The sequence below is a fragment of the Candidatus Margulisiibacteriota bacterium genome (genome assembly GCA_028715625.1).
In the GTDB taxonomy this organism is placed as follows: Bacteria; Margulisbacteria; Riflemargulisbacteria; order GWF2-35-9; family GWF2-35-9; genus JAQURL01.
In genome coordinates, this window is record JAQURL010000006.1 from 1 (window position 1) to 57671 (window position 57671).

33 protein-coding genes and 1 tRNA gene (1 of these 34 running past the window's edge) are annotated in these 57671 nt (G+C 38.1%); 10 read left to right on the top strand and 24 right to left on the bottom strand.

The features are described from left to right. A partial coding sequence (gene argF / locus PHV30_01785; GenBank protein ID MDD5455744.1) for an ornithine carbamoyltransferase occupies positions 1 to 803 on the top strand: 803 nt, incomplete at its 5' end. A 75-nt stretch (positions 804 to 878) separates the two neighbouring features. Further along, positions 879 to 1349: a GNAT family N-acetyltransferase gene (locus tag PHV30_01790; GenBank protein MDD5455745.1), complete on the top strand. Its 471-nt coding sequence runs from the start codon at positions 879 to 881 to the stop codon at positions 1347 to 1349. A gap of 5 nt (positions 1350 to 1354) precedes the next feature. On the opposite strand, the gene PHV30_01795 is transcribed toward PHV30_01790, so the two are convergent. The 4 genes from PHV30_01795 to PHV30_01810 all read right to left on the bottom strand — a co-directional run bounded on the left by PHV30_01795 (position 1355) and on the right by PHV30_01810 (position 7551). Then, positions 1355 to 1759, bottom strand: coding sequence for a hypothetical protein (locus PHV30_01795; protein MDD5455746.1), 405 nt, complete (start codon positions 1757 to 1759; stop codon positions 1355 to 1357). 127 nt (positions 1760 to 1886) lie between these two features. Beyond that, positions 1887 to 5057 (bottom strand): efflux RND transporter permease subunit, encoded by a 3171-nt coding sequence (locus PHV30_01800; GenBank protein MDD5455747.1) that lies wholly within the window; start codon positions 5055 to 5057, stop codon positions 1887 to 1889. 20 nt (positions 5058 to 5077) lie between these two features. After that, positions 5078 to 6172: an efflux RND transporter periplasmic adaptor subunit gene (locus tag PHV30_01805; GenBank protein MDD5455748.1), complete on the bottom strand. Its 1095-nt coding sequence runs from the start codon at positions 6170 to 6172 to the stop codon at positions 5078 to 5080. Next, a complete protein-coding gene (locus tag PHV30_01810) occupies positions 6169 to 7551 on the bottom strand; it encodes a TolC family protein (protein MDD5455749.1) in 1383 nt (460 codons plus the stop codon). The genes PHV30_01805 and PHV30_01810 overlap by 4 nt, the downstream gene beginning before the upstream one ends. Before the next feature lie 185 nt (positions 7552 to 7736). Here PHV30_01810 and PHV30_01815 point away from each other — a divergent pair, with 185 nt between their 5' ends. Beyond that, positions 7737 to 15953 carry a cyclic nucleotide-binding domain-containing protein gene (locus PHV30_01815; GenBank protein ID MDD5455750.1) on the top strand — a complete coding sequence of 2739 codons (8217 nt, stop codon included), beginning with the start codon at positions 7737 to 7739 and terminating at the stop codon, positions 15951 to 15953. Between the two features lie 199 nt (positions 15954 to 16152). Here the strand turns inward: PHV30_01815 and PHV30_01820 are convergent, their stop codons facing one another. The 7 genes from PHV30_01820 to PHV30_01850 all read right to left on the bottom strand — a co-directional run bounded on the left by PHV30_01820 (position 16153) and on the right by PHV30_01850 (position 24158). Then, on the bottom strand, positions 16153 to 17670 hold the full coding sequence (locus tag PHV30_01820) for a hypothetical protein (GenBank protein MDD5455751.1): 1518 nt from the start codon (positions 17668 to 17670) through the stop codon (positions 16153 to 16155). Positions 17671 to 17750: 80 nt separating this feature from the next. After that, positions 17751 to 18308 carry a TetR/AcrR family transcriptional regulator gene (locus tag PHV30_01825; GenBank protein ID MDD5455752.1) on the bottom strand — a complete coding sequence of 186 codons (558 nt, stop codon included), beginning with the start codon at positions 18306 to 18308 and terminating at the stop codon, positions 17751 to 17753. A 58-nt stretch (positions 18309 to 18366) separates the two neighbouring features. Then, complete coding sequence (locus PHV30_01830; protein MDD5455753.1) at positions 18367 to 19260, bottom strand: nucleoside monophosphate kinase; 894 nt, start codon at positions 19258 to 19260, stop codon at positions 18367 to 18369. Positions 19261 to 19326: 66 nt separating this feature from the next. After that, on the bottom strand, positions 19327 to 20064 hold the full coding sequence (locus PHV30_01835; GenBank protein ID MDD5455754.1) for an SET domain-containing protein-lysine N-methyltransferase: 738 nt from the start codon (positions 20062 to 20064) through the stop codon (positions 19327 to 19329). Positions 20065 to 20070: 6 nt separating this feature from the next. Continuing rightward, the gene (locus PHV30_01840) at positions 20071 to 21045 is read right to left on the bottom strand and encodes a hypothetical protein (protein ID MDD5455755.1); all 975 of its coding nucleotides are present in this window, start codon (positions 21043 to 21045) and stop codon (positions 20071 to 20073) included. Positions 21046 to 21116: 71 nt separating this feature from the next. After that, entirely contained in the window at positions 21117 to 22916 is a 1800-nt protein-coding gene (locus PHV30_01845) for a hypothetical protein (GenBank protein ID MDD5455756.1), read from the bottom strand. 90 nt (positions 22917 to 23006) lie between these two features. Beyond that, on the bottom strand, positions 23007 to 24158 hold the full coding sequence (locus tag PHV30_01850) for an ankyrin repeat domain-containing protein (GenBank protein MDD5455757.1): 1152 nt from the start codon (positions 24156 to 24158) through the stop codon (positions 23007 to 23009). Positions 24159 to 24242: 84 nt separating this feature from the next. Here PHV30_01850 and PHV30_01855 point away from each other — a divergent pair, with 84 nt between their 5' ends. The 5 genes from PHV30_01855 (at position 24243) to PHV30_01875 (ending at position 27971) form a co-directional block, all read left to right on the top strand. Continuing rightward, positions 24243 to 24809, top strand: coding sequence for a YbhB/YbcL family Raf kinase inhibitor-like protein (locus tag PHV30_01855; GenBank protein MDD5455758.1), 567 nt, complete (start codon positions 24243 to 24245; stop codon positions 24807 to 24809). A 114-nt stretch (positions 24810 to 24923) separates the two neighbouring features. Continuing rightward, positions 24924 to 25889, top strand: coding sequence for a sugar phosphate nucleotidyltransferase (locus PHV30_01860; GenBank protein MDD5455759.1), 966 nt, complete (start codon positions 24924 to 24926; stop codon positions 25887 to 25889). An 87-nt stretch (positions 25890 to 25976) separates the two neighbouring features. Next, positions 25977 to 26067: transfer RNA gene (locus PHV30_01865), tRNA-Ser, on the top strand. Positions 26068 to 26112: 45 nt separating this feature from the next. Then, positions 26113 to 26949, top strand: a complete 837-nt coding sequence (locus PHV30_01870) for an SPOR domain-containing protein (GenBank protein MDD5455760.1) — start codon at positions 26113 to 26115, stop codon at positions 26947 to 26949. 11 nt (positions 26950 to 26960) lie between these two features. Further along, positions 26961 to 27971 (top strand): rod shape-determining protein, encoded by a 1011-nt coding sequence (locus PHV30_01875; GenBank protein ID MDD5455761.1) that lies wholly within the window; start codon positions 26961 to 26963, stop codon positions 27969 to 27971. Positions 27972 to 28138: 167 nt separating this feature from the next. On the opposite strand, the gene PHV30_01880 is transcribed toward PHV30_01875, so the two are convergent. From PHV30_01880 to PHV30_01920, 9 genes are all read right to left on the bottom strand, one after another. Continuing rightward, the gene (locus tag PHV30_01880; protein MDD5455762.1) at positions 28139 to 28291 is read right to left on the bottom strand and encodes a hypothetical protein; all 153 of its coding nucleotides are present in this window, start codon (positions 28289 to 28291) and stop codon (positions 28139 to 28141) included. Between the two features lie 9 nt (positions 28292 to 28300). Beyond that, a complete protein-coding gene (locus tag PHV30_01885) occupies positions 28301 to 28513 on the bottom strand; it encodes an RNA-binding S4 domain-containing protein (GenBank protein MDD5455763.1) in 213 nt (70 codons plus the stop codon). Next, entirely contained in the window at positions 28510 to 29301 is a 792-nt protein-coding gene (locus PHV30_01890) for an endonuclease/exonuclease/phosphatase family protein (GenBank protein ID MDD5455764.1), read from the bottom strand. The genes PHV30_01885 and PHV30_01890 overlap by 4 nt, the downstream gene beginning before the upstream one ends. 102 nt (positions 29302 to 29403) lie before the next feature. Beyond that, a complete protein-coding gene (panB, locus tag PHV30_01895; GenBank protein MDD5455765.1) occupies positions 29404 to 30195 on the bottom strand; it encodes a 3-methyl-2-oxobutanoate hydroxymethyltransferase in 792 nt (263 codons plus the stop codon). Continuing rightward, entirely contained in the window at positions 30192 to 31043 is an 852-nt protein-coding gene (cdaA, locus tag PHV30_01900) for a diadenylate cyclase CdaA (protein ID MDD5455766.1), read from the bottom strand. The genes panB and cdaA overlap by 4 nt, the downstream gene beginning before the upstream one ends. After that, positions 31037 to 32335, bottom strand: a complete 1299-nt coding sequence (gene lysA / locus PHV30_01905; GenBank protein MDD5455767.1) for a diaminopimelate decarboxylase — start codon at positions 32333 to 32335, stop codon at positions 31037 to 31039. Before lysA ends, cdaA begins: the two co-directional genes overlap by 7 nt. Before the next feature lie 27 nt (positions 32336 to 32362). Then, entirely contained in the window at positions 32363 to 33928 is a 1566-nt protein-coding gene (gene cimA, locus PHV30_01910; GenBank protein ID MDD5455768.1) for a citramalate synthase, read from the bottom strand. Positions 33929 to 34161: 233 nt separating this feature from the next. Further along, positions 34162 to 34812, bottom strand: coding sequence for a 7-cyano-7-deazaguanine synthase QueC (queC, locus tag PHV30_01915; GenBank protein MDD5455769.1), 651 nt, complete (start codon positions 34810 to 34812; stop codon positions 34162 to 34164). Between the two features lie 30 nt (positions 34813 to 34842). After that, complete coding sequence (locus PHV30_01920; GenBank protein ID MDD5455770.1) at positions 34843 to 36279, bottom strand: methyl-accepting chemotaxis protein; 1437 nt, start codon at positions 36277 to 36279, stop codon at positions 34843 to 34845. A 243-nt stretch (positions 36280 to 36522) separates the two neighbouring features. Between PHV30_01920 and PHV30_01925 the strand changes: the two genes are divergently transcribed. Continuing rightward, positions 36523 to 37755, top strand: a complete 1233-nt coding sequence (locus tag PHV30_01925) for a glycosyltransferase family 9 protein (GenBank protein ID MDD5455771.1) — start codon at positions 36523 to 36525, stop codon at positions 37753 to 37755. After that, positions 37748 to 39037, top strand: coding sequence for a glycosyltransferase family 9 protein (locus PHV30_01930; GenBank protein MDD5455772.1), 1290 nt, complete (start codon positions 37748 to 37750; stop codon positions 39035 to 39037). The genes PHV30_01925 and PHV30_01930 overlap by 8 nt, the downstream gene beginning before the upstream one ends. Positions 39038 to 39287: 250 nt before the next feature. Here PHV30_01930 and PHV30_01935 read toward each other — a convergent pair whose 3' ends face one another. The 4 genes from PHV30_01935 to PHV30_01950 all read right to left on the bottom strand — a co-directional run. Continuing rightward, positions 39288 to 40592 (bottom strand): hypothetical protein, encoded by a 1305-nt coding sequence (locus tag PHV30_01935; GenBank protein MDD5455773.1) that lies wholly within the window; start codon positions 40590 to 40592, stop codon positions 39288 to 39290. Continuing rightward, complete coding sequence (locus tag PHV30_01940) at positions 40579 to 42288, bottom strand: hypothetical protein (protein MDD5455774.1); 1710 nt, start codon at positions 42286 to 42288, stop codon at positions 40579 to 40581. The genes PHV30_01935 and PHV30_01940 overlap by 14 nt, the downstream gene beginning before the upstream one ends. Before the next feature lie 63 nt (positions 42289 to 42351). Further along, a complete protein-coding gene (locus PHV30_01945; GenBank protein ID MDD5455775.1) occupies positions 42352 to 42831 on the bottom strand; it encodes a hypothetical protein in 480 nt (159 codons plus the stop codon). A gap of 163 nt (positions 42832 to 42994) precedes the next feature. Next, positions 42995 to 57671: the 3' portion of a hypothetical protein gene (locus PHV30_01950; protein MDD5455776.1), read on the bottom strand. The gene runs 1265 nt beyond the window's last position; only the last 14677 of its 15942 coding nucleotides appear in the window; its start codon lies off the right edge, out of view; it ends in the stop codon at positions 42995 to 42997.

The following is a 57671-nucleotide window of genomic DNA, read 5'->3' on the forward strand; positions in this document are numbered from 1 at the left end:
AAATACTGGAAGGCAAAGCGTTTGGCCTGATCTTTGAAAAACCCAGTACCCGAACATATGTTTCCTTTGATATAGCAATCAATGACCTGGGTGGGCACTCAGTTACGCTACCCGTAACATCACTTGGGAACCGTGAATCCATATATGACATAGCGAAAACCATGGAACGTTATGTAGACGGCCTGATTATAAGAACATTTAAACAGCAGACCTTAGAAGATTTTGCCAGATATTTTTCCAAGCCTGTTATCAATGCTCTCTCTGATAAATTTCACCCCTGCCAGATTATGGCAGACTACCAGACTATAGTAGAAAAAAAGGGTAAGAAAAAAGTAAAGATAGCCTATCTTGGTGACGGTTTTAATGTAGCCAACTGCCTGACTATTCTTTCCAGTACAGTGGGTTATGATATACACCTGGGAATGCCAAAAGGTTATGAACCTTCCGCTGAAATTTTAGCCCTGGCGAAAAAAAATGCCCTAAAAAGCGGATCCAGTATAGTTGTAAGTCATGACGCAAAGGCGGTAGCAGAAGATGCCGATGTTTTATATACCGACACGTGGATTCCCATGGGCAAAGAAGCTGAGGAAAATAAACGCATCAAAGTATTTCAACCTTTTCAATTGAACACGACCATTCTAAAAAAAGCTAAAAAAGACGCAATAGTAATGCATTGTCTGCCGGCACATCGGGGACAGGAAATAACCGATGAAGTCATCGACGGCAAGCAATCAGTTGTATTTGATGAAGCTGAGAACAGACTGCATATTCAAAAAGCGATTCTCACTTATTTATACAGCTAAGCAGTACATTCCTGTATTATATTTAACCTGTAAACAAATTTAATGTCCATTTAAAAAAATGCTATACTAAAAATAATGATAAAAAACATAACAATCCAAAGCTTTAAGCCCGGCCAGGAAAAAGAAATCTATTTGTTGATTAAAAAGGTTTTTGACGAACTGATCGGCATTGAATATTCCGCTGAAGGTATAACGAGTTTTTATGATTTTATAGATCCGCAAAATATCCTGAACAGATTTCTAAACAAAAATATTATACTTCTGGCAAAAGACAATGGAAAGATCGTCGGAATGCTGGAAACACGAGACTTTAATCATATCTGCCTGTTCTTTGTAAACAAAAAATATCACCATCAAGGGATCGGTAAAAAATTATTTTTGAAAATGTTAAGTATGGTAAAAAGTCATACAAAATTTATTGATGTAAACGCTTCACCATATTCTGAAAAAATTTATGCGAAATTGGGCTTCCAAAAAACAAGCGAACAAACAGTTAAAAATGGTATAAAATTTATCCCGATGAAAATGACTATATCGTCCTCATAATTAATTTACTTCCGCTTAAATATGGCCTCCATAATTCTTCCACCCATCTCTTCGTGTGACAATTTTTCTGATATTTCCTGATAATATTTATCCATAGCTGTTTTCAATATTCTGCTTTTCTCCAATTCCTGACCGACATCCTTATTATGGAGGGCGGCATATTTTTTTATTCTATCCAGTTCAAGTACAAATTCGCTGAACTGTGCCTGATCAGGGCTGTTACTTGCGATATCAGCCAATAACTTTTCACACCAAACAATTTCGGAATTTAACTGCACTTTCCCAAAATCCATCAATCCTGCTCTTATCATTTGTTCAGCAATAGTCTGTTGAGGCTGTGAACCCCCTACAACTCCTATTCCCTTTCTGGATTTTTTTTGTTTTTTTAAATTGATAATTTTCTTATTCAAATGCTATTCCTTTTGCAATTTATTTATATATCGTATCAGGGTAGGAATAAAATTCATCAGACTAATTTTATTGCTAAGTTTTTGATTCAAGTGAAAACATGTTTCGATAATTTTATGAATTAAAAATCTAGCGATGAAACTCGCTGTCCAGAGGTTTCCCGAAAAATTTGTGAGCCAGCTTTGCTTTGGTCCCGTCTAAAATATTATAAACACAGGGGACTACAACCAGGGTAAGCATAGTTGCCACAGCCAAACCGAAAATAACGGCATTAGACATAGAGGCCCACCATTCTGAAGAATCGGAATGTGTAACAATAATAAACTTGTGAAAATCTATACTCACACCTGTAGACATCGGCAGCAATCCCAGAATTGCCGTAGATGCGGTAAGCAGCACCGGACGTGTTCTGATAATGCCCGCGTGGACCAGGGCTTCAATCCTGCTCATGCCTTTTTCGCGCAGTCTGACTGTGAAATCCAGAAGCAATATACCGTTCTTAACGACTATACCCGCGAGAGTGATTACACCGACACCGGTCATGATGATACAAAAAGGTGTTCTGGTAATTATCAGGCCCCAGAGCAGCCCGATAAACGTTAAAACAATTGTACCCAGTATGATAATGGGTATCAGGAAGGAATGAAACTGAGCTATCAATACTAAAAAAATTAAAAATATGGTAAACAAAAAAGCATTGGATAAAAAGCTCGAGGCTTTTTTCTGTTCTTCTTCTTCACCGGTAAAACTTATTTTATAACCTTCAGGTACTACCAGGGTTTTTGCCAGCATTTTTTTAACGTCCCCTCGCAAGACCTGGCTGTTATAACCTTTCTCAACTTCAGCGGTAACTTCTATTACCCGATCAAACTCTTTATGCTGGATATAACCTATTCCTTTAGAAAAATGAATATCTGCGAAAACTTTCAGGGGTATATTTTTACCCTGGAAATTCATAACAAAAATATTTTCTATATCCTCCAGGTTTTGTCGGCTTTCCTGGGGATAACGCACGGTTATATCGTATTCATCACCGGTATCCTTGTCCCTGAAAACTGATACTTTTGTACCGTAAATAGCTGTTCTTATGGCTCCGGCAACTAACGCCGTATTAACTCCCAGTAAAGCCATTTTGCCACGATCCAGGCTCACGGTTATTTCCGGCAAACCTTCTTCATAAGTATCCTGAATATTAATGAGGCCTTTTATATTTTTTAATTGTTTCTGCACTTGTTCGGAATAATCAATAAGTTTGTCAAAGTTCTCGCCGCTGATACGTACTGATACAGGAGCTCCTCTGGGAGGGCCTCCCTCAGGTCTGGTAACATCAATCTCCGCACCCGGCACATCTCTAACCTCTTCCCTTATTTTTTTCAAGGTATCTCTGGGGTCGAAATCCTTACCGACCGGATCAATGGCCCGCTGCTTAAAATCTATAGCAATCTGCGCTTTATTGGGATTGGTCTGGCCAGGGTTAAATCCGCCTATCTGACCACCGATATTGGCGTTGAAATTTTTAATATCATCATATTTATATAGAAATTTTTCTATCCTTGAGGCGACTTTGTCGGTCTCGCTCAAAACAGCATCGCCTGGCAACTTCACAGTAATATAACCCTGAGTAGGTGTTATATCCGGGAAAAAAATCACTCCTTTGCCCAATTTACCATAGGCGATTATTGAAATTATGAGCAGCATGAATACAAAACCAATTGTAGCTTTGCTATGTTTTAAAGCAAATCTGAGCAAACGCTCATAAGCCTGCATAATACGCCCAGGTTGTTTCTGATTGTCTTCACCTTCATTTTGAAAATTTTGTTTGTGAGCGGAAGCAATACCCATTATCCGCGAACCGATAACCGGATTTACAAACAGCGCAATGACCAGAGAACAGGTTAATGTAACAATGACCGTAACCGGCATATAACCCATGAACTTGCCCATAATCCCAGGCCAGAAAACAAGAGGGAAAAAAGCCGCGAGAGTGGTAAGAGTAGAAGTTATTACCGGTATGGCAACTTCTTTGGTACCCTGGTAACAGGCTTTTTTCAACTTTACACCTTTTTCCAGATAACGATAAATGTTTTCAACTACAACTATGGCGTCATCGGCCAATAATCCCAAAACCAATACCAGGGAAAACAATACAATCATATTCAGCGTGTAACCCAGTTTCTGCAAAATTATAAAAGACAAAAACATGGAAAGCGGTATTGCGGTTGATACAAGAATAGCGTTACGAAATCCAAGGAAGATAAACAGAACTATAGCTACTAAAAGAAATCCGGTAATAACATGATTTTCCAGATCAAAAACCATTTCCTTGATTTGTATAGACTGGTCACCTACAAAAGATATCTTCAATCCTTCAATCTTCTGCTTTTTCATATAGTCGTTAGTAACTTTTTTCACTTTTTCGGAAATTTCCAGCAAATTGGTACCGGACCTTTTGGTTAGTGAAATCGAAATGTTCGGTTCGCCGTTAAATCTGGAGTAACTTTCCTGATCTTTGAATGTATCTACAACTTCGGCGATATCCTTTAAAAATATCGGAGTACCTTTGGCGGACTTTATTATGATATTACGAATTTCTTCGATGTTATTAAACTCCCCCGGTATTCGTATGGAATATTTGGCTTTACCCATATCAATATTACCGCCGGGGATGTTGATATTTTCACCCTGAATAGCCCTGGCAATATCCATGTAGGACAGCAGTTTTTCCTGTAATTTTTCAGGAGAAACGATAATTCTAATTTCTCTTTCCTGGCCGCCGATAACATTTACGTCCAGCACTCCATTAACTTTTTCCAGTTCGTCTTTGAGCTTGTCTGCTATTTGCTTAAGCCTTACCAGGTCCAGACGTCCATATAAGTTAACATAAATAAATGGAAAATTTTCGAAACTGAACTCATTCACCGCGGGTGGGTCAGCGTCTTTGGGCAAATCGTTCTTGGCCAGATCAACCCTGTCTTTAACACGCTGCAAATCGGTTTCGATATCTGTATCGGGTGAGAACTCCAGAAAAATAGAAGAAACACTTTCACGGGATGTACTGGTGATTTTATCCAGACCTTTAATATTTTTTAATTTCTTTTCTAAAGGGTCGGTAACTAATGTTTCTATGTCCTTGGGTGATACACCAAGATAAAAAGTGTTTATAAAAATATAAGGTACCTTGATATCAGGGAATATTTCTCTGGGCATGGAAAAATAAGATTTGATACCAAAAATTACTATGATAAAAACAGTAACAAAAATTGTAAGATAATTTTTTATAGCGAATTTAATAAGTTTCATTCTAAAATTACCTCAGTATTTTATTCGATAACATTAACTTTGGAATTTTCCGCTACATATTTGTTGCCTTCAATTATCAAATGATCTCCCTTTTTTAAACCCTTGATAACCCTGACAACATCTTCCTTGGCGTCTCCCAGCTCAATATCTCTTCTTACGGCTATCCCGTTTTCTTCCAGATAAACATAGTTTCCGTTACCGGATTGTTCAACAAGACTGAAAGGTATAACAACTGCGTTCTGATAGGTGTCCAGGAGGATAGAAATATCCGCGATCATGCCACCTTTGACGATCCCGTTTTTGTTGTCAAATTCAATCAATACCGGAAAAGTTTTGGTATCCTGATTGGCCTGAGTACCGACATGGGTAATATCTCCGGTAATAACCAGTTCAGGGTAGGCGCTAAGTTTTATAGTAACATCATTACCTTTTCTAATTCTTACTATACTTAATTCATTTACACCGACTTCAGCTTCCATTTTATCGGTATTTACAATTCTTACAATTTGTTTGCCAGGTCCTGCGGTTTCGTAAAGGTCTATATATTTTTCGGCTATTACACCGTTTATAGGACTTACAATTTTGGAGTTATTAAAATTTATTTTGGCCAGGCTTAAAGAGGCCTGCGCAACCTTAAACTGAGTAGCAGCTCCTTCTATCTGCTGATCGGAGATAAGTTTCTTTTCAAATAAATTTTTTTGTCTTTTATAAGTACTGGCTGCCAACTCATAGTTAGCCTGTGCTTGTCTCAAAGTAGCTTCTACCATATCAGGATCAATACGGGCTATAAGCTGGCCCTTTTTAACTTTCATACCGATTTCGGCATTCAAATAGGTCACTTCTCCACCCAATTTTGCGCTTATGACATAATCTTCTTTGGCCTTTAAAGTGGCAACCGTTTTTACGTTGGCGGTAAAATTCTGTTCTTGCAGGACCATTATCTTTACAGGTATTATTTTGTCCTGTCCGTTTGCAGACTGTTTATTTTCCAGGCTTAGCTTTTTGGCTATTTTTGCCTGCTGCAAAGCTGCCTTTGAATTTTTTCTGGTTATAAAAGTGTTGCAACCAAAAATTACCAGGATAATAATTATGGCAATGACCAGAGTTTTTTTCATAATTTATACTCCTTTTCCACGTATCTGGCTAACTGGCCAATAGACTTCAGCCATTTGATAACCTGCAGCGCATATTCCACTTTCGCTTCAATGAGCTTGCTTCTGGCGTTCAAAAGCTGATTATGCGCGTCGATTAACTCCAGATTAGTGACGTCTCCTAAATTATATCGTGAGCGAGTGAAGTTTGTTGCTTCAATATTTACTTTTTCTTCTTCTTCGATAGATTCTATTTTTGCTTTGGCTGCTTTAATACCATGCAGATTATTGGTCAGTTCATTATCAATTGATTTTTTCATCTGCTCCTGTTGCTTGCTGATAATTTCATAATTGGCCTGAGCTTCATCTACTTTGGACTGAGTTGTTCCGAAATCAAAAACATTCCAGTTGCCGTTAATACCATATGACCAATCACGATTGGCATCATTAAAACTGAAACCGGTACTATTTTGATAACCATAGGAACCGACCAGCATGACTGTCGGCCAGTAGTTGCCGCGCTGAATATCGATATTTGTCTGCAACAGCTTTAAAGTATTCTCAAACTGCAGATAGTCACTGCGTTCATTAATAACTTTATTCAAATCCGCATCCACAGGATAATTATTAGCCTGATACAGATCATTGATAATAGAGCTGTCCAGCTTTCTTACTGCCAATTTTGTATTAAGTAAAAGTTCCAAATTGTTATATAAAGTATCAAGGTTGTTTTTTAAATTTATTAGCGATACCTTAATCGACGCCAAGCCGGACTTGCTGCGTAAAACATCCATCTGGGTAGCCAGACCGTTCTTTTGAAGTTCCACAGCTTTATTTAATATCTGGTCAAATTGCTTTTTTGTGTCTTCCAGAACTTCGATATTTTTTTCCAGTTGAATTATTGTTAAGTATAAACTGAATATATTTGAATAAACTTCTTCTTTAGTAAAATCAAGCTGGGCCTGCGCCGCTTTAAGCCCATAATCAGAAGCAATGATTGCCGGCATAACATTTCCGTTAAAAATTATTTGAGATACTGAAGCCTTGGCAGAATAAATATCATTCACATTCAAAGCAGATAAGCTGCCAAATGCTGACATATTAATAGATGGAACATTGGCAAAAGCAGCTCCGAAACTTGAAAAAGCAGTATTAGACAATCGGTTCTGATAACTATCAATCTTGTTATAGCCCGCTGCTATTGAAAATTTGGGAAAAACCGTTGACCAGGCCTGATTGGTTTGCGCCCTGGCTATATTATATTTATCACGGGCGATCTGGATCTGCAGATTGTTTTGATTTGCTAAATTGATTACCGCGGGAATGCTTACAATATCTGAAGAAACAACCTCGGCCCATAAACCAGCAGAAAGTAATATCAAAATTAGAACTATTCTTTTCATCAGATCACCTTTTTTGCTTTATGAACACTGTTCATTATAGCATGAAACCTTGCTTCGTCAACCATGATTATATTAACTTTTGTTCGTTAATATTTCAATTAAATAATTTTGCTGAAAATTTCAGCCAAATCTGCAACTTTTACCTTTTATGTACGTTATTTTAATAGGTAAATACGCGTATGAAAATGAACTTTAAAATTATCCATTCACCTCTGCAAATTTCTATTACCGAAAATCCAGGTTGTGATTACCTGAATAATCCGGTCAAATGGGATTTCCAGAAAAGGATCCAGGATACATCGCTGGATGTGTTTTCTTACACAAAACTGGGCAACAATCTGAACCTTGTCGTGTGGTGCGATACTGAGGGGATACTGGTTAACCCTACTACCGAATCACTGAATGTTCTGCAATGCGCCGGGATCAACATGAACCTTATAAAGGTGGTAATAATCACTGAAAATAATCAGGCTGTAGCTGACGGGCTGTTGAAATTGATATTAAATCGCGAACGCCTTCAGGTTGTAGCTGATGAAAGAGTTCTGCAGGAACTTCAAAACATGCTTGATAATTTGAACCCGGAATTCAGCGGCGAATATGATATAAAAAGCTGGATAGATTTCATACCTTTGTCTGCTGAATCGTCGGCTTTAATAAAATCCGGAGATTCACAGCAGTTAAAAATAGCCGCAAAGACCTCAGGTTTGTTTATAAAATTCAAAAAACATACATTGTTACTAGCCCAGGTTATGCACAAAAAACTGCTGGAAAATGAAATTATCATAGCGAGAAAACCTGATAAGGATTTTCTAAAAAGTTATTTGAGAGGGGTGGCCTTATTTTCACATCTTGACGATAAAGACCTGGAAACAATCATCGCGGAGTCGGAAGTAAAGGAAGTCCTGCCTCAGGAAAATATTGTAACCGAAGGAGAAGAATCCGATGCCTGCTATGTGTTGCTCAACGGTAAAGCCGATGTTGTAAACAAACAACAGGAAACAGTCTGGAGCTTTTGCGGTCGGGATTTTTTCGGAGAAGTGGGCCTGCAAAGTAATCAACCGCGCAACGCCACAATTACTGCCCGTACTTATGTTACTGCGTTAAAAATAAATAAAGATTTATACAACAGAATTATATACAACCCTTTACGCGGCTCCTCACAATTCAATGCCCAATTTAATGCCATCAAATGGAGTCTGGAAGCGTTTTTTAAGAAAATGGCCCCGGATATTCATCTTTCCGAAGCTTCTCTGGAGGAGATAGCTCTAAGGGTAAAACCGGAAAAATACACTGATGAAGTTCAGGAAGGCGCTGTCGGTGATTGTGCCTATATTATTCTGGAAGGCGATGTAAAGGTTAGCAGACACGGGCAGGACCTGGCCATACTGGGACCGTTATCCATCTTTGGAGAAATGGCGCTATTGATGTCTTCAGCCAGAAGAACGGCAACAGTTACCTCTGAAAAAGGGCAAGAAGTAAAAGTTCTGAAAATAAACAGAAAACTCTTTGAATTTATTCTTTATCGTTACCCTGGCGTGGACAAGGGATTAAAAGAAATAATGCTGCAGCGTAAAAGGGAAAGCCGAGCCAGGTTATTCCGGCCGTATCAGGTGTCTACCTCGGAAATCACGTCCCCTGTCTTTATCAAGAATACAACCGATGTAACTCTGCTCAGCAGATGGAACGGATTTCTGAAATTATTTTCCATAGAATTTAAAGCTGTAAGGACCAGTTTGCCGGAATTCAAAAAAATGACCGGAGAGATAGCTTTGCTGCAAAACCTGATAACAGGTTTGCTGGGTGAGACTTTATTAAGACAAGGTTACATTCAAAAAATCATTATGGGGGTAAACCTTAATAATCAGCGGATAGTCTACCTACCTTCAGAAAAAACACTGCTGGTATCTAAAGAATTATTTTCCTCAGATCGTGATACATTTATCAGGACCTGCCTGGTAGAACTTGGGAAAATAGTTTCGGTCTACCTCTGGGAAACAGAATTGACGCAGTCTGAAAAAACCGAACTGGAAGGAGACCTTTCCTTTCTTTTTAAACATGCCGACCTTCTTCCGGCAAATCTGAAAACCGGTATCGAAGGCTGTCTGCCTGATGCTGCCAGCATTATTATTCATTTTTTCAGACAATATGTCTTGTCCGGCGATGAGTTCAGAAACAGTTTAGCTTCGCTGGAACTGAATACGGAAATAAAAACAGCCCTGTCCCATATTTACAACTTGTTTAAAAACCTGCAATTTGCCGGGCGGGAATTTACAAATCACCAAATTCAACTGGATCTGTTTTCCCAGGATACCGCTTTAAGACATAACAGACTGCAGACCAAAGAACTCACTAAAGAAAAAGCCGGCGCCGCAGTGGGAGAAATCATCAATACTGCCTTTGCCAGGTTTGTTTACTACGATAAAACTTATTTATATAAAAAAATCTACGAACCTGAAATTTTTAATACGGTTAAATTCAATTTGATCCGGCAGATGAACAAACAGTTCACACATTTTAATATTCAGAAATTTTCAGACCATGTAATTGAAATATCGGTTTATGATCCGGCTATCCAGGAACGTTTTATACTTACTTTCAATCGGGTAAGGAACGGAAAATTCTACGGCTGGAAGCTAAATGAGACATTGCTCGCCACAAACCATATGAAGAATGTACCGCCTCCGGTAAAAGTGATACTGGTAAATCTGGAAAGTCAGCAATTCGGCGGTGTAAAAGGTACTCCTGAAAATGTGCTTACACTGGAAGCGTATTTGAATGCCTATGAAAAAGAAAAAGCCAGCGCTTCTATTTATGATTGCCAGTGGCCGGAAAATAATCTTGATTCCTTGCAAGCTGAGCTGGAATTAAATTGCCCGGACGTAATTGGTATTTCCGCTACTTTCGGCACATTGGGCGAACTGGAAAAACTGCTAACAAATCTGGAAAAACTTAAGAAAAAACCGTTAATAGTGGTAGGCGGCCTATTGAGCACCTGGACATATGATTATATTCTGGAGCGCTTTCCCAATGTTTTCTGCTCACGGTACGAGGGTGAAGAATCGCTGGCCAAACTTGTTGAACTGTTAAGCAATTTACCTGTAGATAATCTTCACCAGTTCATTACAAATAATCTGAGTGAATTATCCCTGATCCCCAACCTGGCCTTTAAACATGACGGACAGCTGCATGTTCACCCGCATATGTTTGTTGATCCTGCCACCATACCTGTGCCGGACAGACAGACAAACATAGATCGGGAAATCGCGGCCGGGTTTTTGCTGAACGCCGAAGGACTGGGTAGAGGCTGCGGTTACAGAAAATGCTGGTTTTGCACACATACACATGGAAAGATCAGATTTTTTCCTATGGAAAGATCAATAAAAGACTTTGAAGCTTACATGGAAGCCGGAGCGCCTTTCATTATTTATGTAGATGAAGATTTTTTATCCACGGAAAATTTTCAAAAAGGAATTGATTTTGCGAGTGAGGTGCTCAAACTCAAATCGAATTCCAGCAAGCCTTCTCCGGCTTTTTATATTGCCGCCAGAGCACAGGCTATTTTTAAGGCAAATGACCCTGAAGGAAATGAAAAACGTCTGGAAGTGTTACGTTTGCTCAAAAAAGCCGGTCTTAACAAAATCTTTTTGGGCGGTGAATCCGGTTCTGAAACCCAGTTTCACAAAGTGTACCATAAAGGCGGCAGCATCGCTGAGGTAGAAAAAGCCATTGAGATACTCAGACAGGAAGGTATTCAGGTTGTGGTCGGCTATATCACTTTTGATCCGGCGCTTACCCTGTCCGGCCTGGAAGATGATCTGGCCTTTATGCTCCGCAACAAACTTGTGGATGTTGACCCCCTGACAGAACCGCTCAATCCTTTTAAATATTACCGGGCGCAAATCGGCTCCACCCTTGTCAATAAATTCAGAAATATCGGGCTTATCTCCAGTTCCTTAAACAATGATCTGCTCTCCTATGATACTGTTTACCGTAACCAATTTATAAGTCTCATTACCGGTGCGGGTAATGTCTGGAAAAATATAACCAACGAGCTGGACTATTATTTGAAGGGTGTTTTGTGGTTTGCTGAGCAATCTGAGGAAGAAATGAAAAGGGCCGGGCATTTTGTAGGTCTCTATAACCATTTGAAGTCTCTGGATTTTCAGCTTATCGCCGCGCTTAATTCCATATTGAAGGTCATGGACATTACCGAGAGACAATGGTTAGACCGGCTGACCTTAAAACTTGACGGCCTTGAACCGCAAAAAATCATTTATGAGCTGAACAGGCTGTTTTTCCCGCATACGGAACTTGTGAAAAGTCTGGAAGATTATATCGCTAAAAACCCGGTCAAACTTGACGGTCAATTAATAAAAGATTTCATCCTGGGTAATTTCCCTGAAAATTTTGATTTCGGCACAAGTGACATAAATACTTATAAGACATGGCTAAAAGAAATAAGAGAAGATATAGGGCATCAACTAGTTTTTTACTTTAATAATAAAGAAGAAAAAAATAATCTTATAACTGATATAAATAAAACTGTAGCTGATTATCTGCATAAAAGATTGAAACTTTTAGAAAATTTCTCAGGTTCCAACTGGGAGGATTATTACAACATTCATCCTGAGGCAATTGTCCGGGGCCTGGAGTTTCAAAAAGCCATTAAAAAAAGTATCAGGGAGCATAAAAACACTCTGGAGAGTTCCGCGCAATATATAACTGAAGGTGTACTTAATAATCCGGAATTTAAAATCTACTGGAGGACAAGTTTTGATGATTACCTGTCATACAGGCACCCGAGCCTTATCCGTCCTGTGCAGGCCCTGTATAAACTCTTTGACAGCCTGAAGGATTTTCCAAAGGGTATTGCCAAAGGTGTTGATGGTATTTATCTATACCCTGAGGAAAAAATATATAAGGATAAAAAATTATCGTCATCAGTTAATGTTATGGAACTGGCCAATGAATATGTTCAAAAACTGGCGATTAATGTACTCGATGTTTTCGCAGAGAATGAGCAGACAATCAGGGCCCTAAACAATATGTACCGGAAAGCAAAAGATCATCTTTATACCGACCTGCAGTCCGTTCTTGATGACTTACAGGCACTTTATCGTCAGCTTGGAAACACACTTGAATCCGGCACGGAATATCTTGGAATTTCAGCAAATCCCGCGACACTTGACGGGAAGTCCCTGTTAAAATTAAACGAAAATACTACTATTGTACTGAAAAATAAAAATATGGTTTCTCAAATGACCATTTCCGGACTTGATAAATTTCTGGAAATTGACGGCGATAACCTGGAAATAAAAAATCAGCAACAATTTATTACTGCATTTAACACCTTATTTGATTCTATCCTCAAACAACCTTTTGCCCGTGAGCAGGAAAAGATCAATATTATAAACACACTTATGGCCATGCTGCTTAAATGTACGCAGGTAACTGAGGATTGGCTAAATGAACTGGCGGAAAAATTTGATCGCAGCATAAAACCGATGACTGTATATCTTCCTGATACAGCATCTTATCATGATTGGCAGAAGCTTAATCCGAATGTTGCTTTTACTTTTGTCCACCCGGAAATTTTCGCCAGGGCCTGGCCGGGCCTGGAAAATCATCTGGGGAAAATATTACTCCTGGCTAACCCACAGCAGCTGGACAATTTCCAGAATATGCTGGAACTGTTTCGAAAAGGGAAAATTGATCCTGCCTGGATTACCTTTATTTATGAAATGTTTTTCAACATACTGACCGCGAACAGTTTTGCCCGCAATAAAAATCAGGATGATATCGTAAATAATTACACCACCCTTTCCATGAGGCTGATGCCAAAAAAGACACCGGTAATCCTGCTCAAAAAAAATGATCCCAGGGTTCAGCATTTTATATCTGAACAAAAAGATGTTAATGAATATCTGCAAAAAGACAGCGATAAAGTAAGGTTTATTGTCCATCCGCAGGTTTATGATGAATGGAAACGTAACGGCGCGGTGCCATTTGGCAATGAAGAAATAGAATGGGGCCTTACCTATCCTACTTCCTCAGCCAGGACCCTGTATGTTCTACATGACGAGGGGGATATAATTGCCAAAACGCATTCAGGCATATGGATAGGGCCGTCCAAAAGACACTTTAAAAAAGATAATGTGGAACACAGCCGCGAGATTTCTCAAAAAATAATAAATTCTTTAAGTAAAAACGAACTCCCCAGAGACATTAAAAATCAATTCGGATTTATTGACGACAGTTGCGCTTCGATCATCAATGATCCTGCTTACTATCCTGACGGTGGCAGTATAGGAATGACCGTACGCAGTGCCAAAGCTTACCCTCAGATTAACAACGCTTCTGACAAACGGGTGCTGATACCGGCTTTCGGCATGCATAATAACGCCGTTAACCTGCAAAACAATCCTGCCCCGCACGTTCTGGTACAGTTCATAGAAAACAATATTAAAAATACCGGAGAAGAACCGCTCAAATATTTTATGGAAACTATTTTAAGACCGCTGTACCGTATGTTCCTGTACTTTATGTTTAAACAAGGCATACTGCTGGAGCCTCACGGGCAGAATTTCTTTCTGGAAGTGAATGAAAAAGGCCAGCTGACACGTCTTGTTTTTAAAGACTGGCAAAGCACTATGGTAGACATGGAAACCCGTATCCAGCGCGGTTTACCCACTGACCAGATATTAAAACATCATTTTGGCAAAGAAGCCGGGATATCGTTAAGTCTCAGTCTGGTTTTCGATTATTATTTCGGCACCTATCTTTTTGAAAAAGTCCTGAAGACCATGGTCAACGCTTATCATGGACAAACCGCCAAAGAAGAGTTTGAACTTAAATTGGTTACCATGTTCAAACAAATATTTGAAGAAGAAGTAGACAAATATAAAAGCCGTAAAAATGAATTTCCGGATTTTCTGGTGAGGCACGGTAAAAAGCCCAAGGATGACCTGAGTAATAATGTATATTTCGCGGTTAACGGGCCTCCGGAATTCAGAAATACTTCTTTTGAAAGATCTATTTTTCAGGCGGTGGCTGAAAGGCAATACCGCGGGAAAATAACTGTGGACCTGAAAACCATACAGGAAGAAAACGCCATTATCACCGGACAAACATCTGAAACTTCAAAAAACCAGATCGACCTGGAAAAAACCAGATTATTTCTGAAAAATAATAACCAGTGGACTGACGTGCGCGAATTGCCGCCAAAAAGTTCTGAAAGTGCCGGAGCGTTTTATATGGTCTTACCTGACAATTTTTCCGCTGATAAAAAGTATGACCTGCAGGTCCTGCTGCATGGCATGGATTCCAGTGTAACAGATGCTTATAGCTGGGCAGACAAGCTCGCCCGACCTGACACAATTTTTATAATCCCCTTTGCCCCCTGGGAACAAGCCGGAAAAAGATACACCTGGTATACCAGAGAAGCTGTAGAACCAACCAAACAGGTATCCCTGGAATATCTGAAAGACATTACCCGGCACGCAAAAAGTCTGCTCAACATTAACAAATGTTATATCGGTGGCAATTCTATGGGGGGATATATGGCTGTTCACAGCCTGTTTACTGACAAGGACAATCTTTTTGACGGGGCTTTCGCGATTAACGCGCCTTTCAAAACAACTTATCTGGGGTCAGACCTGGAGTCGGTTACAGACGGCAGGCAAAAACCGGTACTTCTATTTCATTTAACTAAAGATGACATTGTTAATCCGCAACAAAGTGAGGACGCGGCAAATTTTCTTGGAAAACACGGTTACCAACCTCGAACCAGAGTTTTTCAGATGGGTCAGCATCACGAGCTTACACCATTGATGGCCTCTGAAATATCACAATTTTTTGCCGGTCCTGCCAAGCAACCCGTTGCTGAACTTGATAAAATGTTAAGTGAGCTTCCTGCCAAAATGTTTAATGAGCTTTCCGCAACCTGTATCGATATAAAAAACACCGGTTCGATACAAAACTATTTATATAAAAAATTGTATGACAAAACAGCCGGTTTCCATGAACGCAGCCTGAGCCTGGCTTTGCTTGAAAAATTAAATGATAAACGTATTTACAGTTCCTGGGAAAATCATTCCCATATTAATCAATTGACCGAATCCAAGGCAAAACTGGCTACACTGGAAAGAACGCTGTTTTACTTAACAGCACATTTGGCTTATTTGGACTTAAATGATTTAACAAGCCCGGCAAAAGAAAATTTTGCGGTAATTGCATCTTCTTTTCGCAAAATACAATATGATTTCAACGAATTGCTGATTAAAAATGAGGCAACAATGAATTTAAATATCATAAAAAATCTGACCGCGAAAATTGACTGGCTTTACGACTCGGCGTTAAATCTGCAAAAAGAACTGTTCAGATTAATTTATCGCCCAAAGTAAGTAATATATCCTCTTCTATACTTGTCTCACAAAATACAAAATGAGTTAATTTATTATTCCAGCGACCCAATCTGCGACCTAGGCGAGAAGCGGGAATCTGTTATCTACAGGATTTCGTAATTAATGGATTCTCCGGTCAAGCCGGAGAATGACATCGTGATATAATGCGACTCGGCGTTAAATCTGCAAAAAGAACTGTTCAGAATGATTTACCATCCACACAAGGAATAAAACAGTCGTTATTTTTTATATGGTCCAAATAAATATTAAAGGTAATCCCGCTATTATCCGTGTCGGCTCTTAATGCTTCCATATATTCAGCAAGAAAGTCTCTCACTCCCTGCTCCACTCCAGGCATCTTAAAATGCCCGAAATCCATAAAAATATCTATGTGCTTTATCCCTTTCTTGAATTTAGCCAGGGTCACCAGATCATCAAGATATTTTTTTAAGTCAGCCAGAGTTACATCAAGCGGTTGCCCGAATTGCGGATTTATATCTCCGGTAAAAATTCTGGATTTGCTGCCGTTTGAATGCACATAACCGAAACTGTCTATAAAATGTTTGATCGCGGGATAATTGGAAGAATTAACAGCATATAATTCAGCATTGTTGTCTAAAAACCGATGTAAAGATTTGACCGGCTGCAGCATAACTACATATTCCATATTATAAAAATTTATTTTGTCTTTGAATTTTGTAAAAAATTCAATATCTGTTACAAAAATACCAAAAAACTGTTGTTTTAATGTTTCAATGGGTAAATAAACATTCACCTTTAATCCTTTTTTTACAGCGGCTTCGATCGTAGCTTTAAGGTAAGATGTATGGTCTTTGTGACCATGTGTTATCATAATGTTTAAATCTTTCAAGTCAGGCGCGGATATCTTTAATTCATTTATCAGAAGAGGGGTTAAAGGATTTCCTGCGTCCACTATATTAATTTCATTGTCATCTACAAATATATGAGTTGTCTCATCGGTTTCGATATGAAAGGTTTTCAATTCTTTTATCAAATTTGTGGTTATGTTCCGTAAATTTTCTTCAGTTATGGTGATACTTCTTCCGGGTAAAGCATTAAATACGCAGTACTTGTCGATAAACTCTTTCATTTCAGCTGCATATCGCTGGAAATGACCCTGCTTAACCAATTGCGGAAATAGTTCCGCCAGTCTTTTTGCGGCATTGTCCAGTCTTTGTTCAAACGAGGATATCAACTCCCTGATTTGATCTGCCGGCAATTTGACACAGAAAGTCGTTTCCGAATGAAAAGGTGAAGCAATTGTCTGCAGCGTTCCGAACTGATTGTTGAGGCAATTGGAAATCAGGTCCGGTATGGAAAGAAACGCATCTTTGGATAAAATATTTATTTGCAGTTTTCTTTGCATACCTTTGTTCGCGGCATTCTGTCCGAACCAATGAACAGGTGCTATTTCCGGGGTCGCAGCCAGGTACATGGTTAAGAACTGCAAATCTCCCTTATGCGCGCAGTTTATAACCACACGATCACAATCAGCCAGATCGATTGTCTCCAGCAATTTTTTAAGGGAAGCGACCAGTGCCTTGCCTTCTGCCAAGCCCTCGGTGGTCTTGGGAGTTATTATCAAATCCATGCCCCCGTCATCTCTTTTTTCTGTTAATATTTTAATATATTTATGCGGATCAATCTTACCATTGAGATGAGCCACCTTTATCTCGGCTATAATTTTTGTAAACATAATATTCTCCTTTTATATTTTTTCCTATATATCTTATCGGATAAAAAAATGAAAAATTTCAACTAATAAAAGAAAAATATCTATTTATTCAGGATGGTCTTCAGGATTGTTTCAAACTGTTCATATTCAAGTATTTTCACGTGCGCCATAACCATAAAATTTGAAAGGATGAATTTGGCCAACACAGCTGTTGTGGCTTTTTCGGGAATTTTTATCTGTTTTTGTATCTCTGCCTTTTCCAGAAGATCTGAAATTTTGTTACCCATCATGTTAACGGCAGCATGACCTTTAAGGCACTTTCGCTCATTTTCCAGAAGGTCCATGGAATTTAGCCAAATATCATGGAAAATATCTGTAAAATGTTCAATATTTTTATAGATAATACGCAGTTTTTCATAAATATTTTTTTGTGATACCTCAGTATTATTAAACTCATTATCAAAATCAACCCAATACTGATGCATCAGGGAAGTTAACAGTGCCTGTTTATTAGGGAAATAATTGTATATAGTACCCAACCCTATTTTGCAGAATTTGGCTATATCACGCAAACTGAAATGTTCGCAACCCTTTGATCTCAAATGTTTCAAAGCCTTGCGCAAAATTTCATCGTGTAAATTATTGATAATTTTAGGCATGAACAGTGTTCATTATAGCAGAAAACCGTTATGTATCAAGAAAATGGAATATTCCTAATTATGCAGCAATGTCGAGATCAACCGGTTCAGGCTGTTTATCATATTCTTTTTTTATTTTTTCAAAGGTTCTGTTTTCAGAATCTTTGATGTCATTTTTTACTTTTTCTTTATCCCCATCCAGCTCGACTTTGTCACTCTCAATAAATTTCACTTTCGCTGATCCCAGAGTTTTTACAAAATAATCTATAGCCGGAACAACCTGTTTATGATAAAAATTAATCCTAGACCCTATTACAGACGCAGTATCATCTTCTCTTCCTCTGTAAAGCAACCTCCTGAGCGCCTCTGCATCCGATATTTGCAGAATAAAAACATGATCGATCTCTGAATTTTTTGATTTTAAATATTCACTTAAACCTATTGCCGAACCCAGTGTACGAGGATATCCGTCCAGAATGAACCGCTCATGGCCTGTTCTGGTTATAGCGTCATGAATTATATTTTGCACCCATAAATCAGGCAATAACTTTCCATGATTTACCGAATATCTGAACCAATCCAAAACTGTACTGCCGGTAAAAGGGTCATCTATAACTTTACTGGTTTCATTAATATATTGTTTTGATCTGTCTTCAGCCAATAATGTTTCATCTTCTATCTTTTTCCACCAATTAATCCCGACGGCTTCTAACCTTTCCAATCCTGATCTGGTTGCTGAACTTTTAATTAAATCTCTTAGAATCTGACCGCTGGAAATTATTTCCGTTTTAGACATGCCAAGATAAGACGCGAGCTTAGCTGCCTGTTTTGACTTGCCGCTACCGGAAAGCCCCAGCATTATTATCCTTGCTGTTTTAATATCCTTTGAGTATATGCCAACTTTATTTATTGAAGAAGTTTCGCGAAATTTAACGGATTCATTTTTCCCCGTACTGATTACTTTATATTTCATTTTCTTCCCCCGAAGATAATTACTTATAATAATATTTCGAACAAAAACTAAAAAAATCCCAATAATTTAATAAAAGCCTAACGAAGAGAGAGCCCTGGAAACTTTGTTTTTGACACCTCTTTCCACAGGCACTATGCCCAACGATCTTAGAGAAGCCCAATACATAAAGCCATAATTGAAAAAAATCTGTTCGTTTTTTCTAATCTTGCGTGAAGCCACGAATATTACATGAAACGCTTCTTTATAACTGACATAAAAATATCCCGCATTTGCATTTTTGGAAGAATGATTAAGAAAACGCAGATAATTCCCAACATTCTGGGCATCGATACTGTAATTATTCAGCGGACAGTCCTTTTTTTGCGCCAGACACTCGTGGTCAAGCGGATGATAATCAAGCAAATAACGGTTTAGGTTATCTTCCTTTCTTTGCTCTCTCACCAGGCCGGTATATTCGCCGATCAGCTCTCCGGAATTAATTATTTCAGAAGCAAACAAACCCCAGCCCATATTTTTGGTCCGGGACAAATAAACCGGGCCGATATAACCCTCATCCAATTGCTTGCCGAACTTTTCCAACAAATTCAGGTTGGTGTTAAGTTTTTCATATATTTTGGCTTCCTTGGAGATATAAGCTCTGGCTGCAGGCTCTATTAATAACTCCGGCTGATATTTGACTCCGAACATCATTTCAAAATCCGCAGGCGACAACTTGCTAAGATTTGAAGTGCCTGGAAATTTTACCAAAATATCAGGCGTGAGGACTGAGGTTAATTGGTTAGTACTGATAATTTTTTTTCGCATAAAAGTTTATTCTATAATTTCACAACCATGTGTATCTATAATATCTAGAAGATCATTATCAATTACGTTTACCTCAAATTCACCTGCGAAAAATGAGGTCAGGGCAATGTTAGATGCCGGCGTTCTGAATGACAGATAATTTGGGCCGAACTTGCGGCTGGCGTTATAATCTTTATCCAGGGTGTAAGAATTCCTGAGTACGGAAAATAAATTATATGCTTTTTCCATAAATTCTTTATCCGTGTGTTTAAGCTGGAAATAATGCAATCCGTTCCTGACCGCAAAACGCATCATATTTATGTGCGATACTTCTGAACGTGTTACATAGCTGTGCATCGCCAAAAAAGCGATTTTGGAATTAAAAAACGTATAAAACCATTCCAGATTATTCAGCAATCTGACCTTTTTTAATTCTGCAGCTGAAGCATTTTGACTCTTTAACAGTTTAACTCTCCGCGCATTGCCCACTCCTCTGTAAATACTTACAATTCCGTTGCCTATGTCAGGTTGAGTTTGAGCCGGTACAATCTGAAATGATGCCTGCTGAATAAAAACCAGATTTCCTCTATACTCATAAACCGCCAGAGGCGCCTTGAAATGTTCTCCATTTAATATTCCCATATTCATATAAACAGTCGGCTGCAGGCACTTGTAATGCCAGAAACTGTCAAAGTATTCAAAAAGGAAAGGTTTTCCGGCACCATATCGGAATTTTCCTTTTTCCTTGAAACAATCGGCAAACCTCAAACCATAATTGAAAATACTACTATGGAATTTATCGCCGGGTTTAACATTAAACTTTCCTTCCGCCGCCATCCAGGGCACAATGTACTGACCATTCTCAACAAAAGCATCAAACTGCCGGTCATAATCGATGCCTGACGATTTGCAGAGAATAATTAAATTTTCACGAATATGCTCGACATCAATATTGATGTGAGATTCAAATCTGGCTGTGATACTAATAACCTTTTTCTGCATAATACCGCTCATGTATAATTATCGTGAGAATTCCACGTTTATTGCATGGAAAGAAATCAGCCAGTCTTCATTTAAATTTGGATCAAATGATCTTTAAGCTTGTTCAGATATTTATAGAAATAATAATCATCAATTTCATGTCTGGGATGTTCCTGAAACATTCTGGAAAGCCCCAAAATCATCCCGGTATTATCGAGAATAACTTCTATGGCTTGCAATACAGCTTTTTGGTCATAATGAGTCGTATCAATATAATAAGGATCAAAATTAAACAACTCTTTTGTACCTGTCGCAACAATCTTCTGCAATATTTCTTCCATGATTAGAGAGGCTTTTTCCAACGGTGTATCAAGGTAATCAGCACCATAAACTTCTCTAGCCTGAAGTAACCAAAATTGAATATCCATCATTTCAACAAGAACTTTATTAATATATCCCGGTCTGAAAGCCATTTTTTTGGCATCACCGGTGATATATATTTTGCCAGGTTCATTGCCCTGAGGATTTTCCATGGCCCAGGGAACATCTATAACAAAATAATTCCGGCTATTTTTTACTTTAGGCATATCCTTCAATAATTTCAAAGACGGGTTCTCAACCCCTAAAAATAAAATATCACTTCTGCCCAGAAGCTGCTGCACGTGCGTTCCGCCTCTATTGTCGCTGTGATCTATGGTCGGCTGATAATATTTCATGTCTGCAGGAATGACTATTTTTGATTTGTACTGCATTTCTACCAGAATGCCGGCATTGCTGATATGTTGAAAATTTAAAGAAACACCGCCTAACGAACCCGGCAAAGTAGACAATGCTCTTTGCGGAACAACTACCATGTGACCTGACATCTGATTATTCAATTGTTCCAGTTCATCAGCGGATTCCTCAAAAAAATTGTTAATCACAATTATGCCCCGGCCTTCTTTTATTCCATAACCGAGTTTATCTGTCCCCTGCCATAAAAGTTTGGCTGCAGCCAGATTAATTGTCCAGGCTTCAATTTTCTTTTCTGTATAGGGAGCAACCTGAAGCAAGGCCGGGGCCGCACCCTCCTCCGGGATAGCTGCCTCAAAATAATATGATCCTGAGATTTTTTCCAGCATATAAAAAAGTTTTTCCGCGATTGCTTGATATTCCGACATTTTACGTTCATATTTGCCATCGGAAACTTTGCCTGTTTCCAAATCCAACAACCAGTCAGTAGCTAAATCAAATCCCTTATCGATACAAGAAGAAATTGCTTCATCTTTTTTTGTAAATACAATAGCAGGTTTATTGACTACATCAGCCAGGCCCTGCCCTATTCTGATCAAAGGACATCCGTTATAACTTGTATATCCGCTTATAGTATAAGCCGGAGCGAAGTATTCCCAATTGCTTTTGCCTACAACCGGCTGGATTAATATTGCCATGCCCGAAGGTGCATTAAACTTTTTTCTGTAGGCAATAGCCTGCGGTGTAAATTCGCTTAAATAAATTTCACACTGCTTCTCCCAAAGAGTATACAGGTCTGTTTCCATATCACCGAAAGGAATAAATATCATAGATACATATATCCCTGTACCGCCTCTTTCGCCCAGAGCAGAAGAACGCAAATAATAAGGCTTGTTATTCTCCATTTTTTTCAGAAGCTGAATATTATGCTCCCATAAATTGTCTGGACATTCATTTGAAGTCCCTGCATCCAAAAGCTCTGCAACGTCATCAAACTCTTCAGAAAGATTCATTTGCAAAAAATCATTAAAATATCGGACATCTATGTTGGCAACAGTTTCAGGCAATGTGAATCCGGCCAAAAGGAACTGATCACTATAACATTCCAAATCAGCGGCTTTTAATCCGATTGAGGGAATTGAAACCAACTTTTTTTGCATAACCATACCTTTCCGCAAGAGGTTTTTTGATCCAACTCCTTTATCGGATAAAATGTAAAAAAATTGCAAAAAAAAAGAATTAATAAATGATTATTCAGATGCCAGCAACTTGAAGATTTTTCTGCTGCCCTTTAACGCCGCGAACATCAGAGCTGTCATGCCCAGAGAATTCTTAACAGTCTTGTCCGCACCTTTACTTAAAAGCAATTTGATTATCCGTATATTGCCTTTTTCTACTGCCACCATTAACGGAGTGGCTTTATTTTTTTTGGTCAAAGCATTGACGTCAGCACCCCTGCTTATTAGTAATCTGGCTATACTCAGCTTGTTTTCGGCAATCGACAGCATTAACGGTGAAAAACCTTCAGGCTCAGTAGACAGATTTACATCAGCGCCCTGATCGATTAGAAATTTTACTCTATCTATTTTATCGTCAGCTATTGCTAACACCAGTGGTGTAATCCCCTTGTTTTTCTGCATGGAATTTATATTTAACCCCTGTTTTATCAACATACTGAGTATACCTTGGCCGGACCTGGTAATCCCGACCATCAAAAGGTCCCATCCCATCTTATTTATAACCCGCACATCTGCTCCTTTTTTTAGCAGCAGGCTAACAGCAGCCTTGTTATTGGCGCTTACAGCATACATCAGTGCTGACCAGCCCAACTGGTCCTGAGTATTAATATCAAAACCGGTTCTCTGAAAAAGATGTTCCAAAAGTTTCCGGCTGCCGCCCCAGGCCGCGAATATCAACAAATTACGACCGTACTGGTCTGATGCAGAGATATCGGCTTTTTTGCTCATTAAATATTTGACTACGCCTTTATACCCTCTTTTCGCGGCCAGCATTATTGCTGACCTTTGAAACGGATCAACACTGTTAATCTCAGCTTTTTCTTTAAGTAAAATCTGAACTATCTTTTTATGTCCCAGCCATGAAGCTAAAAGCAAAGGAGTCCAACCGTACGGCTCACGGATATGAATGTCCGCTCCTTTTTTTATAAGTTGTTCCACAATACCTTTATTGCATTCGAAAACCGCATGCAACAACGGTGTCCAGCCCTGTTTATCTTTGCCATTAATATTGCCTGTATAATTTTTTATATAATCTACGGCCATAAGTCCGTTACCACACTTGATAACTTTTATCAGCTGAGATAAATCCTGTTTGTTGTCCGCATCATTCATACCTATAATGTATTCCCGGTTTACTCCTTTATTAAACCGTAATATAACCATAGGGAATTAAATCATTAACTTCTGGAATAAAAAGTGTAAAAGTTTGAGTTTTTAAGTTATGCTATGAAAAATGGAGGTTATAACATGATTAAATATATGAGTATCGGATTGTTGCTTCTCGCTTCTTTATCAGTTGCCCAGCAAAATAACACTTATCAAAAAAATTCTGTAACAAATTTAAATAATATACCATTAACCAGCCCGGCCTTTAAAAATGGGGAAATGATACCCGCGAAATATACCTGTGATAATAAAACAGACATATCTCCTCAACTGATTTGGAAGAACCTGCCAAAAAACACTAAAAGTGTCGCCCTGATAATGGACGATCCGGACACAACCAGGGGCACCTTTGTGCACTGGGTAATTTATAATATTCCAGCTGACCAGATGACGCTGCCCGAAGGAATAATCCAGGCAAAAGAACTCCCTAACGGAGGCAGACAGGGCCTTAACGGAGCAAAAAGCATCGGCTACAAAGCTCCGTGCCCGCCTAACGGAATTCACCGCTATTTCTTTAAATTTTACGCGCTTGATACTGTTTTCGAGACTAATTCGGATTTGACCAAAGACGATTTATTAAAACTGATGAATTCGCATATTCTGGCTACAGGTCAGTTAATGGGCAAATATAAACGGCTGAAGGAATAAAAATTAAAAAAGTAGTGAAAACAGTTGAAGAAATTATTAAGAAATAAGCCTGCTACAGGAGATAATCACTTGCCGGCTTGCGCTATTTAACAGTCTTTAGTATCATATTCGCATATGAAACTAAATACAGTAATTTTGGCCGCAGGTATTGGTAAAAGGCTAAAAACACAAAGCAGCAAAGTAATTGTTCGGCTTATCAATAAACCTGTGATCATGCATCTGCTTGATAATCTGGAAGATATCCTGATACCCGAAGATACTTATATAATAGTCGGCCATCAGGCTGAGCAAGTAAAAAAGGTTGTTAAAAAAAAATTTAAGAAAATAAATTTTGTCTATCAAAAAGAACAACTGGGCACAGGACACGCTGTTATGCAGGTTAAACCCGTGCTAAAAAACACGGAACAACCTACTCTGATTTTAGCCGGCGATGTACCGCTGATTAACAGTGAACTGATCACAGAATTTTACAACTTTCATAAAAACCATAAAGCAGATATTTCGGTCCTGACCACAAACATTAACAATCCCCATGGATACGGGCGCATTATCAGAGACAGAAGCGAAAACACCTTACTGAAAATAGTCGAAGAAAAAGACGCGACAGCTACCGAAAAGAATATTTGTGAAATCAATTCCGGGATTTATCTGGTTGAGACCAACTTGTTGTTTGATCTGCTACAACAAGTTACTCCCAATAACAAACAAAATGAATATTATTTGACCGATATTATAAAAATAGCCGGCAAGAAAAAGCGCAATATCCTGCCCTATCTTTATAATAATGAAGAAATGCTCAGAGGTATCAATTCCAGAGAAGACATGGCCTGTATTGCCGGGTATATTTACAAAACAACCATCAAAAAACATCTGCAAAACGGAGTAACTATCCTTTCTCCGAAAAATACCTTTATAGAACCGGACGTAATCATTGAAAAAGATGTTATCATCGAACCTTTTGTAACAATTAAAGGGAAAAGCGTTATTAAAGAAAATAGCCATATCCATAGTTTCTGCTACTTGAATGACTATGTATCAAAGGCAGGAGAAGTTGTAGCACCGTACTTTAAAAAAGAATAAATTGCCTGTACAATGTAATATGTCTTGGTTTTTTGTATCTTGAAACTGATCACAGTTACTTAATAAGTAATTTGATGTTAAAGATTAGGAGAGTTGGCCGAGCGGTTGATGGCGGCTGTCTTGAAAACAGTTGTGCCTGTTGAGGGTACCGGGGGTTCGAATCCCTCACTCTCCGCCAGCTAGTCTCTAGGTGAAATTGGCATGTTTTAGAAAGGAGCAATTCATGGCGAAATCTCAGGTAGAAAAAAATGATCCTGAAGATAAGAATGAAAAAGAAGAAAAAGCTGAGGAATACAGCTTTGACGATCTGGACAAAGAAGTAGGCCTGGGTGATATTTTAAAAGAAAAAGATAATATATTTTTTGCTTTCTTTAAAAAGATTTCCTTCGGTTTTATTGTTATCATTATCAGCATCATTGTCTTTTTCGCCAGTTTTACTATCGGCAAAATGCTCTTTTTGTCTGAAAACGCGCCGGCGAACCGTATTAATTTGAAATCTCTGGAATCCCAGAATACAGAAATAAATGAGACCGCAATTCCTACACAGAATATAATCCAGGTAAAAGCAGAGGAACCAAAAATTGAAGATAAAAAAGCAGAACCCAAAGAAGAAAAAGCTGAAACTGCCGTAAAACCAGAACCGGTTAAGGAAGTTCCCAAAAAAGAAGCCAAAAAAGCAATTCTTAAAAAAGTGGAAATCAAAGAACCAGCTGTTAATTCTGTCAGCGAAACTCCGAAAGAAGAACCCAAGACCGAAGTGAAAAAACAAGAAGTGGCCAAAACCGAGCCCATTAAAGAAGCTCCCAAAAAAGAAACAGTTGCAACTGAAAAGTACATGGTTATCGCCGGTACATTCATAAATCAAAAAAACGCTGATATCTTGATTGAAGCCTTAAAAAAACTAAACTACAGTCCGGAAGTAATGACTATTACTAAAAATAACATGAATTATATTCGTGTTATCGCTGGTGTTTACAATAATTTATCGGATGTCAAAAAGCATATAGCACTGCTAAAAAGCAAAGGATTCGAAAGCTTTTCGCTACCCTATACAAAATGATAAATAAAATAATCAGCAAATTCAGAAAAGACATCGGCATAGACTTAGGCACAGCAAATATCGTTGTTTATGTAAAAGATCGCGGTATTGTTCTGCGCGAACCTTCTGTTGTGGCTATCGACAAAAACACAAGACAATTCATGGCTATTGGAAACGAAGCCAAACTTATGGTGGGTCGTACTCCGGGAAATATCATCGCTATCAGACCATTACGTGACGGAGTTATTGTAGACTTTGAAATTTCCGAACAAATGATCAGAACTTTTATCAAAAAAGTATATCCCAAGCATTATTTTATGAAACCCAGGGTAATTATCGGCGTCCCTTCCGGCATCACCAACGTGGAACGCCGTGCGGTTATCGAGGCCGGTCTGCAGGCCGGTTCCAAGGAAGTATTTCTTATAGAAGAACCGATGGCCGCGGCTATTGGAGCCGGACTGCCTATAAATGAACCTAACGGACACATGATTGTGGATATCGGTGGCGGTACAACTGAAGTAGCTGTAATATCGCTGGGTGGAATAGTAGTTTCCAAATCTATTCGCGTGGCCGGGGACGAAATGGATGAGGCCATTGTGAACCATTGCCGCACCAATTACAATCTATTAATCGGCGAACGAACGGCTGAAGCCATCAAAATTCAGATAGGTTCAGCTTATCCGAAACCTGAAGAAAAAGAAGTAGAAATTAAAGGCAGAGACCTGATCAGCGGTCTGCCGAAAACCTTTACCTTATCCGCCGCTGAAATACGGCACTGTCTGCTGGAACCGGTCAACACAATTGTTCAAACCATAAAACTGGCACTGGAACAAACACCGCCGGAACTATCTTCGGATATTTTGCAAAAAGGGATATTTCTTACTGGCGGCGGTTCTCTTTTGTTCGGTCTGGATAAATTTATCACCGAAGAAACAGGCGTCAAAACCAATATTGTAGACGATCCTTTGTCCAGCGTGGCTTACGGCACGGGCAAAGTGATGCAGGACCTGGACAAGCATATCAACAAGATACTCTTTCAGTAGAAAACCTTAATAAGGCTAACAAATTCAGTTGAAATGTTGCTAAGCTATATAATCACACTTCGCCAAGCTCAGTGTGACATTGACACTATGCACATTTGTCATGCTGAACCTGACGAAGCATGAATTAGTATATAAGCGATCCTAGTGGGCTCGGAACGACATATTATTTATTTTCCAGCTTTGTCAGGCGTAGTATTACTAATCTTCTTACTGAGCCAGGCAAAAAATATCAAAGGCAAAGACGCCAAGCCGGCAATAAGCAGAAATAAAACCAGATAAATAAATCCCTTATAAAATATATCTACTATTGAAACTATCATTTCATTGTACTATTCAACAAGAACGGTCTGATTATCATAAGTAACCTTTTGACCTCTGCTTACCTTACATTTTTTTCTGATTTCTATTTTATTGTCCACTTTCACTAAAAGCTCGGAGATAGCCTGTTTTGCCTGACCGCCGGAACCACAAAGCCCGGTCACTTTCAGTAACTGGCACAATTCTATATAATCACCGCTAATTGTATATTTTATTATATTCATTTCTCCTGCTTCTGATCAGATTCCAAATGTTTTTGCCTATCCTTGACCGAAAACTTACAACTAACCGGTAAATGATCGGAAAAAGTAATACCATCAAGAACCTTAAAATCCAGAACCTTAATATCCGGGCTATGTAAAATAAAATCCAGTTGCCTCTTGGGCTTTTTGCTGGGAAAGGATGGAACATTGTCTTTATTCATGCTCGATAAACCGGTTGCTGCCATAAATAGCTCAATTTCATGTTCTCCCCAAAAAATATTGAAATCACCGGCCACAATTACGGGCTTGTCAACTTTTTTAATGAGTTTGTATAAATCACTAAGCTGCCATTGCCTACTTCGGTAAGTGAGAGAAAGATGTATTAAAAAAATATTAAAATCTTCCAGTTCCAGTTCTATTGCCATCCTTTTCACACCTTTTTTAAAATAATGTATCCTCTTATTTTTTATATCCGGCCTGGTAAGAACTGCGTTACCCTGCATATTCATAATCGGAATTTTATGGGCCAGAGAAGACCCTCCGTATTTGGAATTGAAACTGGGATGATAGCCAAGGGCTTTGGCGATATCCTGCGCCTGGTTTTGTTTATTAGTTCTAAAGGAACCTCGATCGACTTCTATCAAACCGACAATATCAGGGTCTACACTCTTAATAAATTTGGTAATATGGGAAATATTTCTGGTTGTATTTTTCAAATATCCGCTTAAAGGTAAAGGCAGGTTAAATCTCCAACCTCTTCCTGCTCCATAACGAATATTGTAAAGTAAAAAACTGTATTTTTTTGTCATTTTGCGTATTCTTGAATTCAGACAATATTATCCCATTTTTACAGTAATTTTGCATATGTTGAATATGTGATATTTAAAAATTTATTTACACAAAAGCAGAATTTAATAAATATTGTCTTTAGTAGGGAATTTGCCGGAAAGTACATCTTTTCTATAAACGGCAACGGCATTTTTTATAGTGGTATTAAGGTTAGCATAACGTTTTAAAAATTTGGGGGTAAAATCTGTATAAAGGCCCAGCAGATCGTGCGTAACAAGTATCTGTCCATCGCAATACCGCCCTGCCCCGATACCGATTGTAGGTATTGTCAAATTTGAGGTAATTTCCTTGCCCAGCGATTCCGGTATAAGCTCCAGTACAAGTGCCCCCACTCCGGCGTCCTGCAGTTTAAGCGCATCTTCCTTTAACTTTTCAGCCATGTCCTTGCTTTTACCCTGAATAATATTGCCTCCGATACGATTAATCTGCTGCGGAGTAAAGCCAATATGGCCGATTACAAGAATGCCAGCCTCTACCATCCGGCTGATTGACTTGAGCACAAATGGAGTGGCGCCTTCTGCTTTAACACCTTTTGCTCCGGCTTTAATCAAAAGGCCGGCGTTTATTAAAGTGTCTTTCAAGGAAGTATGATAGGACATAAACGGCATATCAGAAATCAGAAGCGAGTTTTTTATACCATTAGCTACAGCCTTAGTGTGACGAACCATGTCATCCATGGTTACGTAAACTGTGGACTCATAGCCATAAACAACCACGCCCAGCGTATCTCCAACCAAAATCAGTTCTACGCCGGCTTCATCAATTACCCTGGCAGTTAAATAATCATATGCTGTGAGAGCGGCAAATTTTTCACCTTCAGCTTTTTTGTTCTGCAAATATTTGATGGTTATCATTTTTCAGCCAGCAGGTCTTTAAGAACATCAGCAACATTGTTAAAAAAACTATCGGGCTTTTTGCCTTCCTGCTCATCTAACTGAAGCAACACTAACAGATGCTCCTGCAATTTTTTCCTGGATAAACGACGATAAAGTTTTCCGTTTATGGCCATAGAAATTATTCCGGTTTCTTCGGAAGTAACCAGTACGATAGCATCGGTAATTTCAGCCAGACCAAGGGCAGCCCTGTGTCTGGTACCTATGGTACGGTCCTTGAGCTTGCTCTGTGTAAGCGGCAGCAAACAGCTGGCCGAAACAATAGTATTGCCCTGAATAATTACAGCACCGTCATGTAAAGGATTGCGGCCGTAAAAAATACTGACCAGCAATTCCGCGGAAAATTCGGCTTTCAATTCAATCCCGGTGTCTTTGATATGCTCGAGGTCATTTATCTGCTCAATAACGATTATGGAACCAATCCTGTTTTCGGAAAAATATTCGATAACTTTGACCAGGTTTTGTACCATCTGAATAGTCAACATATCCTCATTTTCTTTTTTATCCATAAAATACTGTCGCAATTGCGTGCTTCGGCCCAGTTTTTCCAGCAACTGTCTAAGCTCCGGTTGAAACACAATGATGAATATCAGAAGAACGATAGTGGTAAGCTTTTGCATCAGCCAGCTCACGGTAAAAAGTTGAAGGAAATAGCTGATGGCATAAAAAACCATAATAATAAATACACCATTAAGCAGTTGTTTGGCTTTATGGTTACTGGTCCATTTAAACAGATAATAGATGGCTACAGAAATAATGGTCACATCAACCAAGTCCTGCCAGCGCAACGTTGATAATATTTCTAACATTTCACATCATTCCTTATGATATCCCGCAAAGTCTCTCTTTTTAAGACAAGAGTATCCTTGCCGTTTTCCACAAAAACCATAGCCGGTTTTCTATAGCGATTATAATTGCTGGACATCGAATAATTGTACGCGCCGGTCGCGTATACTGCCAGAATATCACCTGCCTCGGCTGACGGCAAAGAAATATCTCTGATCAAAATATCTCCTGACTCACAAAATTTTCCGGCAATGGAATAAATTTTATTTTTGCCTTTTTTCATTTTACCGGCAAGATCAGCTTCATACTTGGCACCATAGGTAATCGGTCTGGGATTATCGGCCATACCGCCATCAATTGTAAGGAATGTTCTGATATCGGGTATTTCCTTAACTGCGCCTATAGTATACAGAGTTACACCGGCATTAGCTACTATTGAACGTCCTGGTTCCAGAATAATCGTGGGCTGCAATGGATATTTGTTTTCTTTTAAGGCAGCTTTCAGCTTCCTGGCTATGGCTTCGATAAATTCATTTATTGCAGGCGGATCATCTTCCCGGGTATATTTTATGCCCATACCTCCGCCGATGCTGATATCCGTACAAACAATCTTTTTTTCTTTATAAATCAGCATGCACATATTGAAAAGTCTTTCGATGAGAACTTCAAAGGGATAAAAGTCAAAAATCTGCGAACCAATATGCGCGTGCAATCCCTGAAAATTAAATATTTTCAGTTTCAGGGCTTCGTCCAGAATATCTAAAAGTTGTTCCTTCAAAACACCGAACTTGGTGTCGCGCTTGCCGGTTTGAATAAATTCGTGAGTATGAGCATCTATTTCCGGAACGACACGGAACAGTATGTTTATCTTATTTTTCATTTTCAGTCTAGTATACGCGTCTTTGATACGTTTCAGTTCCGAAGAATTATCCACGACGATACATCCTATCTCATTTTTCAGAGCCAGCTCAATTTCAGCCATGGTTTTATTGTTACCATGAAAATAAGCTTTTTTCAGAGAAACACCGGCATTTAGCAGGGTAAAAATTTCACCATCCGAGATAACATCGAAATAAAGCCCCTCCTTGTCCAGCAATTGATAGAGAGCAGTAAGTGATAATGCCTTGCTGGCAAAAGCAATTCTGGTGTGAGGATAATATTTTTCAAGTGTACGGTATTCCTTAACAATCTGTTTGATCGTGGCCACGTCCATTACATAAAGCGGAGTTCCATGCTTTTTCGCCAGGTCCAGGGCATCAATTTTCCCTATCTCCAGATGGCCTTTGCTGTTTATCTTGGCTGTAAGCGGTTTCATCCTTTTTCCTTTTAGATGCTTTGAATTTTAATTCTTTACAGTTTCTTTTAATAATTTATATTCGACACTGTCTACCAGGGCATTCCAGCTGGCTTCTATTATATTGCTGCTTACACCTACTGTTTGCCAGGTTTCATGATCATCGGCAGACTCAACGATTACTCTGACTTTGGCATCGGTACCCTTCTTGCTATTTAAAACTCTGACCTTATAGTCGGTTAAATGCATATCTTCGATTTGCGGATATTTTCTTTTTAAAGCCTTTCTAAACGCGTGATCCAGGGCACTAACGGGACCATTACCTTCTCCGGCTGTATGTACGACTTCTCCGTCAATCATAATCTTTACTGTCGCCTCAATTACATAGGTATCATCACCTTGTTGATCATTAATTATCCGAAAGCCCATCAATTTAAAAAACGGTTTATATTTTTTGGTAGCCCTGCGCAGCATAAGCTCAAATGAAGCTTCTCCTTCTTCAAACTGATAGCCCATTTGTTCAAGTTCTTTGACATCATTCAGCAATTTCTTAATTTCATCACTTTTGGGGTCAATATTGATACCAAACTCTTTAGCCTTGTATTCCAGGTTACTTAAACCGGACTGATCGGACACGACAACTCTCTGCTGATTACCGACAAGCTTCGGGTCCAGATGTTCATAAGTTTCGGGATTTTTCAATATGGCGCTGACATGAATTCCACCTTTATGTGAAAACGCCGAACGTCCCACATAGGGTTGATGATAATTGGGCGCGATATTTACTATCTCGCTGACATGACGAGACAAAGATGTGAGCTCATCCATTTTCTTGACCTGAGAGGTCTTTTCTTTCATTTTTAAAACAAGCGCCGGAATAATAGAACAGAGATTGGCATTACCGCAGCGTTCACCATAACCGTTAATTGTTCCCTGTACCTGTATACAACCTTCATGGACTGCCAGAAGAGAATTGGCCACGGCCATGTCTCCGTCATTATGCGCGTGAATACCCAGCGGAGTTTTAATTTTTGTTTTAACTTCTCTAATAATCCGGACAACATCGTTAGCCAGAGTGCCACCATTGGTATCGCAAAGCACAAGAACATCCGCACCACCTTTGGCTGCTGCTTGTAAACACTTAATGGCATACTGCGGATTGCGCTTGTAGCCGTCAAAAAAATGTTCGGCGTCAAAAAAAACTTCCCGGAAATGTTTCTTTAAATAGGCAAGAGAATCCTCGATGAGCTCCAGGTTTTTCTCAAGGCTTATTTTCAAAGCTTCGGTAACATGAAAGTCCCAGGTTTTACCGAAAATACAAGCACCATCAGGTTTGGCCGCTATCAAAGCATTCAGGTTGGCGTCTTCTTCAGCGCTGTTTTTGGCCCTTCTGGTGCTGCCAAAAGCAATTATCTTTGAGTGTTTCAGTTTTAATTTGCGTACCTCTTTAAAATATTCAATAGCTTTGGGATTGGAAAAAGGCCAGCCGCCTTCAATATAATCCATTCCAAAATCATCCAGCAGTCTGGTAATGCGCAGTTTGTCCTGCAGGGTAAAAGAAATACCCTCGGACTGCTCACCATCCCGTAATGTCGTATCAAAAATTTTAATCATGTTTGTCATTTCTACTTATTATAGTAAGCTTTTATACTCTTAGCAAATATAGAATTAAGAATGTAACCACAGGACAAGTTTGTCCTAAAATGTCATCCTCTGGCTTGACCAGAGGATCCAGCTTTCTGTATACCTTATAAATACCGGATTCCCGTTTTCACGGGAATGACAATTTTAACAGATTTATTTATTTTCAAATAGTTTGTGACACATTGGGATATGGTATCAACCAATTAAAGCAGAGGGTCTTTTATTCCCGCGTCCTTAAATCCCTTGGCGCGCAAAAGGCAGGCCGGACATTTGCCGCAGGGCGCTTTCCCTCCCAGATAACAGGTATGAGTAAATTTGAGCATTTTCAACATACCTAATTCACGTGCCAGTTCCACAGTTTCTTTTTTGGTTTTATGAATGAGCGGTGTATGAATGACAAAAGGGAACTCCATGCCCAGAGAAATGGTTTTCTGCTGGCTCTTTATAGTCTCTTCACGGCAATCCGGATAACCGCTGTAATCCACCTGGGAAACACCCAGTACCAGGTTGGGTATGCCCTGTTCGTAAGCATAGGCCGCGGCAATATTTATAAAAATCAAGTTCCTGCCGGGCACAAAGGTGCTGGGCAAGTTATTCTTTTTATTTATTTTTATAGCGTTTTCTGTAACCAGAGCATTTGACGATAAATCTTTATAAAAATTTATTTTTATAACTTTATGCTGCACCTGAGCCAGTTTGGCAATCTTTCGAGCGCAACCTATCTCCCGCTTATGCCTCTGTCCATAGTCAAAGGTAACGGCTTTTACAAGTTTAAACTTTTTTTTGGACCAATACAGAGCAGTTGTAGAATCCTGACCACCGCTAAGAATTATAAGCGCAGCATGTTTGTTGATATTCATCGAGGATGATTATATCATAAATTCCTAACCATTAATTATCTGGTTTAATTCACTTATGGCGTTATTCAAATGTTCCGCCTGCGCGCTTAACTCCTGCGCTGTAGCGGCAGTTTCTTCCGCACTGGCAGATGTTGTCTGAGTTACCTTGCTTATCTCCAAAATAGATTCATCAACCTGATTAATACTATTGGACTGATCATTATTAGCTTTTACCAATTCTTTAATTGTTTCTGTTATCTCCTGCACACCTCCCACGATTTTATTCAATTTTATTCCTACATCATCTGCAACCTGCACACCGTTTTTTGTATGTTTTTTAGCACTTTCCAGAAGACTGGCAGTGCTTTTTGCGGCTTCAGCACTACGCTGTGCCAGATTTCTCACCTCTTCAGCAACCACCGAAAATCCTTTACCGGCCTCTCCGGCTCTGGCTGCTTCTACCGCCGCGTTCAATGCCAATAAATTGGTCTGAAAAGCTATATCATCTATGGTTTTTAATATTTTGGCTGTTTGATTGGATGATTCGTCAATAAGCTTCATAGACTCAGACATATTGCTCATAGAGTGAGTGCTGCTTATTGCTTCAGATTTTAATAAATCAATTTTAAAATCCGTGGCATTAGCATTTTCAACTGTACGTTTTGTCCCGTTAGAAATTTCCTGTATCATTGTTGATGATTGTTCAACTGATGCAGCCTGTTGTGTAGCTCCTTCTGCCAATTTTTGGCTTGCCTGATTGATCTGTTTAGCCGCTGATGATACATGCATTGCCGTTTCTGCTAACTGTTGGACAATTTTTATAACCGGCTTAACAATCATATCCGGCAGTAATAAACTGCTAATACCAATTAACAGTAGTGAGATAACGGCGCATATAAACAAGAATGCATTACTGGTTTTTATAATTATATTCGCTGCTTTTTCGTCTTGTATATTTCTTTCGGAAGCCAGTTGTACAACCTTATCGATTGTTTGTCGCTGCTGTAAATAAATACTGTAAATTTGCGGAAGTAAATTTTCCATAACTTTACGATCGTCTTTGAGTGCCGCAGGTATATATTCATTGCCAACCAAAGCATAGAATTTTTTTGCATAGGTGCTGGCGTCCCCAATAATTAACCGTTTTATTTCACTATCAGCCAAATCTTTTTGCCAAAACAACAGTCTGTTATTATAATCTTTTTCTAAAGATTTTAATTTTTCAGTTAATGATTCTAATTCATTTTTATCCAACGCAACATAAATTTGTAAAACTACCAAATAAGATTCAATGATATATTCCGGAGGGGGTAAAATATCAGCAATAAGGTCTTTGCCCTGTACAATTTGTTTATATAAAGGGCCATTTACCTTAACCTTACTGATCGTGGACAAAGCGCCTATAATAAAGAAAACGAACAATAATCCTATGGTTAGGTAAGTAAACAACAATTTTTTCTTTAAACCCAATTGTATAAGCATTATTGCCTCCCTTTATCAGGTAATAATCAAATAATAGCTCCGGGATATATTAATTGTCTACATAATTACGTAAATTTACCACATTTTTTGCAGGTATTTCGTTACAATTTTTTGGATAATGACTAATTATCAACTAAATTATGTCAATATTACGTTTTTACCGAAAACAGCATACAACCTTCTGCCCTTTTATTTTCCAGCAATTTTTGCGCACATTGAACGATAAATTAATTGGGTAAAACTATGCAAAAAAAAATAATTTCTGATGGCATTGCCCAAAGTTACATCAAGGTCCACCGCAACCTTGATTTCCTTTATTCTTCCATACCGCGCATATCCAGAAACCAGTTAAACGCCGAACTAAAAAATATTTATCAACAAGCAAAAAACGTGGGTATTTATTTTGATCAGCAGGCTGAAATAAAAATCGGGGAAGTAATCGTTAAGTTTCTTCCCCTGATAAACTTTCTGCAGCAACAGCAAAAAAAGGTTTTTGTTGTGGAACCTTCACATATTTATTTAACCGAGCTAGCCGAAGCATGCAAAGATGTAACCCTAATTAATACTAATAAAAGACTGGCGGAAAAAATAGATTTGCTTTTATCCATGAGCGTATATCCATGCGGCATGACAAAAGAATACAGCAAACTACTGCCATCACAAAAAATAATAGATATCAGGCATTTGGCCAGAAATGTAGGAGAACTTTGGCCGAATCACGCAAGCCAGACCTATATTTATTTATTAAGCGGACTGGCCGGCATCAAATATTTTCCTGTTTTGCCCGCCGAACTTGAAATAACTGTTAAGGACCTTTTATCGGCTAAACAAAAGCTGCATGATACTTTGATGAAAAAACCGAAGTTTTTTCAGGACACATATAAAAAATGGAAGAATTCCACAAATTTTATTTTTAATCCCGGCGTTGGTGTAACCAATAAGGTCCATTATCAGCAGTTGCGCCAGTGGCATAAAAATAATTTTATCGAGCTGGGCAAAATGCTGCTGGATAACTATCCCGGCTCCAATGTTTTTATTTACAAAAGAATAGAAAGCGAAGCCATTGCTGATGATATATATAAAACACTGCATAAATACTTCACCGGACGAACCTATATATTTATGCGCCATCCTTTTCGTCAGTCAATTAATATGCCGGAGCTGATTGCGCTGATGAAAGATATAATAAACGTGGCTATAAGCCCGGATACCAGCTTTATGCACCTGTCCGCTGCCGGCAATATTCCAACAATCGGAATATTCGGACCAACTGACGTACGGCAATGGGGCGCGCTCAGCTCTGATCCGAAGAATGTACTGCTAATTGAAAATAACAGCTGCAACAGCAAAAGTGTGAATGCCGACGAGGCTATCTGTCTGCGTTACGGCTGTGAAAAATCCTGTATTGATGAAATAAGTCCGCAAGCAATATTTAACGCTTTGCCATATTTTTTAAAAAGGAACAACGATGATTAAACAAAAAATTGTCAGTATAAATATACAAATGTTCAAAAATTCTTCTTTTCTGCAGGATGTTCCGCCAGTGGAATTTGAACATCAGGTACCGCGCTGCGACAAAATGATATTTAATCAGGCGGAAAATATCGGAGTTGTTTATGATTATGACAATTTCATGAAACTGGGAGAGTTTATTTTAAAATTCATGACAGTGCTCAGTTTTTTGAAAAACCATAACAAACAGCTGTATTTTTTTCCGATGAAGCACGATTATCTGCTGGACATTATCAGCAGGGACCCGGACATAAAAATTATTCAGGAACAGGAAGCCAAAAGTAAAGTACAAATGCTGCTGCATTTTGATTTGCCCCTGGGTTTTGCTCGACAATATGTGGCGAAAACTTTCCCCAACACAAATATTATCAACTTAAATAACACGTACTTTAATACCTTAATGAAAGTATGGAATAATGGTAAAAACACAACTCGCAGCCATATTACTCATCAAGGGACTTATACACATGTTTCGCAGACTGATATTCATAAACTTTTCCATCTGGCAGGAGAGGATTATAAGTTGACCTTACCAGACGAACTGAAAACCATTCAAGCAGATCTTGATATAGCGCTTTTCAAACTTAGTGAACAAATAAAAATCTACAATTCACATTTTTCTATCAAACATGAAAACTGGCAGAAAAATACCAACTTCCTTTTTAACACCAGCGTAGGAAGTTCCTTTAAACGCAGTTATCAGGCTTTGAGACAATGGAACACTGAAAACTTCACAAACCTGGGGTTAAAACTTTTAAGCGATTACAACGAATCAAATATTTTCATCTATAAATTTGAAGAAAATGACCAGACAGCCGAAGATGTGTATGCGGCACTTTACAAGCATTATCCCGCGCGCATAACAATCATTAAAAATAATTTACCTCATCTGGTTATGAATATCAGGGAAATTACAGCTCTAATGAAGGATATCATAAACGTGGCAATAACACCTGACACAGGATTCGCGCACCTGTCCGCAGTCGGCAATATTCCCACAATCGGTCTCTATGGCGCTACTTCTGTGAAGCGCTGGGGGCTGATCGGCCCGGACCCGAGCAAGCTTATCTCCATAGAAAATACAGCCTGTACTTCGAAAAATCCTCTGGCACTGGAAGAATCCTGCCTGTTTGAAGGCTGCAACAAAGCACAGCCGTGCATTAATGAAATAAAGTCGGATAAAGTGATGGAGGCGGTGGGGGTACTCGTGAAGCGGGAAGCGGGAAGCGGGAAGCGGGAAGCGTGAAAAGTGAATAGTGAAAGGAGGCTCAAGGCTCGGAAGGGCTCGGGGCTCTGGGGAGGTAAGAGATAAAGGGGTAAGTTGAATCGTGGAGTCGAGTCATCCTGAGCTTGCTTGCCGCGCCGACTTGTCTCGGCGAAGCTTCAGCGAAGACGGAAGCTTTAGCGTAGGCGGGACAAAGGGTGACGGGAAAATGAAGGGCGAAGGAAGAAGGATGATGCCCTCTAACCCTCAAATCTTCCAATCTTCCAGCCTGCTAATCCCCCAGCATTTTCAGCAGATAAGGATTGGCAGTGAGCATTTCCAGATGAGTGGCTTCGTCCGGGCGGCGGAAATCACGAGTAATTGTCTTCATCTTTTCCTGAATAATTCTAGCGGCTTCTTCCACAGGCTTATCCATAAGCCCCCATTTCTGAAGGGTACGCCAGGTGAGGAAGATGGGAAGGTAGCCGGCTTTGAGAGCGTTAATTTCACGATAGTTAAAAGTTTGAAAATTCATTTTTAGTTGTTCCATATCCATTCCCAGCAAGGTATCCAGCTTACTGTATTCATTTGCCGGCATATTCTGCTTAAGGCCAACCAGCAATTGCCTGAGTTGCTGCAGGTTGCGATCTTTATGCTGTCCGCCAACGGTATCCATGAGCACATTACTGATAGACCGGGCCAGTAAGTACTGCTGCTGAGCGTCCAATTTTATAGCGAAATTTAATTTTAGCATTTCTGAGACATAAGGTATGCTCCAGACCATTTTTGTTTTATCCATATATTTTTCAGAGGGCTTTTCATGGAGAGCGGGGTCGATAAGGGTTAGGCCGTAGGGGGAAGTAACTATTGAATCAGCATTTAATCTGGAAATCATTAAAAGGTCACCGTATTCTATACTGGTACTACTAGAATTAAAATGATGTCCTTGTTCACGGGCATTGCTCCCATTAACTAACTCCAAAGGATGATTGTGAATCCAAGAAAAATTATAACCTACATCCTCATTCTCACGTGATTTGATCATTAATAATGGGGTAACTTCAACAGTCAATATATTTGAGCTTTCAGGAATATAAATATATTTTTTTGTTGCGGTATTTTCTTTTAATAAAGATAAAAGCGCTTTAAAAAGTTCGATTTTATTGAAATCTATAGTTTGAATACTAATATCGGAAATTTTAACATCCTTTGCCATTACATACTTTAGATCTTTGCTCTGCAAATCAACTTCAAAATATCGGGAAACTTGTTCCCATTTTAAATCCTTAAAACCACTGTTGATAAAAACACTCAGGATACGTTCTTTGGAAAAAGATTTATATAACGAAAATATTGTAATTTCCTGTTTATCAGAAAATGTATTATTAACAGATTTTAATTGGGATAAACCAAGACTTTTCAGGCTTCTGGTATTTTTAATATAATCTTCCACAACACTCTTTGTCTCAACGGAAATATTTAATGTAAGAAGATTTTTCAACTCACTCAGAAAAACATCATCGCTTTGCAGAGTTTGTGCTATTAAAGGTAAGTTCCCGTATTCTTTTATGGAAACTAGTTTATTATGCGCTTTCATGGCTTAATGAAAATCCGACTGCTTTCATTTTATTCAGAACATAGGCCTTGATGTCGTTTTTATATTTTTCATTATCTTCTTTGGTAGCGAAATGCTTCATCATGTCTTGATACAAATCTGTTTCTTTATTCTGAATAAACTGCATGATGTGATTTAAAGCTGCCGTATCGTTGCCGGCCACCTGGCTAAAAAAGTTAATCCAGAAATTGCCGGTTTTTTCTTTTTCATCACGAGTTCTTTTTAAAATCAGTTTTTCCGTAACATTCATAAATTTCTTAATACCGTCCTCAATTTCTTTAAAACTCTTGTTTACACCATTAAACTTGTAGTTCATTGAAGTAATTTCTGTGTGAACTTCAGTAGTTATTTTTCTGTACCAGGAGGATAAAAAATTAAATATGTCTTCGAAATCCTTGTGCATGGCGATAAAATCTATTTCCTTATTTTCATTCATATACTTTAGAATGATTGAAAACATAATAAAATTGTAAGGATACATGAAGGTTGTATCTGTATCCAGAAACCAGGCGTCGCTCATATATATATAAGCCATTTGTTTTGCTTTCAGAACGTTACCTTTTATAATCGCTGTTTCCACCATATTCTTCATAGGGCCTCTGATATCATGTTTTACAGGTATCCATTCTGTGAGAACCTCTGTCAAAATTGATAAAATATTTTCTTTATGCATGGAAAGAGCGTTGGCCATAAGTATTTCCGTATTATTTATATTACTATCTTCAAAAGCGTCATGGGCCAGTTCATGATAAACCAGGTTTTCCATCATAATCTCAAGAAATATATCCTTTTTTTCAATAAACTCTTCCTTGGAATTAACATTAAAAGCAGAAGTAACGGCTGTTTTTATGCTTTCGGCGATATTTTCTTCGTCTAGCGCTGACAAGGATTCCAATTTGAACATATCATTATCAAACACCGGCAGCCATTTATTATGGAAAACGTATTCGCATACTTCTTTTCTGATCGCAATAGAATTTTTTTCAATAACCGCGACAATATAATGAACACTATTGGGTGTACGCATTTCTTCTTTGCTGAAAAAATGGATGAAATATTTTCCGTAATTGATGGTCTTAGCCACGCCAAATATGATAGATTTAAAGGAAGTGGAAGCCCCCATCATTATGCGTCTGCCGGAACCAATTATTTCCAATATATTATTTAGATCCTCAGTTTTATTATCGTCAAAATCCTTATCCAGAACTTTTATCTGAAGATTATTTATAATGTTTTTTAATTGATCTTTATTCAAATCTGCAAGTTTATATAATTTCTGAAGTTTTTCAATGACTTCTTCAAATTTTGAGTAATCGTTAAAACTTATTTCTTCACTGACCGGTATATTCAGCACCAGTCTGATGAAACTTAATTTCACCCTATCTTCTCCGGCCTCTGTCCATTCTCCGGTCCTTTGCATATAAGTGAATTGCGCCGCAGCGTAATATTCTACCTGAGCATATATTTTGGCTTCTACAATTTCCCTGAATTTCTGTAATATCGGTTCGGGATTTGCAACATTGGCTTTTTTCAAAACATCAATCAATTTAATTTTTTTGCTTAAAACAGGGGTGCTGAAAATTATTTTGGAAAATTTCTTGTTATATTGTTTTTCCAAATCGGAAAAACTGACTTTATTGCTTACTTCGATTACGTTGCTACTTTTATTGTGTGACATTTTTGAACCCCCATTTCTTTGTACAGGCCCTTACATTTGCAAGGGCCTGTATTAATTAATAAATTATGGTTTCAAAGCTTCTGCTTTTGAAGCGTCTAAATTTGCTGCTGTGGCTGCTGCGCTAAACTGAGTTTCGGTTAATTCAAGCGGTTTTAACTGAGCTACTGCTGCTTCTTCAGTTATAGTATTTGCCTGAACTCCTGCTAATACTGTAGTAGCTTTTACTACATTGTCTTCTTCTGCTCCTGCCAACCCTTTTACTGTTGGGTTAACGATACCACCGGACAAATCTTGTCTTGCTGCTGCTAAAATTGTAGCTGGCATTTCAGCGGCTGTTTCTTTACCTGCAGGTATTTCGAGCGCTGCGCCGGTTTTGCCTGCGTTGATCTGTGCTTCTGTTGCGCTTACGTTCAGCATATCTGCTGCTTTTAACGCGTTTACTCCTGTTAAATCCTGCTGCGCGGCCTGTGCCGGATTTACTTTATCCTGGTCAATGACCACTGTTTGCTGACTTTGAGTTGTTACTTGATTTTGTATTTTCATTTTAATTCTCCTTATTTATATTGATTTACGAACTATTTTTTTACACTCCAGATATCGTTATTATCTAACACGCCCCTTTCATAATTTAATTTTTTATTTATATTAAGATATCGACGAAAAGATGGTTATGTTGCAGAAATTTTAAGCATGATATATCGATTTTTTATGTTTTTAATAGCTCTTCCAGATCTTGAGCTTTAATAGTGGAAGATTGCTGTTTCTCAAGCAAATTTTTGAGGTTCTTTAAGAAATTTCGATCTTTTTCAGATCCTGTCTCATCAATGCCGCTTTGAGACAAAATTGCCATAGCCATAGCTATCTCCATACTTGAACCGTGTAAAGAAATTTTGCTGCCAGCCAGCGTATCGGTAGTTGTAACTTTATTATAATTTTTTAATTCCGCCGCTTTTCGCTGCAATTCATTTTTAAGTGTTTTCAGAATAGATTCTCTGATTAAAACATCTTCTTCTTTAATCATATTTTCAAACGGTACAAAACTTGATTGTTTATCCTGATAAGTAGGCGCAAAGTAACTGACAAATTTGCCGAGATAATAATGGGTACTGGCAACAGCCCTGAATAATTTCTTCTGCTTTATCTGATATAAATGATAAACTCGTAACAATCTATTTTTCATAAATAAATTTTCTTCTTTGGACAAAGCTACATTGGATTTTATCAATTCCTCCGCATTATCCTTAAATACAAGCTCATCGACATCCGGGTCCTCAAAAAATTCAGACCAGAGGTTTTCGGCATTATACCCGAAAATACCGATAATCTGTTTTTTGGGTACCATTTTCTTGCCTACTTCATTGGCAACGAATTCCCTATATAAATCAGCCGACCGTTTTTGTACGGATTTTTGATAATCTGTTGTCCCTTTTATATAATCGTAGAGCTGTGTACCGTATTCTGTACCCATGAACATACCATCCATTATCAACAAAGCCTGGCCAACGCCTGGAATAAATTTGCTCCCCACTCTTCCACCGAGTTTGATCCCGACTTTTTCCAGCGCAAAACGAGTTCCAGCGCCTAATTTCTGTATAGCTTTGCTGTTATTTAATAAGTCTATAACTTTATTCGCATATTTATAAGCCGCTGCATCGACAACAGTACCCACGCCTACTTTTGTGATGGTTTTAGCAACCTCAGGTGTTATTCCTACCGAAAGCAAAGTATGCGCGATTTTTTCATTATCAAACCCCAAATTATTTGTTAACTGATCAACATAGTTATCCAGATAATGGCTGGGCATAAAATAAGCCAAACCACCCAAGGCCTGTGCTACCCCTGAAAATAATTTTTCTTCATAATAATCATAGTTTTTCTTTCCATCCTTCCCAAGGATCGTTTCCAGGGCAGGGTCTTTTAAACGCGAATAAAATGTGCAGGCCAAAGTGCCTCCCAAAAGAACAAGAAAACTGCTTGATGTCCTGCTTAATTTCTGAATAGTTGTTATCAGTTTGCCTGTTGCCTTAATTGTTTGCGGATTAAAAGCCTTTAATATCTTCTGCATTGAAGCTGACCCCAACATAAAGAAACCAAAGGACCCTGCTCCATCCACAAACAATTTACTCTGGTTCATATATTTTTTCGCTTCTTTTATTTCCATATCCAGCATGCTTTTGAAAATAGGGTCACTTCTTTTTTGCTTGGAATAGGCTATGTATTTTTCTTCATTCCCCAGAGAAACAGATGGGCTTATATTTTTTTCTTTATTACCATGAATAAGAATGTCCTGAATAATATCAATGACAGCCACCTCTTTAAATTCCAGGAGGAATAATTCTTTATCCGCGATATTGTTTGCTTTACAAAATTCCTCAATTTTTTGATCAAACTTGGTTACATCCGGGAAAATTTTCAATCTTTTTAAAATTTCCTCTTTAATCTTGGTATCAAATTCCTGGAAATTGAATTTTGTTTCTATTCCGAATAAAGATAAATCCATGAGCCAGGTTTTCCGGTACTCTGCCAAAGCCATGATCTTGGCAATGCTTCGTTCCCCCTCAGTCGGTAACTTTTCCTGAATTTGTTTGATACAGGAATTAAATTGTGATTCGACATCCATGTTGTTATCAATATTCAAAGGAATCTTAAGGTCTTTGGCTATTTGAACAAGAGCCTGAATATAAAAACGCTTTTCAACCATAGCCTGAACGGCAGTTATCTCTTCGCCGGAAATCTGAGCTTTCCCCAACATTTGGCGAGCTTCTTTTTGGGCCAACTCTTTAAGTTTGGAATCCCTGGCATTACCGATTTGTTCATTTTTATAATAACGAAAAACTCTTTCTTCCATCATATTTTTGTCTAGATTGGCAAGTCCTTTAATAGTATCAGGCAACATGGCAAAGGCTGTGATGCCATGGCCCTGACGAATTCCAGCGATATAAGTAGCTAAAGCTGTTTTATATTCAAAGGCTGTGAAATTAGCAGCACCCTCTTTACCCTTATGAACAAGTTCCTTATATTCGGGCAATTTGTGTTCTATAACAACATCTTTAACAATACCGGCCAAAACATCAGCGATGAAACCTGACGCGGCGCCCTGCCCCATTTTATAAACTGTAGTCATTGTCTTGGATTTACTAATAAAAACATTACTGAGTAACTCGGCCCGTTTGAACCTATCTACTACTTTCAATATTCCTCCGGTTAAAAAGAATTCAGCTAGATTTGCTCGTGTCTCCGCACTGTCTAATTTAGCCTCAATTTCCTCCCGCGTTCCTTTAATCTCCAATAATGGTCTGTCAACAGTTTTAACCCTGGTTTTTTCGTTATAAACCCCCGGGCCTTCCACTGCCGCATCTATCTGCTCCCTGATATATTCCTGGGGAAATCCTTCGAGCGGACTAACAGCCAATCCTTTGTCAGAAGCTTTTTGAATGACCTGATATGCCGTATTTCTTCTTTGAGCAGCTTTTTGATAATCTAGTAATTGCTCAGGCTTAATTTCAATTTTAATAACATCTGACTCGCTACCCAATTCAACTGTTAAACCTTCTTTATTTTTGTCTTTTTTTGCCACATATTCCAAGGCAGAACGAATAAATTTATCTTTCTTTTCCTGTGGAAGACTATCATAAGTAAGTTCTTGCCCATTGGCTTTCAATAGCTTTTCTATTTCAGCCTTAAAGTTTGCTTCAGCTTTCTCAAATTCCTTTTTGGCTTCCTGTAATTCGTTTGCGGCAGTGTCACTAATAACAAATTCATGCCTGAACTTGCTCTCTATTATATATGTTCTTCCGGGATCTACTCCTTCCCGTAATCCCAGTTTTTCCCAAGCTTTTTTTAGAGTATCCTCAGCTATGACCACAGGTTTTTTTGTTTCAGCGGGTTTTGGCTCGGTTCCTTTGGTCTCCGGTAAAGGCTGCTCAGCACCCGGGTTTTCTGTTGAAACTTGCGCGGAAGGTTTACTGCCCGTTGTACTTTTCTTTCCTTCAGCAGGCTCAGCAACGGCAGTCGCTGCCTTCTTGCTTCCTTTAAGCTGTTTTTTTCTACTAATACCTTCCAGTTTTCTTGTGGCTTCATCATAAATCTTTTGCGCTTCTCTGCCTTTATCTATTTCTGTTTTTTGCGGATCATCAGCTATTTTCTGCAGTTCAACGGAAGTTTTGTCGATAACTGTCTGATAAGTCTTTTTTATCTTGATTAATGAAGAAACAATAGGCTCGCCATTTTTATTAAAAACATCCTGCAGCATTTTATATACAGACCGGTTATTACGATGAAAATGCATCAGTAAATATAGTTTCGCTTTGCCCCTGGCTTTATCCTCAACTTCTGCGCTATTTAACAAACCGACAATACTATCCAGCACACCATTTTCACAAAAATCAGCTGTTAATTCGGCCAGTTCATGCATACGCCTGGGGAAAATTTCATTAGCCTTACCAAATTTAGCCTTGAATCCCGAAATATGCCCTTCCTCATGCGCTTTTACAAATTCTATAAAAATTGCTAAATTTTCCCTGACTTTTTTCGGGTCCTCTTTTAACATCTTTTCCCAGTCTTCCTTACATTTAATCCCCAGACAATCGAACATCTTTCTGGCGTCGGAATTGGCACCGCTGTACCCGAAAGCTTCTTTGAGCATATCCTGCATATAATTTTCCAACGGTTTTTCCCTGATAATAACTTCATATTTATCATCATCACCAAAATAATTCGTTTTTTCTACATAAACCGCTCCCAGTAAACGCAACCCCGGTGAAGCCTGTATCTCTCTTTTGATTGTAAGTGTTCTATTCCCCTGGTCATGCTTAATATCTACTTCTCCGAGAATGCATTGTTTATCCAGAAAAACTATCTGTAGTCTTGAGCCTTCGGCCCTCAAAATCGTATTTAATTTTTTGATATCTTCAGGTTCTTTTAAGTCATATTTATAGTTTTTATATTGAACTACTGTTTCCGCCTGTTTATTATTTTCTATATAAACCTGCCTAATCCTGTCAGCAAGTTGTATCTCCAGGCTTGACCTGGAGCCCCGCTCAACTCCTTTTACTTCACATTCCGAAGGGAAAAAAAGTTTGGTGAGGTTCCTGGAAAGTATTACCCCGTCGCTTGAATAATCGTATAGCGGTCTTTCTCCCATTACACGTTCTATAAACTTGAAACTCCGGAAGAAACCTTTTTTGCCCTGCACTATGCCTTCACAAACCTCTTTGGTCATATGCCGGGCCATCTGCTCAAAAAGCATCTGCTGATATTCATTGCTGCCAAATCTCAGTGATTGTTCTTTATTTGTTCTGGTATTAATAAGCTCTATATTTTCACCAAGATTTCGTTGGATCAAAGCCAATTTGGTGGTTATAATTTTTATAACTTCCCGACGATGTACTGGGTCTGTTATATTCTGTGCTGAATTGTAAATTACTTTCATAAGACCTTCTTTAAATTCAGCCATACTTTCGATATTAGAATTCTGGTCCAGTTTAATCCCTATTAATTTTGTTTTTTGACTTAAAAATTTCAGATACTGTTCTCTCAATTTCTGGTCTGTAACCAGATCATTAATATTTTTCACATTGTTTTTTTTCACAAATTCTTCGGTTGCCGAATCGATTACAACTTCGTAGATACGTGTCATCAGACCGGGAATATCTTTTATTTTTTCCAGGTCTCTTCCGCTTTTATATTGGCCGGAGTCTTTGAGCATTTCCACAAATTGCTTAGGTAACCCATCGGTATCTGCCTGGGCAGCCATTTTTTCCGGACTTTCTCTTAATACAAGTTCATCATCCTTTGGATTTTGAAAATATTTTTCTAATAGTTGATAGTTGGAACGAATTTCCTCAGGCAAATCAGCTTTATTCAGTGCCGGCTTAGCTTTTTCCCAGAATGAGTCACCTTTACTCAGTAAATCGGTAATATGATGTATAATCCTGGAAGTTTTCCCTCTGGCTTTCTGCATCGCGCGGTTGGATTCTATGCCTTCCCTGTACTTCTGCACACCGGCAGCCTGCTGCCCGTCAAAAAACTCAATGTTTTCATTGGATATCAATTCCCTTAACTTTCCATATTCTGTAATGTCACTTGTGTCTATTTTGCTCTTATCATCAATCAGACCGTATTTAATTAGTAACCGACTCTGTTCTGTATTAATAATATTAAATGCCATCAGGTCTCTGGCCATTTGAAAATAATAAATTTTTTGCTTCAACTTTTCCACAATATTGCGGCTGTTTTTTCCTAAGTCCGAATGTTTATCAAAATCAAAAATATTAATCTCTGATAAAACCCTGTCTGTTTTTATTTCTAATTTTGGATCTTTTTTTATTTTATCCAGTATTTTGTCCAGAGTTTGTCGTTCATTTTGGTCCAGATATTTGATAAATTCATTATAATCAATATTCAAAAGAGCATTGGGAGGGTAATCCGGTTTGCCGATCACTATAGCGTCACGCACCCTACCCTGCTCATCCCTCATGGCAGTAACCTTAAATATATCCCGGAACCTTTCCTCACCGGACAGCAGCATGTCTTCCAGAGAATATATACCGTAAATTCTCCCTTCTTCCCTTTTTATACCTGAAGTTCTGGCTAACCTGTATATTTCCTGAATATAAAAAACAGAATCCGCTTTTAACTGAGTGGAGAAACCGACGATGCCTTCATTATTATAACCCTGAGCTAGTTTCCACTCTAAAAATTTATACTTATTTTTTTTCTGGGCATCCTTTAAAGCTTCGCCCAACATCTGTACGTCCACTGCTCTGTTGGTATTGGCGGAAAGCAGTACCTGAATAAACCCGTTACCGATTTCTTCTATATTTGTCTGTTCCTTTTCTACAGCAGTTGTCTCTTTTATCAGGTTTATTTTGAAGCGTTCTGCGTAATGACCTTTTTGCCTGAGCCCTGATTTGGCGGCATGTGCTTTATTAAATTCCAAAGCTTTTTTGTAAGCTTCCACATAATTATCCCCACCAAGTTCTTTAAGAAGTTCTTTGGCAAATTTGGCGGATTCCGGATTTTTGGCAAACTTTTCAGTTAATTCGCTCTTTCTTTTGGAATCTTTGGTTATTTCCATTTCCAAAAGATCAAACAATGTCATTAATCCCTCGTTTACCGATTTGATATCCAGCTGAGCTCCTTCATGATATTCATAATAAGGAATATGTGAAAGGACCGAGTTCCCTCTGACCAATTGTTGGGCGATACCCAATATCAACTTGTTACGCTGAGTAGCAATATCCTTGCACATAACCGAGGTATCAATCTTTAATTTCCGTGGCACATGCGGCCTAATGGCCTTAGTATCGATACCGGACTTGGCCGTTGATTCCGAGTAGTCCAGCATGGTCCCTGAGAGATAAATAAGCCCTTTGAATATTTTTACAAAAGCATCGGTTGTCACTTCCGCGGGCGGAATATCAATTTTGGTAATTCTCATTCTTTCTTTGGCTTCTATACAGTTATGTATCCTGCCCTGTAATTTTCTGCCATCCTGAATTCGGCGCATACCCATATCTATGAGCACAATCCTGCCGTCAATTTTCTGATATTGCCTGCCTCTTACATAAATTACTTCAGCAACAAGCATATCGCCTGCCAAACCTTTAATAAAATCTATTTCGCTCTGTTTAAATTTTTCTTGCTTTATAAGCCTGTCCAGTTCTTTCAGGCCATTTTCAGTGAATATGGCTGATTCACCGTTTTTAATAAACATTTCGTGATTTTCCGAGTGCAAAGCAACCAATTTTTTTACAAGTTCATAACATTTTTTATAGTTGGCTTCATCAGGTGAAAACCCCATACCGCTTATACTGATAATTGCCGGGTTTATTCCTTCTATATTTTTATTTTTATCAGCTTCGTCCAAAATATAATTATATATTTCGCCGATAGTAATGGGCAAAACCCTTTTCTCCGGGGTAAGCCCGTCGTACAGCCTTCTGAACTGCAGATCGCTGTGTATGGTATAAACAACATCATTATTATTAAAAATTCCTCTGGCTCTCTCTATATTTTCAGCGTCAGCAGGAGTATATTCGTCTACATTCATTTTGAGAAATTTAAATATTCTCTTCGTTGATTTCACACCTGCCGCTCTGTCAGCATCGTTCGATACGCCGATTATAGATTTCTCACCCAACAGATATTTAATAAAAGCTATACCGGTTATTATTTTGGTTTTACCTTCGCCGGCATTAGCGTTAATCGCGATACTATCATTTATTACAGAAAAATAAGTGGCAGTTAATTGTTCAATAAAAGGAAATTCCTCCGGGTATGCCGCGTTCCAACTCATAGCCCAGACCTCCATCGCGTTTTTTACAAAAGTATGATACCTTTTGGAGTTTTTACTGACCTTATCTTTTACAATTCCTTCAGCTTCTTTTTTTATTTCCGCTAATTTCTTATCAATTAACTTTTGTTTTTCTTCCACACTTTTTTCTTTATAACCGGTTTTTACCAATTCCTGAATGTTTTTATTAACTTCCTGGCTGAAGAGTTCGGCTTCCATATAATTTTTTAAATTATCTTCCACATATCGTAAAAAATTGTCAGGATTTGTCGATTTGTTTTGAGATGATTTAGACTGAATAATTTTTCTGATATCCGCTTCTTTTTCCTGCCAGTATAACTGAAGTAACTCTTGAATGGATTTTGCATCTTGAAGATTATCTATATCATTCGAGCCAGCTTTTCTCCAGGCCTCCAGACTATTTATCAGATCGGGTTTTGTTTTTAGCCATTCCGAGAAACCTTTATTAATATCGGACGCAGTATCAAACAGTATTTCCGTTGCTTTCCATTTATCCACTCTGTCCGGATCGTGCTTAAACACTTTTTCCGAAAGATGCTTATAAACCCATTCCCTATTAATTGTATCTCCATTACTTTTTCTATTTTTTACTTCCTGTAAAAAATCTTCAGCTTCAGCCTGTGTCAGATGCTCAATAACACCATCTATTAATGTCTTTTCCGTTGCATCCAATTTTATTTTATTTTTTTCCAGATTACTAACAGTGCCTGTTAGTAATGATTTTGCCTTTTCTTCTGCAATCTTTTTTGTTTTGGCTCCCGGTTCCCAGTCCCTGACCTCCGTCTTGGCTAAATCAATTACCTCCTTCAAGGCCTTCCTGATATCTTCCTGAGTACCGGCCAAATATCTGGATGGCAGATGCAGGCTAGCCTCTCCACCTTCCAGATAAAGAAATTCTTTGGCAGGTCTATCCAATATCAACTCAGATTTGCCGGACAATTCTGTTTGAACCGAACCAAAAACTATTTGTTTCAATCTTATCCTTTTAGTTGTTATTTCTTTAGTGTCAGGGTCCTGATGCTGGACATCAATAAAATATCCTTCGGCATCTCTATTCTCGGGCAAATATTGAGGCAGATTATCAATTATTTCATAGAGCCTGGGTACTGCTTTGCCCTCAGCAAATTTTAAATAAGAATGATCTTTGTCTATTGCTATAACCTGTTTGTGAGCATCACTTTCGATGGTGTTAATCATATCAGCGTGATGAGGACTTTTATACTTTTGTGTCAGTGCTTCTATCTGGCTACCCTTATCCTGCATAAATCGCTGGAAATCTTTGTAACTTCTGATTGAAAAACCTTTTGCCAAAGTATGTGTTGAAAATAACGTATTAAGGAATGCCTTGGTATAAGGCAGCCCTTTAGCCAAAATCGGCACCATAATTCTTTTAAAAAGTATTTCTTCTTTGATAATATTAAACCGCAATCTCGCAAAAAAATTACCATACTTCTGGTCAAGTTTATAAAGGGTCCTTATGGCTGCTTCATAATTGGAAAGGTCTCTACTTTCAATATCCTTTCTCTTTTCATATTCTTTTTTTAATGCTTCTTGAATATTAGCCTTAAAATTTAAAAGAAATTTAGCTGCTTTCCCGGCCAACTCCGGCGCGTCCTTTGCTTTTTCGACCTTAGACGCTACATAATTCCAAATAAATTCGGAGGCTTTTTCAGGATTCTTTGTAGTGAGTTTATTAACAATATTATCTATTTTTTGATTATAAAAATTATTAAATTTTTCAGCGCTAATTCCAGCTTTTTTCCCAGCTTCACGAGCAATCTTTGATTTTCCAATACTATCCGCTATTGAACCCACAACTCCCTTTTCACAAAGAATATCCAGTATTCCTGAACTCTGGTCTCCCATTTTTCTAAATCTTTCAGCGCTTTTCGGGTCTACCTGATCAGCGATGGCATTAGTCATATGCCTTAAAATTCTAAGTTTACTTTCTTTGCTGACTTTCTCATGGGATAACACTTTCATTAAACGAACCGCTTCCCAGATAATTTTATCCGGCGTAAGAGTTCTGCCGGCCCAGCTATTCCAAAACGACTGCCCGTTGCGCGGCATCATGAAATAAGTCGCTATTAAACCGATAAGCGCAGCCTGCGGGTAATTCTTCTGTTCCAATTGATCAAAAAATCCAAGAAACCCGAGTAAAACCAGGGCATTATTTCTGAAAATCCAAATACCTCCAGCTAAATCAATTCCCGTACCGCTGGCTTCCTCAGCCACCTTGAGCCAGCTTCTCTGGTCTACTGTCCAGTTATTAGGGTCCATTTTGGAAATATTGGCTATTTTTTCATAAAAATCTTTTTTGGAAGATATGTCCGGATTTAATAACACTTTATCTAATTTCTGATATGGAGTAACTGCGTAAAAATGCCATCCGGCCAATAAAAATTTAACATCCGTGGCAATAGTAGGACCTACGACAGCTTTCATGGCGTCATAAGCACCATCTAAAACAGATGAATGTTCAACTTCACCTTTTGTTCTGGCTTCTCCGGGTTTGGATTTTTCTTGTTCACTTTGAACTGATTTTCCTTTGGAGAACATATTATATACAGGGTCTACCCATTTCATCAAACCCTGCTTGCCGTAATCAGCTGCAACATTTAGAGAATCAGCTTCTTTTACATATCCCTGTAAATCTTTACTTTTCTCGGTAAAATACACCCTTTTTAACCTGGCACCGGGATTTGCCACTTCTGTCAGTAATTGAGTCAGTACGAAAATATAGTAATGCTTGAAGTCAAGCCGCACTGATTCCGCGGTTATATAAAAAGGTTCATTACCTGTACCTCGTATTCCTTCCCATTTTTTTATGTAATCCTCAACAAACTTTTTTTCCTGTTCCGGCATGGATTGCGCTTTTGTTCTGATCATGGCGATTATCATATCTACTGAACTGTTATTCAGTTGGCCTGGGGCAAGTTCCATATTGTTATTAAAATAAATTGTCAGTATATCAGGATTAACCATTTGATATTTGTTGGCGTAACCGATAGCCTTGTCAAAAGCGCCTTTAATTCCCAAAAATACCGGGTCCACGCCTATTAATTTTTTTAAGCGGTATTTTGTATTATCATATAAAGGAGTATTATATCCGGCCGCAAACGCATCCCAATATTTTCCAACCGGTTCGATAATATCTGTAAGTTTCCCTTCTTTGAACTTTATTAAGGGAACAGGAATATTTTCCTGATTTATGGAAAGAACAATCTTATTTATTACGGTTTTCAGTATTGCGATATCTTCAGAATCGGAATCGAATACTTTCAGAGAATCAAAGCTTAATTGTTCAGCGTCAAACTTTTCCAACCCTTTTTTTAATAAATCAAAAATTTCAGAGGCGTGATACGATTTGCCTCTCAAGGAAAACTCTGTATTTTTGCCAAGCGCAATGTAAACCAGCAACTCATAGAACCCCCCGGAATATTTTGATATACCAAGCGTGGAGAACCATTCCTGAATATTCTTTAGCCCGCCTGAGCGGTCCTTTAGTTCGTCAAACATCCATTTTACAAACTTGTAATCATACTGTTTGGTGGCATTATTATAAAATTCCCTGATCCACTTTCCGGCTGCTTCTTTTTCCCTCATATCTGAAACAGGGTTATTGTAAATTTCTTTTTGTCTGTTATAACTCCATAAAATTTTAGGATCCTGTTTGGCATAATATAAAAGTTTAATTTTTAATACCGAGTCAGCATCGAGATTATCATAATTTTCCGCGGCAAAACTATTCTGGAAACTGCCCTCCAGAGTTTTGAAGAAAACATCGGCCCTCTGTTCCAGAAAACCTAAGTCCAGGGTTAACATCTGTTCCACATAGTGCAGAGATTCCAATTTTTTATTTAACTTATTCAAAACATCAAAAGGGCTGTTTTTTATTTTTAAATTTTCTCTGGTAATAGTTTGAATATTGTTTGCTTCACAATAATTAATAAGATTTTTCAAATCTTTGACATAAATCAGTAACAATTCATATGCGCTCTTTTCCAAACATTCAACCAGCGATTTTAATTGCTGAAGCGAAAACTCGTTCACTATAACAACACTTTCCCTGTTAAAACCTGACAGCAAAGACATATACAAAAAGTTAAGCAGGGCAACAGGTTCTTTGTATAAATATGAAGGATTGTAGGAAATATCGGTTAAAGCCTTACTTTTGTCACTGATCTGTGTTTTAAGTTCACTTATATCTTTATCTGTTAAAGGTACAAATTTTCGGTCAACAAGATTAATAAACTTCAAAAATTCCTTCAGAGTATCCTGATTTTCGTTTTTTTCTGACAAAAATTTGTTTAATTTATCGATATCGATGCCCTGCTTCAAAATATATTTCAAGAAATAGTTATGAACAGATATTCCCTGTTTACCGGCTTCCTGCTCTATACTCTTGTACATTTTGCTGTTAGTCAAAACGTCAATACAGCTTATCCCGGACCCTCTATATCTGATGATTAATTTATTCTCAAGTTCCTGTATGTCCTTTTTACTCATAGTAAAAATTTCAAGCGAATCTGCTCCATTAAGAACCGTTGTCTGAGCCATTTGTTTCTCGAAATCCGTAAAGAATTTAATACTTTGTTGTATTTCAGGGTTATTTGAATCTAAAACTTGCCCCTCTCTGGAATCTTTTATAAATTTGTTTATTCCTTTTATTTCATTGGAAACACTGTGCTTGAAAGAATTACCCAATCCCACTGTTTGCCAGGCAACTTGAAAATTCAAGTCAATATTTGAGTTATCATCATCCAGCATGCCGCCACTTTTTAAAAGGTTCAACCTGCGTTTTAGCTGCTTAATATCGTCTTCAACTTTAGAGGAAGAATTTAGATTTCGATACTCGTCCTGTTTATATATTTTCGTTTTTTGCTGACTGCTGAAAACTGTAAAATCCGGTGAATCTTCTAATTTAGACTGAGCAAGCCATGTCTCGATTTGATTGCGGGTTTTAATAACTTTATAATTGGCTTGAGATTGATTTATATCATGAATTCTTGCATTAATCTTATTTATTATATTTGTACTTTTTTCATACAATGATTTATCGTTTAACATTGCATTCAGATTAGTTACATCTGTCAGAAGATAAATCATTAAATCTTTTTCTGAGCTATCCTTGCCCGAATAAAAAGGGTAAAAATTAGTAAATATATCTAAATAAAAAAGCTTATTATTAATCATGCTTTCATTTTTCTTTATATACTCAAAAAAATCAGCAAATGTTAATTCATTTACTTGTTTTTTTAAAGTTTCAGCGAATAATTCAATGCCCCTGTTTTTTCCATAAAAATCTTTTACTTCCTGAATGCTGGGAATATAATTTTTGAAATCCAGATTAGCAAAATTTTCTTTAATTTTTTTGGGAATATTTTGATTCGCTTCATTAATAATGCATTTTTCTATCTCAAATTTTTTCTTGTTATATTCAATTGTATTATTTTTTGCCAAAACCTTTCCCATGTCCTTAGCATTTAAATATTTATTATCCCCTGTTAACAAATAAAACAACCTGTCATCGATAACACTTACTTGCTTATTACTTATATTTGTAATAATAAATGGGGACAAATTGGCAAACAAATCCAGATAAAAAATCGGATCATCAAGCAAACTCTTGTTATTAACTATATATTCCTGCAAAAAAGCTGCCCAATTGTTTTCAGCTTCTATGTTTTTTATGTCTTTACCAAGTGATTTCGCGTAAGCCTCGATCCCGTTTTTTTTGTAAAACTGAGCAATCTGCTGTTTATCCGGAACATATTTTTCAAAATCAATTTTTGCAAAAGCATCAATTACTTTTTTATGTATTCCGGCAAATTCCGGTTTAAGTTTATTTATTTTAAAATTACCTAAATTTAAAGAATCGGCTGCTGCAGAAGTTTGATCCGCCGGTTTTTCTTCTCTGACAGTGGCTATAATTGCCTGTTCATTATTCTGAATAATTTGATGTAAACCTTTATAATTTCCATATATTTTCAGGTTATACACTGAGTTTATCTGCGATACAGCCGGATCTAGCTTGGCTAACTCTTTATTTGTTTTCTCTATTAATTCATTTAAATTTGTTCCTATCGGTGATACTACTCCTGAAGCCGGCATAAAAGAATCGTCAATTTTATATGCAGGGAATAAATGTTTCATGAACTTCAAATGAACGAAACGCTTGTCTGAAAGAAAATCACAAAAAAAGAAAGCTTCTTCACCGGTTAATGTTGAAGGGTTTTTATCAATGATGACTTGATTTAACTTTAAATAATTTAAAACAGCTTCATCTTCACTGACTGTAGTATGTTCTCTCAAATATGCATCTATACCCTTGCCCCGGCTGTAAAAATTATTTATATCCGCAAGAGTAAACGCATATTTCTCCGGTTTTTTAATTTTTGTTTCAGGAGTTTCTTGATACAGCTTGTATAACCGCTCAACAAAACTTTTTAACTCAGGATTATTTTGCAAATCTTTGATGATGTTTTTCCAATTTATATTATTAGAAAAAACCAGGATTTCATCCTCTGGATTTATAAAGAATTCCCCAAGATGATCCTTTACACCAGGCAAACTTTTCAACAATTCATCTTTTTTTATTTGCTTACCTCTCGTTAAATCTTCGCTATAAAATGATTTTTTTATCTCGATATTTATCCTTTTTTCTTTTTTCCCGTCCAGATCTGTCCAGACAAATAAAAGCTGACTTCCCTTCGTTTTTAGTGCTATGGGGATTTCAAAGTTGTTAATGCCTTCTTTAAAAATCCACTCTCCCAGATGATGTTCCTGGCCATCGGTAGCAACCTCTTTAAGCACTACTTTACCGGCCATAGTATTAATCGAGACATTTCCCATACCATCGGTTAGAAGCAGGTGGTTATTTATAATGAGCGGCTGAATTTTTTGAGTTTCAGAATCATTATCCTGTTTGCCAGCTTTTAATTTATCGCGCGCTATTTCTTGCACTGCAGCCTTATCCTGCTGTTTTAACTGCAATTGTGCCCAGTCCACGAAATCAGCAGCAAATAAAGCAGAGGCCTTTTCTAAGGGCATCATTTCTTTATAT

What these genes read in the sequence shown, in the direction of transcription:
- PHV30_01930 (MDD5455772.1), top strand. Translation starts at nt 37,748, where the DNA reads ATGATTAAACAAAAAATTGTCAGTATAAATATACAAATGTTCAAAAAT.
- PHV30_01855 (MDD5455758.1), top strand. Translation starts at nt 24,243, where the DNA reads ATGATTAAATATATGAGTATCGGATTGTTGCTTCTCGCTTCTTTATCA.
- cdaA (MDD5455766.1), bottom strand. Translation starts at nt 31,043, where the DNA reads ATGTTAGAAATATTATCAACGTTGCGCTGGCAGGACTTGGTTGATGTG.
- PHV30_01935 (MDD5455773.1), bottom strand. Translation starts at nt 40,592, where the DNA reads ATGAAAGCGCATAATAAACTAGTTTCCATAAAAGAATACGGGAACTTA.
- PHV30_01820 (MDD5455751.1), bottom strand. Translation starts at nt 17,670, where the DNA reads ATGTTTACAAAAATTATAGCCGAGATAAAGGTGGCTCATCTCAATGGT.
- PHV30_01945 (MDD5455775.1), bottom strand. Translation starts at nt 42,831, where the DNA reads ATGAAAATACAAAATCAAGTAACAACTCAAAGTCAGCAAACAGTGGTC.
- PHV30_01860 (MDD5455759.1), top strand. Translation starts at nt 24,924, where the DNA reads ATGAAACTAAATACAGTAATTTTGGCCGCAGGTATTGGTAAAAGGCTA.
- PHV30_01830 (MDD5455753.1), bottom strand. Translation starts at nt 19,260, where the DNA reads ATGAAATATAAAGTAATCAGTACGGGGAAAAATGAATCCGTTAAATTT.
- PHV30_01805 (MDD5455748.1), bottom strand. Translation starts at nt 6,172, where the DNA reads ATGAAAAAAACTCTGGTCATTGCCATAATTATTATCCTGGTAATTTTT.
- PHV30_01840 (MDD5455755.1), bottom strand. Translation starts at nt 21,045, where the DNA reads ATGCAGAAAAAGGTTATTAGTATCACAGCCAGATTTGAATCTCACATC.
- PHV30_01815 (MDD5455750.1), top strand. Translation starts at nt 7,737, where the DNA reads ATGAACTTTAAAATTATCCATTCACCTCTGCAAATTTCTATTACCGAA.
- PHV30_01925 (MDD5455771.1), top strand. Translation starts at nt 36,523, where the DNA reads ATGCAAAAAAAAATAATTTCTGATGGCATTGCCCAAAGTTACATCAAG.
- lysA (MDD5455767.1), bottom strand. Translation starts at nt 32,335, where the DNA reads ATGAAACCGCTTACAGCCAAGATAAACAGCAAAGGCCATCTGGAGATA.
- PHV30_01845 (MDD5455756.1), bottom strand. Translation starts at nt 22,916, where the DNA reads ATGCAAAAAAAGTTGGTTTCAATTCCCTCAATCGGATTAAAAGCCGCT.
- PHV30_01825 (MDD5455752.1), bottom strand. Translation starts at nt 18,308, where the DNA reads ATGCCTAAAATTATCAATAATTTACACGATGAAATTTTGCGCAAGGCT.
- cimA (MDD5455768.1), bottom strand. Translation starts at nt 33,928, where the DNA reads ATGATTAAAATTTTTGATACGACATTACGGGATGGTGAGCAGTCCGAG.
- PHV30_01885 (MDD5455763.1), bottom strand. Translation starts at nt 28,513, where the DNA reads ATGAATATAATAAAATATACAATTAGCGGTGATTATATAGAATTGTGC.
- PHV30_01800 (MDD5455747.1), bottom strand. Translation starts at nt 5,057, where the DNA reads ATGAAACTTATTAAATTCGCTATAAAAAATTATCTTACAATTTTTGTT.
- PHV30_01810 (MDD5455749.1), bottom strand. Translation starts at nt 7,551, where the DNA reads ATGAAAAGAATAGTTCTAATTTTGATATTACTTTCTGCTGGTTTATGG.
- PHV30_01835 (MDD5455754.1), bottom strand. Translation starts at nt 20,064, where the DNA reads ATGCGAAAAAAAATTATCAGTACTAACCAATTAACCTCAGTCCTCACG.
- PHV30_01870 (MDD5455760.1), top strand. Translation starts at nt 26,113, where the DNA reads ATGGCGAAATCTCAGGTAGAAAAAAATGATCCTGAAGATAAGAATGAA.
- panB (MDD5455765.1), bottom strand. Translation starts at nt 30,195, where the DNA reads ATGATAACCATCAAATATTTGCAGAACAAAAAAGCTGAAGGTGAAAAA.
- PHV30_01920 (MDD5455770.1), bottom strand. Translation starts at nt 36,279, where the DNA reads ATGCTTATACAATTGGGTTTAAAGAAAAAATTGTTGTTTACTTACCTA.
- PHV30_01890 (MDD5455764.1), bottom strand. Translation starts at nt 29,301, where the DNA reads ATGACAAAAAAATACAGTTTTTTACTTTACAATATTCGTTATGGAGCA.
- PHV30_01940 (MDD5455774.1), bottom strand. Translation starts at nt 42,288, where the DNA reads ATGTCACACAATAAAAGTAGCAACGTAATCGAAGTAAGCAATAAAGTC.
- PHV30_01850 (MDD5455757.1), bottom strand. Translation starts at nt 24,158, where the DNA reads ATGGTTATATTACGGTTTAATAAAGGAGTAAACCGGGAATACATTATA.
- PHV30_01880 (MDD5455762.1), bottom strand. Translation starts at nt 28,291, where the DNA reads ATGATAGTTTCAATAGTAGATATATTTTATAAGGGATTTATTTATCTG.
- PHV30_01790 (MDD5455745.1), top strand. Translation starts at nt 879, where the DNA reads ATGATAAAAAACATAACAATCCAAAGCTTTAAGCCCGGCCAGGAAAAA.